The sequence below is a fragment of the Enterobacter cloacae complex sp. P43RS genome (assembly GCF_014930585.1).
Classification (GTDB): domain Bacteria; phylum Pseudomonadota; class Gammaproteobacteria; order Enterobacterales; family Enterobacteriaceae; genus Enterobacter; species Enterobacter bugandensis.
On sequence record NZ_JADBRJ010000001.1, the window covers coordinates 1 to 56,592 of the forward strand.

The 56,592-nt window shown below is 55.2% G+C and carries 57 protein-coding genes and 1 pseudogene; 30 read left to right on the forward strand and 28 right to left on the reverse strand.

All coding sequences use genetic code 11. From position 1 onward, the window contains the following. Positions 1–80: 80 nt before the first annotated feature. Positions 81–2,666, forward strand: a complete 2,586-nt coding sequence (locus tag IM294_RS00005) for an AAA family ATPase (protein ID WP_193360287.1) — start codon at positions 81–83, stop codon at positions 2,664–2,666. 39 nt (positions 2,667–2,705) lie between these two features. Here the strand turns inward: IM294_RS00005 and IM294_RS00010 are convergent, their stop codons facing one another. From IM294_RS00010 to gapA, 4 genes and pseudogenes are all read right to left on the reverse strand, one after another. Next, a complete protein-coding gene (locus tag IM294_RS00010) occupies positions 2,706–2,921 on the reverse strand; it encodes an ogr/Delta-like zinc finger family protein (protein WP_248211375.1) in 216 nt (71 codons plus the stop codon). A gap of 107 nt (positions 2,922–3,028) precedes the next feature. Continuing rightward, complete coding sequence (locus IM294_RS00015) at positions 3,029–3,997, reverse strand: phage portal protein (protein WP_126817533.1); 969 nt, start codon at positions 3,995–3,997, stop codon at positions 3,029–3,031. A gap of 82 nt (positions 3,998–4,079) precedes the next feature. Beyond that, a pseudogene (locus IM294_RS00020) lies at positions 4,080–4,250 on the reverse strand (terminase-like family protein); the annotation flags it as partial. Positions 4,251–5,240: 990 nt separating this feature from the next. Then, positions 5,241–6,236 carry a glyceraldehyde-3-phosphate dehydrogenase gene (gene gapA / locus IM294_RS00025; protein ID WP_006809136.1) on the reverse strand — a complete coding sequence of 332 codons (996 nt, stop codon included), beginning with the start codon at positions 6,234–6,236 and terminating at the stop codon, positions 5,241–5,243. Between the two features lie 341 nt (positions 6,237–6,577). Between gapA and msrB the strand changes: the two genes are divergently transcribed. Both msrB and IM294_RS00035 read left to right on the forward strand, forming a co-directional pair. Continuing rightward, a complete protein-coding gene (gene msrB / locus IM294_RS00030) occupies positions 6,578–6,991 on the forward strand; it encodes a peptide-methionine (R)-S-oxide reductase MsrB (RefSeq protein WP_028012770.1) in 414 nt (137 codons plus the stop codon). Positions 6,992–7,032: 41 nt separating this feature from the next. Continuing rightward, positions 7,033–7,311 carry a YeaC family protein gene (locus IM294_RS00035; RefSeq protein WP_028012771.1) on the forward strand — a complete coding sequence of 93 codons (279 nt, stop codon included), beginning with the start codon at positions 7,033–7,035 and terminating at the stop codon, positions 7,309–7,311. A gap of 59 nt (positions 7,312–7,370) precedes the next feature. Here the strand turns inward: IM294_RS00035 and IM294_RS00040 are convergent, their stop codons facing one another. The 4 genes from IM294_RS00040 to sppA form a co-directional block, all read right to left on the reverse strand. Further along, positions 7,371–8,627: a glycoside hydrolase family 18 protein gene (locus tag IM294_RS00040; protein ID WP_126817531.1), complete on the reverse strand. Its 1,257-nt coding sequence runs from the start codon at positions 8,625–8,627 to the stop codon at positions 7,371–7,373. A 172-nt stretch (positions 8,628–8,799) separates the two neighbouring features. Then, positions 8,800–9,441 carry a bifunctional nicotinamidase/pyrazinamidase gene (gene pncA, locus IM294_RS00045; protein ID WP_193360288.1) on the reverse strand — a complete coding sequence of 214 codons (642 nt, stop codon included), beginning with the start codon at positions 9,439–9,441 and terminating at the stop codon, positions 8,800–8,802. A gap of 9 nt (positions 9,442–9,450) precedes the next feature. Further along, the gene (gene ansA, locus IM294_RS00050) at positions 9,451–10,467 is read right to left on the reverse strand and encodes an asparaginase (RefSeq protein WP_028012774.1); all 1,017 of its coding nucleotides are present in this window, start codon (positions 10,465–10,467) and stop codon (positions 9,451–9,453) included. 63 nt (positions 10,468–10,530) lie between these two features. After that, positions 10,531–12,387: a signal peptide peptidase SppA gene (gene sppA / locus IM294_RS00055; RefSeq protein WP_028012775.1), complete on the reverse strand. Its 1,857-nt coding sequence runs from the start codon at positions 12,385–12,387 to the stop codon at positions 10,531–10,533. Positions 12,388–12,554: 167 nt separating this feature from the next. Here sppA and IM294_RS00060 point away from each other — a divergent pair, with 167 nt between their 5' ends. The 3 genes from IM294_RS00060 (at position 12,555) to IM294_RS00070 (ending at position 16,178) form a co-directional block, all read left to right on the forward strand. After that, positions 12,555–13,106, forward strand: coding sequence for an NAD(P)H nitroreductase (locus IM294_RS00060; RefSeq protein WP_045261605.1), 552 nt, complete (start codon positions 12,555–12,557; stop codon positions 13,104–13,106). A gap of 116 nt (positions 13,107–13,222) precedes the next feature. Beyond that, positions 13,223–14,266, forward strand: coding sequence for a selenide, water dikinase SelD (gene selD, locus IM294_RS00065; RefSeq protein WP_126817529.1), 1,044 nt, complete (start codon positions 13,223–13,225; stop codon positions 14,264–14,266). A gap of 4 nt (positions 14,267–14,270) precedes the next feature. Next, positions 14,271–16,178 (forward strand): DNA topoisomerase III, encoded by a 1,908-nt coding sequence (locus IM294_RS00070; RefSeq protein ID WP_045261603.1) that lies wholly within the window; start codon positions 14,271–14,273, stop codon positions 16,176–16,178. 59 nt (positions 16,179–16,237) lie between these two features. Here the strand turns inward: IM294_RS00070 and gdhA are convergent, their stop codons facing one another. Next, the gene (gene gdhA / locus IM294_RS00075) at positions 16,238–17,581 is read right to left on the reverse strand and encodes an NADP-specific glutamate dehydrogenase (RefSeq protein ID WP_028012779.1); all 1,344 of its coding nucleotides are present in this window, start codon (positions 17,579–17,581) and stop codon (positions 16,238–16,240) included. A 227-nt stretch (positions 17,582–17,808) separates the two neighbouring features. Here gdhA and IM294_RS00080 point away from each other — a divergent pair, with 227 nt between their 5' ends. Continuing rightward, entirely contained in the window at positions 17,809–18,081 is a 273-nt protein-coding gene (locus tag IM294_RS00080) for a YnjH family protein (RefSeq protein ID WP_028012780.1), read from the forward strand. Here the strand turns inward: IM294_RS00080 and IM294_RS00085 are convergent. After that, on the reverse strand, positions 18,041–18,457 hold the full coding sequence (locus IM294_RS00085; protein ID WP_028012781.1) for a pyrimidine (deoxy)nucleoside triphosphate diphosphatase: 417 nt from the start codon (positions 18,455–18,457) through the stop codon (positions 18,041–18,043). The two genes, IM294_RS00080 and IM294_RS00085, sit on opposite strands and share 41 nt — an antisense overlap. A 75-nt stretch (positions 18,458–18,532) precedes the next feature. On the opposite strand from IM294_RS00085, the gene IM294_RS00090 reads away from it, so the two are divergent. Together IM294_RS00090 and IM294_RS00095 are read left to right on the forward strand one after the other, a co-directional pair. Then, on the forward strand, positions 18,533–19,102 hold the full coding sequence (locus IM294_RS00090; protein ID WP_126817527.1) for a carboxymuconolactone decarboxylase family protein: 570 nt from the start codon (positions 18,533–18,535) through the stop codon (positions 19,100–19,102). Beyond that, positions 19,095–19,712 (forward strand): CDP-alcohol phosphatidyltransferase family protein, encoded by a 618-nt coding sequence (locus IM294_RS00095; protein ID WP_126817525.1) that lies wholly within the window; start codon positions 19,095–19,097, stop codon positions 19,710–19,712. The genes IM294_RS00090 and IM294_RS00095 overlap by 8 nt, the downstream gene beginning before the upstream one ends. Here IM294_RS00095 and IM294_RS00100 read toward each other — a convergent pair. From IM294_RS00100 to xthA, 6 genes are all read right to left on the reverse strand, one after another. Beyond that, positions 19,709–21,016 (reverse strand): sulfurtransferase, encoded by a 1,308-nt coding sequence (locus tag IM294_RS00100; RefSeq protein WP_049136812.1) that lies wholly within the window; start codon positions 21,014–21,016, stop codon positions 19,709–19,711. The genes IM294_RS00095 and IM294_RS00100 overlap by 4 nt on opposite strands. Positions 21,017–21,089: 73 nt before the next feature. Next, complete coding sequence (locus IM294_RS00105) at positions 21,090–21,710, reverse strand: ATP-binding cassette domain-containing protein (protein WP_126817523.1); 621 nt, start codon at positions 21,708–21,710, stop codon at positions 21,090–21,092. After that, on the reverse strand, positions 21,710–23,239 hold the full coding sequence (locus IM294_RS00110) for a thiamine ABC transporter permease (protein WP_045261597.1): 1,530 nt from the start codon (positions 23,237–23,239) through the stop codon (positions 21,710–21,712). The genes IM294_RS00105 and IM294_RS00110 overlap by 1 nt, the downstream gene beginning before the upstream one ends. Beyond that, positions 23,212–24,372, reverse strand: a complete 1,161-nt coding sequence (locus tag IM294_RS00115) for an ABC transporter substrate-binding protein (protein ID WP_370552584.1) — start codon at positions 24,370–24,372, stop codon at positions 23,212–23,214. Before IM294_RS00115 ends, IM294_RS00110 begins: the two co-directional genes overlap by 28 nt. Before the next feature lie 15 nt (positions 24,373–24,387). Beyond that, positions 24,388–25,071 (reverse strand): TVP38/TMEM64 family protein, encoded by a 684-nt coding sequence (locus tag IM294_RS00120; RefSeq protein ID WP_126817519.1) that lies wholly within the window; start codon positions 25,069–25,071, stop codon positions 24,388–24,390. A gap of 6 nt (positions 25,072–25,077) precedes the next feature. Then, the gene (xthA, locus tag IM294_RS00125; protein ID WP_032644863.1) at positions 25,078–25,884 is read right to left on the reverse strand and encodes an exodeoxyribonuclease III; all 807 of its coding nucleotides are present in this window, start codon (positions 25,882–25,884) and stop codon (positions 25,078–25,080) included. 433 nt (positions 25,885–26,317) lie between these two features. Here xthA and IM294_RS00130 point away from each other — a divergent pair, with 433 nt between their 5' ends. The 7 genes from IM294_RS00130 to ves all read left to right on the forward strand — a co-directional run bounded on the left by IM294_RS00130 (position 26,318) and on the right by ves (position 34,028). Continuing rightward, positions 26,318–27,538, forward strand: coding sequence for an aspartate aminotransferase family protein (locus tag IM294_RS00130; RefSeq protein ID WP_028012790.1), 1,221 nt, complete (start codon positions 26,318–26,320; stop codon positions 27,536–27,538). Next, the gene (astA, locus tag IM294_RS00135) at positions 27,535–28,569 is read left to right on the forward strand and encodes an arginine N-succinyltransferase (RefSeq protein ID WP_126817517.1); all 1,035 of its coding nucleotides are present in this window, start codon (positions 27,535–27,537) and stop codon (positions 28,567–28,569) included. The genes IM294_RS00130 and astA overlap by 4 nt, the downstream gene beginning before the upstream one ends. Further along, positions 28,566–30,053: a succinylglutamate-semialdehyde dehydrogenase gene (gene astD, locus IM294_RS00140; RefSeq protein WP_126817515.1), complete on the forward strand. Its 1,488-nt coding sequence runs from the start codon at positions 28,566–28,568 to the stop codon at positions 30,051–30,053. Before astA ends, astD begins: the two co-directional genes overlap by 4 nt. Then, complete coding sequence (gene astB, locus IM294_RS00145) at positions 30,040–31,365, forward strand: N-succinylarginine dihydrolase (RefSeq protein WP_126817513.1); 1,326 nt, start codon at positions 30,040–30,042, stop codon at positions 31,363–31,365. Before astD ends, astB begins: the two co-directional genes overlap by 14 nt. A gap of 10 nt (positions 31,366–31,375) precedes the next feature. Beyond that, complete coding sequence (gene astE, locus IM294_RS00150) at positions 31,376–32,341, forward strand: succinylglutamate desuccinylase (RefSeq protein ID WP_063438327.1); 966 nt, start codon at positions 31,376–31,378, stop codon at positions 32,339–32,341. A 337-nt stretch (positions 32,342–32,678) separates the two neighbouring features. Continuing rightward, a complete protein-coding gene (gene spy / locus IM294_RS00155) occupies positions 32,679–33,173 on the forward strand; it encodes an ATP-independent periplasmic protein-refolding chaperone Spy (protein WP_126817512.1) in 495 nt (164 codons plus the stop codon). A gap of 297 nt (positions 33,174–33,470) precedes the next feature. Beyond that, positions 33,471–34,028 carry an environmental stress-induced protein Ves gene (gene ves / locus IM294_RS00160; RefSeq protein ID WP_045261590.1) on the forward strand — a complete coding sequence of 186 codons (558 nt, stop codon included), beginning with the start codon at positions 33,471–33,473 and terminating at the stop codon, positions 34,026–34,028. On the opposite strand, the gene cho is transcribed toward ves, so the two are convergent. Beyond that, positions 34,006–34,884, reverse strand: a complete 879-nt coding sequence (gene cho / locus IM294_RS00165) for an excinuclease Cho (protein WP_060573053.1) — start codon at positions 34,882–34,884, stop codon at positions 34,006–34,008. The genes ves and cho overlap by 23 nt on opposite strands. 121 nt (positions 34,885–35,005) lie before the next feature. Further along, a complete protein-coding gene (nadE, locus tag IM294_RS00170) occupies positions 35,006–35,830 on the reverse strand; it encodes an ammonia-dependent NAD(+) synthetase (protein WP_048959444.1) in 825 nt (274 codons plus the stop codon). Positions 35,831–36,062: 232 nt separating this feature from the next. On the opposite strand from nadE, the gene osmE reads away from it, so the two are divergent. The 7 genes from osmE (at position 36,063) to chbG (ending at position 41,914) form a co-directional block, all read left to right on the forward strand. Then, a complete protein-coding gene (gene osmE / locus IM294_RS00175) occupies positions 36,063–36,407 on the forward strand; it encodes an osmotically-inducible lipoprotein OsmE (protein WP_003857836.1) in 345 nt (114 codons plus the stop codon). A 281-nt stretch (positions 36,408–36,688) separates the two neighbouring features. After that, entirely contained in the window at positions 36,689–37,006 is a 318-nt protein-coding gene (gene chbB / locus IM294_RS00180) for a PTS N,N'-diacetylchitobiose transporter subunit IIB (protein ID WP_014883474.1), read from the forward strand. An 80-nt stretch (positions 37,007–37,086) separates the two neighbouring features. Then, positions 37,087–38,445 (forward strand): PTS N,N'-diacetylchitobiose transporter subunit IIC, encoded by a 1,359-nt coding sequence (gene chbC / locus IM294_RS00185; protein WP_028012799.1) that lies wholly within the window; start codon positions 37,087–37,089, stop codon positions 38,443–38,445. 47 nt (positions 38,446–38,492) lie between these two features. Beyond that, the gene (gene chbA, locus IM294_RS00190; protein ID WP_028012800.1) at positions 38,493–38,840 is read left to right on the forward strand and encodes a PTS N,N'-diacetylchitobiose transporter subunit IIA; all 348 of its coding nucleotides are present in this window, start codon (positions 38,493–38,495) and stop codon (positions 38,838–38,840) included. Between the two features lie 5 nt (positions 38,841–38,845). Next, positions 38,846–39,688 carry a transcriptional regulator ChbR gene (chbR, locus tag IM294_RS00195; protein WP_028012801.1) on the forward strand — a complete coding sequence of 281 codons (843 nt, stop codon included), beginning with the start codon at positions 38,846–38,848 and terminating at the stop codon, positions 39,686–39,688. 109 nt (positions 39,689–39,797) lie between these two features. Continuing rightward, on the forward strand, positions 39,798–41,153 hold the full coding sequence (locus IM294_RS00200) for a 6-phospho-beta-glucosidase (RefSeq protein WP_028012802.1): 1,356 nt from the start codon (positions 39,798–39,800) through the stop codon (positions 41,151–41,153). 11 nt (positions 41,154–41,164) lie between these two features. Then, the gene (chbG, locus tag IM294_RS00205) at positions 41,165–41,914 is read left to right on the forward strand and encodes a chitin disaccharide deacetylase (RefSeq protein WP_126817510.1); all 750 of its coding nucleotides are present in this window, start codon (positions 41,165–41,167) and stop codon (positions 41,912–41,914) included. A 123-nt stretch (positions 41,915–42,037) separates the two neighbouring features. Here chbG and katE read toward each other — a convergent pair whose 3' ends face one another. After that, complete coding sequence (gene katE / locus IM294_RS00210) at positions 42,038–44,287, reverse strand: catalase HPII (RefSeq protein WP_126817508.1); 2,250 nt, start codon at positions 44,285–44,287, stop codon at positions 42,038–42,040. 168 nt (positions 44,288–44,455) lie between these two features. On the opposite strand from katE, the gene cedA reads away from it, so the two are divergent. Beyond that, a complete protein-coding gene (cedA, locus tag IM294_RS00215) occupies positions 44,456–44,731 on the forward strand; it encodes a cell division activator CedA (protein WP_223239595.1) in 276 nt (91 codons plus the stop codon). Between the two features lie 48 nt (positions 44,732–44,779). Here the strand turns inward: cedA and IM294_RS00220 are convergent, their stop codons facing one another. From IM294_RS00220 to hxpB, 4 genes are all read right to left on the reverse strand, one after another. Continuing rightward, positions 44,780–46,171 (reverse strand): L-cystine transporter, encoded by a 1,392-nt coding sequence (locus IM294_RS00220; protein WP_049000720.1) that lies wholly within the window; start codon positions 46,169–46,171, stop codon positions 44,780–44,782. A 129-nt stretch (positions 46,172–46,300) separates the two neighbouring features. Then, positions 46,301–46,891 (reverse strand): metal-dependent hydrolase, encoded by a 591-nt coding sequence (locus IM294_RS00225; protein ID WP_032644865.1) that lies wholly within the window; start codon positions 46,889–46,891, stop codon positions 46,301–46,303. A 94-nt stretch (positions 46,892–46,985) separates the two neighbouring features. Further along, positions 46,986–47,747, reverse strand: a complete 762-nt coding sequence (gene kduD, locus IM294_RS00230; protein ID WP_126817506.1) for a 2-dehydro-3-deoxy-D-gluconate 5-dehydrogenase KduD — start codon at positions 47,745–47,747, stop codon at positions 46,986–46,988. Between the two features lie 127 nt (positions 47,748–47,874). Continuing rightward, positions 47,875–48,546, reverse strand: a complete 672-nt coding sequence (gene hxpB, locus IM294_RS00235) for a hexitol phosphatase HxpB (protein ID WP_126817505.1) — start codon at positions 48,544–48,546, stop codon at positions 47,875–47,877. A 147-nt stretch (positions 48,547–48,693) separates the two neighbouring features. Here hxpB and IM294_RS00240 point away from each other — a divergent pair, with 147 nt between their 5' ends. Then, the gene (locus tag IM294_RS00240) at positions 48,694–49,230 is read left to right on the forward strand and encodes a YniB family protein (RefSeq protein WP_126817503.1); all 537 of its coding nucleotides are present in this window, start codon (positions 48,694–48,696) and stop codon (positions 49,228–49,230) included. A gap of 36 nt (positions 49,231–49,266) precedes the next feature. Here the strand turns inward: IM294_RS00240 and IM294_RS00245 are convergent, their stop codons facing one another. The 3 genes from IM294_RS00245 to pfkB form a co-directional block, all read right to left on the reverse strand. Beyond that, the gene (locus IM294_RS00245; protein WP_041910453.1) at positions 49,267–50,127 is read right to left on the reverse strand and encodes a fructosamine kinase family protein; all 861 of its coding nucleotides are present in this window, start codon (positions 50,125–50,127) and stop codon (positions 49,267–49,269) included. 105 nt (positions 50,128–50,232) lie between these two features. Beyond that, a complete protein-coding gene (gene ghoS / locus IM294_RS00250; protein WP_028012811.1) occupies positions 50,233–50,523 on the reverse strand; it encodes a type V toxin-antitoxin system endoribonuclease antitoxin GhoS in 291 nt (96 codons plus the stop codon). Positions 50,524–50,626: 103 nt separating this feature from the next. Further along, on the reverse strand, positions 50,627–51,559 hold the full coding sequence (gene pfkB, locus IM294_RS00255) for a 6-phosphofructokinase II (protein WP_126817785.1): 933 nt from the start codon (positions 51,557–51,559) through the stop codon (positions 50,627–50,629). Positions 51,560–51,855: 296 nt separating this feature from the next. On the opposite strand from pfkB, the gene IM294_RS00260 reads away from it, so the two are divergent. After that, positions 51,856–52,614, forward strand: a complete 759-nt coding sequence (locus IM294_RS00260; protein WP_028012813.1) for a YdiY family protein — start codon at positions 51,856–51,858, stop codon at positions 52,612–52,614. A 101-nt stretch (positions 52,615–52,715) separates the two neighbouring features. Here the strand turns inward: IM294_RS00260 and yniD are convergent, their stop codons facing one another. Continuing rightward, positions 52,716–52,823: a small membrane protein YniD gene (gene yniD / locus IM294_RS00265; RefSeq protein ID WP_088205299.1), complete on the reverse strand. Its 108-nt coding sequence runs from the start codon at positions 52,821–52,823 to the stop codon at positions 52,716–52,718. Positions 52,824–52,920: 97 nt separating this feature from the next. Further along, on the reverse strand, positions 52,921–53,013 hold the full coding sequence (gene yncL, locus IM294_RS00270) for a stress response membrane protein YncL (protein WP_072032007.1): 93 nt from the start codon (positions 53,011–53,013) through the stop codon (positions 52,921–52,923). A 322-nt stretch (positions 53,014–53,335) separates the two neighbouring features. On the opposite strand from yncL, the gene thrS reads away from it, so the two are divergent. The 4 genes from thrS to rplT all read left to right on the forward strand — a co-directional run bounded on the left by thrS (position 53,336) and on the right by rplT (position 56,512). Then, positions 53,336–55,264: a threonine--tRNA ligase gene (thrS, locus tag IM294_RS00275; protein WP_028012814.1), complete on the forward strand. Its 1,929-nt coding sequence runs from the start codon at positions 53,336–53,338 to the stop codon at positions 55,262–55,264. A gap of 3 nt (positions 55,265–55,267) precedes the next feature. Next, a complete protein-coding gene (gene infC, locus IM294_RS00280; RefSeq protein ID WP_059287945.1) occupies positions 55,268–55,810 on the forward strand; it encodes a translation initiation factor IF-3 in 543 nt (180 codons plus the stop codon). 97 nt (positions 55,811–55,907) lie between these two features. Continuing rightward, the gene (gene rpmI / locus IM294_RS00285) at positions 55,908–56,105 is read left to right on the forward strand and encodes a 50S ribosomal protein L35 (RefSeq protein ID WP_003030583.1); all 198 of its coding nucleotides are present in this window, start codon (positions 55,908–55,910) and stop codon (positions 56,103–56,105) included. Between the two features lie 50 nt (positions 56,106–56,155). Continuing rightward, positions 56,156–56,512 (forward strand): 50S ribosomal protein L20, encoded by a 357-nt coding sequence (rplT, locus tag IM294_RS00290; protein WP_000124850.1) that lies wholly within the window; start codon positions 56,156–56,158, stop codon positions 56,510–56,512. The last annotated feature ends 80 nt before the right edge of the window (positions 56,513–56,592 follow it).

The following is a 56,592-nucleotide window of genomic DNA, read 5'->3' on the forward strand; positions in this document are numbered from 1 at the left end:
ATAATACTAGTTTTTATCGAAGCCTCTTGAAATATAAAAAATTCTACGAGTCGCGAAATTTAAATGTACAGGGTGGGAGGGTGTCAAACAGGAAAATAAAATACCTCCAAGTCAGTAATTTTCGTGGTTTTGGTCAACTTACTGATGAAGATATGGGAGTTAGATTTAATTTTAATATATCGAATAATATATTTTTCGCTCCAAATGGCGGAGGGAAGAGCAGTCTTTGTGAGGCGCTGGAGTTCCAGACGACAGGTGATATTAAAGAAGCTGGACGGAGAAAGACAGCACTTAAAAATTACATTAAACGAAATGGGAAACCTAGCATTACTCTTCATGATTATAATAATAAACCAATTCTTCCTACCTCAGATTGCAAGTTTAATTTCATTGATAGGAACCGTCTCCAAGAGTTTTCATTGCTTGGATCTAATGATACTAAGTTCCAGGAGCGAGATGTTCTTGCCGCATTAGTTGGCCTAGAAGATTATGATACATTCCTTTCTACACTTGTTGCACCAAAGAACTTCAATGCACAAAGCTTCGTCAGTGTAGATTACTCCTCAAAACTTACATCTCTGAATCTTGATTTACAAAGATACCGTAAAGCGTCAAAAGACAATTATGACGATTTGCAGGAAATAAAATTAAAGATACTTAATGAATTAGGTATTAATTATGAGAAACTTTGCGAACGTTATCGCGATGATGTTGCAAGAACAAAATTCCCACACCTTAAAAGATATCACGCGATATTAACTGAAAAGAAATCACAATTAAAAAAAGGCATTTCATCTATTGAAATACCGTTAAAAAAATCAACAAAAATCTTATTGTCACTAATTAAAGTAATAGAGAGAAAAGAAAGGATTGAGGCAGGTTTAGAGGAAATAGCATTCAACGAAAAAACAATAGAACTTCACAGGATTTCAAAATTATTACTTGAAGAAGAAGCACATGATGCTTGCCCGTTATGTAATACTCCTATTGAAAAGGTTAGTATCAATCCATTACAACATAGCATTGATATTCTCGTATCATTCACTAATGTAACCAGCTTACAGAAACGATTGAAAAAGCATAATTTATATATAGTAAAGCTAACAAATGTGATCCTAGAAACTCTGCGGTCGTTTTTGATATCGCCAATTAATACATTGGTAGACTGCGATTTTGTTACATTATCTGATATTTCAAATAACTTAGCACAAATGAATGAAGACGGGTTGAAAAAAAATCTAAGATACCTGCATGAATCATTGATAAACTGCACGTCCATTGCATCATATAATGAAAAAACAATTCAGCACAATTTAATTGTCAGTGACATTTCTGAGAGCCTAAAAAGAATAGATGCAAAAATAAATAAGATTTCTAACTCAATCACTAATATTACTAACTATATTGCAATTTATAAATCAAAGATTCAAAATAAGGCAGAGAAACATAAGGCATTTGATACACTCCTAAAGCAAATACAGTCTGCTAGTGTTAAGTTATTGGAGGAGAATGCAAGGAATGATTTTTTCAGAGGGTTGAATGTTGAATATGCTGAGTTTCACAGGCAAGCATATGAGTATAAAAGAAATAAAGAATCACAAATACTTTCAGGTATTGAGGGTTCAATCGTTGATTATTATAATGAAATCAATAAGCATGACGACGATAGCGAAAAACTTGATGGTATTTCATTTGTTTTTGAAAGCTCACAGCAATCCTATCGAGTTCAATTGAATATCCAAAATCAACAAGTAGACGCATTTGTAAGGTTATCGGAAGGTCATTTAAAATCACTTGGCCTTTCAATACTATTAGCTCTGGCTAAAAAGAAAAATTCGCAGTTTATCGTTTTTGATGATGTTGTGAATGCTATTGATACTGAACACAGATCGAACATTATCAATACGTTTTTGACTGATTCCTATATAAAGAAAACTCAAAAAATAATTACCACTCATGATAAGTTATTTTGGGAGTTATATAGTAATCGGCAAAGATCATTAGGGAATGGTGAATTCAAGAGTTTTGTCCTTAACTGCTATCCGCATGGCATTCACTATGAAGAAAAGGATATTTCTTTTGAAGGTAAAATAACTGAGAGTTTAGAGTGCTATGACATTAGGCAGGCATTAATATATTGTCGAATTTGGTTTGAGTCACTTGCATCTCAGCATTGTGTAGAGTCAGGGTTGAGTGTAACTGCTAGTTTTACAAGTAGAGATTTTCAAAAGCCTAATATGATTAAAATAAGCTTGGAGAAAATGTATGCGGTTCTCATTGAATCCTTGGGTACTCGTTTGGAAAATGTTAATTACATTAAATCAAATTTCTTAAGTTGGGCATCTCAAAATCAAGAGCATCATGCTTTCAGTGAGCACAATTATAATATAGTGCATTCAAAAACCAGCCAAGAAATCCAAATGATTTTTGATTCGATTAGGCGATTTGAAATTCAGCTATCTCCTCAGAAAAAATTAGCTAGTTTAGTTGCTACTCTTAGTGCGTTAGAAACTAAAATATCATCTTGTGATAATAAAATTCAGCGAGCAACACAAGCAACACCGGCTGATGTGATGCGGCAATGGAACAATGAACGTTTAAAATATCTGAGAGAGAAAAGTAAAATTGAAGAATTAAAGGATTATTGCGAGAATTGTCTTTTATAAACTAACTTAAGGAGCCTCAAAATGAGGCTCCTTGACAAATCAATTTCCATTCAAGAGATTAAGCGCGAACTGGCGTTCTTCAAGTTTGAGCCGGTCAATCAGGAATTTGACCAGCTTGTTACCGGTCAGCCCGCTGGGGCTGAGCGTGTGAGAAAACGAGGCGTTAAAAACAAACGTGTGGCCGCATTCAACTTCGGTGCACGCGCAGTATAAATCCGCCAGTTTTTTATCCTTCCAGTCTGATTTACGAATGATGGCCGGTTGACCGCATTCAGGACATTTAGTTTTAAAAACTCACATGTTCACCACCCCGCACGCCATTGCTAACAATGGGGATGATTTTAAACCAATTACGTTCATTTTTAGCTCTTATCGGCGGTAATTACCGGCAATTCAACGTCAAAATTAAGTTGTAAGCGCGGCGGGATTTCCGGGTCATTGTTAACCCCAATCATAAATTTACGCTGCAACGGGATAACCTCATCTTTCCGGTAGGTCGTGCGGGCGGTTTCAGAGTTGCCCATTACCGCGCCGTTCGTCGGGATAATGCCCGCCAGCCCTGCGGGGAAACGGTGCGCGGTAAAGATATCCTGCGCGGTGATCTCTTTGATGTTCTGGAATTCATTTTTTGCGCTGACTTCCCCAACCGGCAGGATTTTGACCCCGTCCGGGTCGCCTTTCGGGATGTTGATAAACATGTTACGGAAGTTGCCCAGCCCTTTGGACTGCGCAATTTTGTCTTTGATTTCGTTTTCCATTTCCAGCGTTAAATTTGGGTCGCTGGTATACAGAATAAAGCCCATATGCGCACCGTTGTTGTAGTAGCGGCGGCGGAAGATGGTCGCTTCGCTGTTAAGTAAAACGGAATGGATCCCGCCGATATAATCCGGCAGGCCGTAGAACTGCTGACACGGGTCATACACTTTAAAGAAGACAATGTCTTCCGGGTCATAAATCAGCGCTGGCCCTTCCTGGAGAACGGCGAACGTTCCGTCTTTACGGCAGCGGAGATAAAGCGACGGCAGCAGCAGGTCGATCACCTCCCCGAATACGTTGCGAATTTTCAGGATTGCGACGTCGCCAAACAGCAGATAATCAAAGACCGCTTGTTCTACCTGGTCAGGCGTCAGGCCGCCGCCGATATAGCCACTGGCAACCATGTTGCGCCGCGCATACAATACGCCACCATGCTGGCCGTTGAGGTTTGGCAACTGAGCCAGCGCCAGCCGGTCAATCGGGAGCCGCCAGTGATCCGCCTCGTTGTCATACCAGATATTGTGATAATCGGTGCCGGTCGTAAGGAAGGGTTCCGGTTCGCCGAAGGTGATCACGCTGCCGCGCCCTGGCGTGAACGTTTCAACGTTGTTGCCGGTCGTTCCCCTGAATTTTTCGCTTTACGCTGTTTCTTTGTCGTCATGCTGCATTCCCAAAAGCCCAGGTCGATGGGCGGTCAAATTCGTGATCGATAGGTTCGTTTATTACGGCGTGCGAGATAGCAAAGAAAACATCCGCGTGGCCGGTTGCATCGGAACGTTCAGCAACGAACGTTAATGCGTTGCCGCTGTTAGTTGTGGTGCGCCGGATAATGCTGATATCACTATCGACGGAGCGCTTAACGAGAAAATCGCAGGCATTAAAAAAAGCGTTGCCGCAGCGCAGCAGTTGATCGGGGCTTCCGTTAAGCTGGGCCGCGAGGAAACCAACGTCCTGACGTTGCTGACCGACACCCTGGACGTTGTCCGCGAACTGGCGCAGATATGTGCGACCCATGCGCACCCCAACACGGGAGCCAGCGGGCAGGCATCGCAGTTCACCGGAACCGCCGAAAAAACAAACGCTTTGAAAGCAAAATACAGCCCCCTTATTGCCTGACAAAACGCAGGCGAAAACCATCACGTCACCAGACGCCACAGAACGCCCCACAGCAAGCGCAGAAACATAAGGCCGACACCGTTCGGCCTTTTTTGCGTTCGTTTAACCACACCCCAGAGACGAAGCGACAGAGCGCAGATGGAAGCGGATCCGAGACGGAAACGGCGCTACACCGCACCCGCCTGCGGTATTTGGATCATAAAAATGTTGCAAAAGAATTTTTGCGCAAAGAAACCCGTCAGCCCGCGCCGCTGCTGGGCTTCTGGGGTCTGCTGGCGTTTGCACACCGCGCAAGGATTTGCAGCGCTTTGCAAAAGTTGCCGACCAGTCAGCGCCTAACTGATTGGTTAACATGATGTTTTTAAAAGGATCGTTTTACTTTTCGTCACGATCAAATGTGAGCGGCGGTTGCCTGGTGTTTTTAATCGGTAACGAGGCAAAGCCATACACGGCGGGGGCTGGAAGCTTGCTCAAGTATCTTTGGACTTTGCAAAAATTTGCTTAACTCAGAAAAAAGGTCTGTATAGGTTGTGCTGTCAAATTATGGGTTATGAGTGGTAATAAAAGAGGAGGGCGGTTGTAAAATTAATATACGTGGACACTATGTGGGCCATGAAAATAATAAATTCAATAAATAGAGCTAGTTGGGCAAATAAAAAAGGCGACCGAAGTCGCCTTTTTGGATCAATCACTCATCTCAACTTATTTGGAGATGTGAGCGATCAGGTCCAGTACTTTGTTAGAGTAGCCGGTTTCGTTGTCGTACCAGGAAACCAGTTTCACGAAGTTGTCGTTCAGTGCGATACCTGCTTTAGCATCGAACACGGAAGTGCACACTTCGCCGTTGAAATCGGTAGATACAACATCGTCTTCGGTGTAACCCAGAACGCCTTTCATTGGGCCTTCGGAAGCAGCTTTGATTGCTTTCTTAATTTCTTCATAAGAAGCAGCTTTTTCCAGACGAACGGTCAGGTCAACAACGGATACGTTAGGAGTTGGAACGCGGAACGCCATACCAGTCAGTTTGCCATTCAGTTCTGGCAGTACTTTACCTACAGCTTTAGCAGCACCGGTAGAGGATGGGATGATGTTCTGAGCCGCGCCACGGCCGCCGCGCCAGTCTTTGTGAGACGGGCCGTCAACGGTTTTCTGAGTAGCGGTGGTCGCGTGAACGGTAGTCATCAGACCTTCGATGATGCCGAAGTTGTCGTTGATCACTTTAGCCAGCGGTGCCAGGCAGTTGGTGGTGCAGGATGCGTTAGAAACGATGTCCTGGCCAGCGTAAGTTTCGAAGTTTGCACCGCGAACGAACATTGGGGTGTTGTCTTTGGAAGGACCAGTCAGAACAACTTTCTTCGCACCCGCAGTGATGTGTTTACGTGCAGTTTCGTCGGTCAGGAAGATACCGGTTGCTTCAGCAACAACGTCAACACCGATTTCGTTCCATTTCAGGTTAGCTGGGTCTTTCTCAGCAGTAACGCGGATGGTTTTGCCGTTAACAACCAGGTGGCCGTCTTTCACTTCAACGGTGCCGTCGAAACGACCGTGAGTTGAGTCGTACTTCAGCATGTACGCCATGTATTCAGCGTCCAGGAGATCGTTGATACCAACGATTTCGATGTCAGAACGTTTCTGAGCAGCACGGAAAACAATACGGCCGATACGGCCAAAACCGTTGATACCTACTTTGATAGTCATATATTCCACCAGCTATTTGTTAGTGAATAAAAGGTTGCCTGTAAAATTACAAAAACCTTACGCAGCGTCAAGCGGAATCGTGTCAATCATTGCGACAAATCAATCCTGTGACTAACGTTTGTGCGACTGACTCGCCTCACTTTCCCTTTGAGCTTGCAACCACATGGGGGCTGCGCCCGGAATTTTAAAGTCCTCGCAGGATAAAAATGTGAACGTGATCACAATTGCCTGACCGCCTTTTCGCGACACATAAGTTTAGAACAAAAGTGCACGCAAGGGTGTTAATGTTTTGTTAGAATCCGGGTTAAAAGATGTCTGTTTCTGCAGCGAGATGTAAGCATATGTCGAACCAACATAACCCTGACGATTTGAAAAAAAACCTCACCGAAATGCAGTTTTACGTGACCCAGAATCACGGCACGGAGCCGCCATTTACCGGGCGATTACTGCACAACAAGCGAGACGGTGTCTATCACTGTCTGGTCTGCGATGCCCCGCTGTTCAATTCACAAACGAAATACGACTCCGGCTGCGGCTGGCCGAGCTTTTACGAGCCGGTGAGCGATGACGCAATCCGCTATCTGACCGACTCGTCGCACGGTATGGTGCGCACGGAAATTCGCTGCGGTAACTGCGACGCGCACCTGGGGCACGTCTTCCCGGACGGTCCTCAGCCAACGGGTGAGCGTTTCTGCGTGAATTCAGCCTCAATGAGCTTCACCGATGATGAAAACGGCGACCAGATTAAGGGTTGAAAAAACGATTCAGCAAATTATTCCTTTGAAAGGGAGAGATCGTGAATATTGAGGACATGATTAACGGGATGACCCCGGAAGTTTATCAGCGTCTGGTGACCGCCGTTGAGCTGGGAAAATGGCCGGACGGTGTGGCGCTCACGCCTGAGCAAAAAGAGAACAGTTTGCAGCTGGTGATGCTGTGGCAGGCGCGCAATAACACCGATGCGCAACACATGACTATCGACACTAACGGTCAGATGGTGATGAAGAGCAAGCGCGAGCTGAAGGAAGATTTTGGCATCACGCCGAAGCCGATTGCGACAATCAAAATGCAATAACGGTGCGGGTTGATGCTCTCACCAGGCCCTCTCTCTGTGGGAGAGGGCCTGGTGTCTTACTACTTATGCGGGATCCCGAGCGACTCCGCCAGCTGTTTCGCTAACTGATTATTGTCGTCCGCTCCGTACTCCCAGAACATCGCCCCGGCGAGACCTTTCTCTTTGATGTAGTCCGCCTTGATCTCGACAGAACGCGGATTCTCATACGAAATCGCAAACAGCGCGTTGCCATCGGCACCCTTTACCGAGAGCCACGGTACCTTCGCCTGGTCGTCCCAGTGCTCGGTAAAACGTTTCTGCGGATCGTTCAGCAGCTTCTTCACGATATCGTTGTACTTCACGTAGGTATCTTTAGTCAGGTCATAGCCGAGCGACTTAAACAGGGCGATCTCCTGCGGTCCAAAGTAGGGCTGTGTGACCGGATTTTTTTGCGCGTCCGGCTTGCTCCAGTCAATGCCCGGTTCAACCGCACGTTTCGGTACGCGGCCGTAAAAACCGATCCCGAGGTTCATCTGCTTCGGCTTAAGTCCGGCGGCCAGATAGTTGTTCACCACAAAATCGACGCTGTATTTGTCGGCGGCAGCCACCGTTGGCCAGGCGCTGGAGTCATACAGGTTCGCGTTGAAGTACTGTGTCCCGTACGCCATGTCGTAGGTCATCAGGTTGATGTAGTCGAGGAGCGGGGCGATGGCTTTGACATCCACCCAGCTTTTCGGACTTTCCGCATTCGCGCCCACCGCAATGGTCACCAGCTTTTTCTGCCCGAACGCGTCGCGCATCTCTTTCAGCAGGGCGGTGAAGTTATCCCTGTCGGCGGGCTGGCTTGCAACCAGCCCCCACGCGCCGTTGACCGGATATTCCCAGTCGAGATCGATCCCGTCCAGACCGTATTTCTCAACAATTTCCTTCGCGGAGCGGATAAACACCGCGCGACTCTCCTGGGTTGCCGCTGCGCCAGAGAAACCGTGCGCCCCCCAGCCGCCAACGGAGAGCAGGACTTTCAGGTTCGGGTTTTGTTTACGCAGGGTCGGGATAAGGGCCAGATCGGACGCCACTTTTGGCGACAGCCAGATTTGATGCAGCTTCGCCGGATCTTTCAGCGCAGGGTTGGTCTCATCTTTCTCGTTGTTATAAACAAGCCCAAACGAGTAGTTCAGGTGGGTGATCTGGCGAACGTCCAGTTTATTGATATCGCCACCCGGTCCGGCGGTGACGTCGCCACCCCCGTTAAAGTAGCCCACGGACATCAGAGGTGCGGCGGAAGCAAGCGACGCGCAAAGCAAGGGTAATGCTGCCAGCAGGGGCAAACGTTTCATACAAGTTCCTCTTTGACTTAATAAAAATAACCACGCCACAGAAAAGGCGTGGCGAAAAAACAGCCTGAAGAGAATAGCATTGCCGCTTCGCTGAGGATGCGAGGGAGTTCACTTTATGGGGATTGGTGAGGGGTTTTGCCGGGTAAGCATCAGCGCCACCCGGCTTAAAAGGCTACGCCTGCGTTTCCTGCCAGTCTGCCAGCGTATACAGCGTGGCACCTTCGGCGGCCATATCCATAAATGCCTGAGCGCTGTCCTGTGGTTGGATGTTCACCCCACGACAGCCGTCGGTGATGACGCTAACGGTATAACCCAGCTGGAGCGCGTCCAGCACGGTAAACTTCACGCAGTAATCCGTCGCCAGACCCAGCACGATCAGCTCCGTGATTTCATGGTGACGTAACCAAGCATCCAGCGCCGTCTTCTGGCGATGCCCGTTATCGAAAAACGCGCTGTAGCTGTCGATAGCCGGATTTTCACCTTTATTAAACACCGCGTCGATGGCCTTCTGATTCAGGAGCGGGTGCAGCTCCGCTCCTTCGGTCTGCTGTACGCAGTGATCCGGCCAGAAGGTTTGCGCCAGACCGTCGAGTTCACCCTGGGTGAAAGGCTCAACGTTGTGCTGGCTGGCAAAGCTGCCGTGGTTCGCCGGGTGCCAGTCCTGGCTGGCGACAACCGCTTCACCGCGGGCTTTGCACCAGTCAATCAGGGTATTTGCCACGTCAACGGTGCTGTCACCTTCGGCGACGGCCAGCGCGCCGCCCGCGCAGAAATCATTTTGCAAATCGACCAGTAGCAGGGCGCGTTGCTTCATGAGAGCTCCTTATTCGTCCGGGGTCAGCTCGCCGCGAAGGTTTTGCATCATTGCGCGGCGAATGGACTGAATGTCCAGATCCTGACTCAGTAAATAGTGAAGTTTAGTCAGCGTCGCCTCTACGGTCATATCGAAGCCGCTGATCACCCCCGCGTGCGCCAGCGCGTTGCCGGTGGCATAGCCGCCCATATTCACTTTACCGGACATACACTGAGTCAGGTTTACCACCACAATTCCGCGCTCGCTGGCTTCCTGAAGCTCCTTCAGAAATTCGCCGTTCTGCGGAGCGTTGCCGACGCCATAGGAACGGAGGATCAGCGCTTTCACCGGCTGGCGCAGGAAGTTGCGCACCACGTCCGCGGAGATGCCCGGATAGATGGTGACCACGCCAATCGGCTGCGGGGTAATCGGATGCACAATCAGCTCGCCGGCGGTGTTCGGTGCCGGAGGCGTTCCCAGACGACGGATATGAATACCCGCTTCCAGCAGCGGCTGCAGGTTAGGGGAGGCAAAGGCATCAAAACCGTCGGCATGGGCTTTGGTGGTGCGGTTGCCGCGATACAGGCGATTGTTAAAGAACAGCGACACTTCGTTGATCGGGTAATTCGCCGCCACGTACAGGGAGTTCAGCAGGTTGATCTGCCCGTCCGAGCGCAGCTCCGCCAGCGGTATTTGCGACCCGGTGACGATCACCGGCTTGCTCAGGTTCTCCAGCATGAAGGAGAGCGCCGAAGCGGTGAACGCCATGGTGTCGGTGCCGTGCAGGATCACGAAGCCGTCGTACTGGTCGTAATGGGCTTTAATGTCATCCGCGATGTGCTGCCAGTCTTCCGGCGTCATGTCGGAGGAGTCCATCAGCGGCTCGTATTCGTGGATGGTGAAGTCAGGCATTTCCGGACGGTGGAATTCAGGCATCAGCGCAAGCTGACGCTGCAGATGGCCGGAGACGGGGATATAGCCATTTTCAGAGCGCTGCATACCGATGGTACCGCCAGTGTAGGCTACATAAATCGATTTCTTCTGCATGGTAGTGAGTTCTTGTTCTTCAAAAGAAAAAAATCCCCTCTTCACGGGAAGAGGGGACGGTTTTTAACGGACGTTCGCGCAGGTCAGGCAAAACGCGTAACGACTTTGTGGATCGTTAAAGGCCGCGAGCTTATCGCTTTCCGCCTTCATCGCTTTCGCAGCCGTGGTCACCGGGGCCGGCAGGTACGCCTGCAGCGCCTCCGGCAGCATGGCGCGTACGGAGACGGACATGCTGTCCATCACCATATCGAAGAACGACGGTTCGTCCTGATAATACTCAACGTGCCACTGCTTGAGCTTCGCCAGTTCGGCGGCTTTCTTCACCGCGTCGTCGAAGTCGCCCAGGCTGTCGACCAGACCGTTACTCTTCGCATCCTGTCCGGTCCAGACGTGGCCCTGAGCAATCTGGTCGATCTGTTCCGGCGTCTTCTTACGCGAGTCGGCAACCAGCGTGATAAAGCGTTTATAGCCGTTCTCAATGCTCAGCTGCATCATCTCTGAAACTTCCGGCGGCAGAGATTTGGTCATCGACACATCCGCCAGCGGCGACGTGGAAACACCATCGGTATGCACGCCCAGATAATCCAGGCTGTTTTCCACGGTGTTAATCACCCCGAAGATGCCAATCGAGCCGGTCAGCGTGCTTGGGTTCGCCACAATATAGTTGGCAGGCGTGGAGATCCAGTACCCACCAGACGCGGCCATGCCGCCCATGGATACGACAATCGGCTTGCCAGCGGCACGCGCTGCGGCCAGCTCGGCGCGGATCACTTCGGAAGCGCTAACGCTGCCGCCAGGGCTGTTCACCCGCAGGACAATCGCTTTCACTTTCGGGTCAAGGCGTGCATCGCGAATTTGCGACGCGGTAGTATCACCCCCAACGTTCCCCGGGGTTTCCTGACCGTCCATGATAGCGCCGTTAGCAAACACCACGGCTACGCTGTCGCCGCTGTCGTCCGGCTTTTTCGCAGCATAGTCATACATGCTGATGGCGCTGTAGTTTTTGTCCTCTTTGCTCCAGCCAAACTGTTTGGTCAGGGCTTTTTCGATATCTGCACTGGTGCCCAGCGCGTCAACCAGCTTGTTGTCGAGCGCATATTTCGCGGTATCACCGTCGACCTTGCGCAGTCCATCCAGCACGCCGCGAGCGCCAGGGAACACCTGCTCAGCGGTAATTTGACGGTTAGCGGCAACGGTACCCAGATAGTTCTGCCACAGCTCGCCAATCCAGCGGCTGTCCGCTTCACGGGCGGCAGGGGACATATCGTCGCGGATAAACGGCTCCACGGCAGATTTATAGGTGCCGACGCGGAAGACGTGGGTGGTGACCTTCAGCTTGTCGAGCAGCGATTTGTAGTACAGGCCGTTGGTGGCAAAACCGTGCAGATCGACCGTACCCTGCGGCGAAAGCCAGATCTTATTGGCGAAGCTTGCCAGATAATATTGCCCCTGGCTGTAGCTGTCGCCCACGGCAATCACCGGCTTGCCGCTGTCGCGGAACTCGCGCAGCGCTTTACCGATGTACTGCATAGAAGGCTGGTCGCCGCCGGCAAAATCTTTCAGATCCAGCACGATCCCGGTGATGTTTCGGTCGTCTTTGGCCTGACGGATAGTATCGACGATATCGAACAGGGAGTTCTCCTGCAGGCGGTCTGACGTCGCGCCAAACAGCTGGCGGCCGATCACCCCCAGACGGTTGCTGGTGGACGGTTTATCAACGATCACGCCGGTGATATCGAGTAACAGGGCCCCACGAGTCGAATGCTGCGCCTGATTCGCGTTGCTGATATGCATCCAGATGCCCGCGCAAACCAGAACCAGAAGGATGAAGAAGATGTTCATCACCAGGTTGCGGACGAAGTTGAGCAGTCGCCACGTCCATTTAAAGAAACCGGCAAAGATTCGCCAAAGGGTTCGCATGTATTCTCCCTAACCAGAAAATGACTGTTTCCGTCGCCACTGGACGGTAATGTTGGGTTATCGTAATGACCCAACCGCCACTTGTCAGCAGGAATCGCCTGCCAGGCTGTAACAAAATCTGCCGTCGTGTTAATTTTGTGAGTAAATTTCAAGAAAGGAGTTAACCAATGGATGCACTCGAACTGCTTGTTAACCGTCGTAGCGCGTCACGTCTGGCCGAACCCGCCCCTGCGGGCGAGCAGCTGGAAAACATTCTGCGTGCCGGCATGCGTGCGCCGGATCATGGCACGCTGCAGCCGTGGCACTTCTTTGTGATTGAAGGCGAAGGCCGCGATCGCTTCAGTCAGCTGCTGGAGCAGGGGGCAGTTGCCGCCGGGCAGGATGAGAAAGGTATCGACAAGGCGCGTAACGCGCCATTCCGCGCCCCGATGATTATCGCTGTCGTGGCGAAATGCCAGGCCGACCATAAGGTGCCGGTCTGGGAGCAGGAAATGTCTGCTGGCTGTGCGGTGATGGCGATGCAGATGGCCGCCGTTGCGCAGGGTTTTAACGGTATCTGGCGCACCGGGCCGCTGACCGAGAGCGCCGCAGTGCGGGCAGGATTCTCCTGCGGTGAGCACGACAAAATTGTCGGTTTCCTTTACCTCGGCACCCCGCAGCTTAAAGCCTCCAGCACCATTAGCGTGCCGGACACCACGCCTTTCGTCAGCCGTTTTTAATTACACGCGCTAAACTGTCTGGATTCTGAGCATCCGCCGCAGAATTCAGACAGTCATACTTACCTCTTTATGGAATGAGCGCTACCATAGCGCGATTGAGATGACAGGAGACGTCCATGAGCGAGCAAACCATTCGTTTAACGCAGTACAGCCACGGAGCCGGTTGCGGTTGTAAAATTTCCCCGAAAGTGCTGGAGACTATTCTGCACAGTGAACAGGCGAAGTTTGTCGACCCGAACCTGCTTGTCGGCAACGAAACGCGTGACGATGCGGCGGTTTATGACTTAGGTAACGGCACCAGCATTATCAGCACCACTGACTTCTTTATGCCGATTGTTGATAACCCGTTTGACTTCGGGCGCATCGCGGCCACCAACGCCATCAGCGATATCTTCGCTATGGGCGGTAAGCCGATCATGGCCATCGCCATTCTGGGCTGGCCGATCAACACCATTCCACCGGAAATCGCCCGCGAGGTGATTGATGGCGGGCGTTTCGCCTGCCAGCAGGCGGGGATTGCGCTGGCCGGCGGCCACTCGATTGATGCGCCAGAGCCGATCTTCGGCCTGGCCGTTACCGGCGTGGTGCCGACCGAGCGCGTGAAGCGCAACAGCACCGCGCAGGCGGGCTGCAAGCTGTTCCTCACCAAGCCGCTGGGCATTGGTGTGCTCACCACCGCTGAGAAAAAATCCCTGCTCAAACCGGAGCACAAAGATCTGGCGACGGAAGTCATGTGCCAGATGAACCTCGCCGGCGCGGCGTTCGCCAATATCGACGGCGTAAAGGCAATGACCGACGTCACCGGTTTTGGCCTGCTGGGGCACCTCTCTGAAGTCTGTCAGGGCGCGGGCGTGCAGGCGCAGGTCTGGTATCAGGACGTGCCGAAGCTGCCTGGCGTGGAAGAGTACATTGCCCAGGGCGCGGTTCCGGGCGGTACCCAGCGCAACTTCGCCAGCTACGGTCACCTGATGGGCGAAATGCCTGAGGCGTGGCGCAACCTGCTGTGCGATCCGCAAACCTCCGGCGGCCTGCTGCTGGCCGTCACGCCGGAATCCGAAGCCGAGGTTCAGGCAACCGCCGCCGAGTTTGGCATCACCCTGACGGCGATCGGCGAACTGGTGACCGCCCGCGGCGGCCGACCGATGATTGAGATCCGTTAATTCGATGCGGTTGTTTATTGCCGAAAAGCCGAGCCTGGCCCGTGCCATCGCCGACGTGTTGCCTAAACCGCATCGCAAAGGCGACGGCTTTATCGAATGCGGTAACGGGCAGGTGGTCACCTGGTGTATCGGCCACCTGCTTGAACAGGCGCAGCCGGACGTCTACGACAGCCGCTACGCCCGCTGGAACCTCAACGATCTGCCCATCGTGCCGGAAAAGTGGCGTCTTCAGCCTCGTCCGTCCGTCACCAAACAGCTTAACGTTATTAAGCGCTTCCTGCATGAGGCAACGGAGGTGGTCCACGCAGGTGACCCGGACAGAGAAGGGCAGCTGCTGGTGGACGAAGTGCTGGACTACTTGGAGCTGGCGCCGGAAAAGCGCCAGCAGGTGCAGCGCTGCCTGATCAACGACCTCAACCCGCAGGCCGTTGAGCGGGCGATCTCGCGCCTGCGTTCCAACAGCGAGTTTATTCCGCTGTGCGTCTCTGCTTTAGCGCGCGCCCGCGCCGACTGGCTGTACGGCATCAACATGACCCGCGCCTACACCATCCTCGGGCGTAACGCGGGCTATCAGGGCGTACTCTCCGTGGGCCGCGTGCAGACGCCGGTGCTGGGGCTGGTGGTGCGTCGCGACGAAGAGATCGAGAACTTCGTCGCCAAAGATTTCTTTGAAGTGAAAGCGCATATCGTCACGCCTAAAGACGAGCGCTTTACCGCCGTCTGGCAGCCGAGCGACGCTTGCGAGTCGTACCAGGATGAAGAGGGGCGCCTGCTGCACCGTCCGCTGGCGGAGCATGTGGTTAACCGTATTACCGGCCAGCCGGCCATCGTTACCAGCTATAACGATAAACGGGAATCAGAACCCGCGCCGCTGCCGTTCTCCCTTTCTGCTCTGCAGATTGAGGCCGCGAAGCGCTTTGGCCTCAGCGCGCAGAACGTGCTGGATATCTGCCAGAAACTCTACGAAACCCATAAGCTCATCACCTATCCACGTTCGGACAGCCGCTATCTGCCGGAAGAGCACTTTGCCGGACGCCATTCTGTGATGAATGCCATCGGCGTCCACGCGCCGGATCTGCTCCCGCAGTCCGTCGTTAACCCGGACACCCATAACCGCTGCTGGGACGACAAAAAGGTCGATGCCCACCACGCGATTATCCCGACGGCGCGCGCCAGCAGCGTCAACCTGACCGACAACGAAGCGAAGGTCTATAACCTGATCGCCCGTCAGTACCTGATGCAGTTCTGCCCGGACGCGGTGTTCCGCAAGTGCGTCATCGAGCTGGAAATTGCCAAAGGCAAGTTTATCGCTAAAGCGCGTTTCCTCGCGGAAGCGGGCTGGCGCACGCTCCTCGGCAACAAAGAGCGCGATGAGGAGAACGACGGCACGCCGCTGCCGGTGGTCGCTAAAGATGACGAACTGCTGTGCGAGAAGGGTGAAGTGGTTGAACGTCAGACCCAGCCGCCGCGCCACTTCACCGATGCAACGCTGCTGTCGGCCATGACCGGGATCGCCCGCTTTGTGCAGGATAAAGATCTGAAGAAGATCCTGCGCGCCACCGATGGACTGGGTACGGAAGCAACCCGCGCGGGGATCATCGAGCTGCTCTTTAAGCGAGGTTTTCTTGAGAAAAAGGGGCGCTACATCCACTCAACGGAACCGGGCCGGGCGCTCATACACTCCCTGCCGGAGCTGGCCGCAAGGCCGGACATGACCGCGCACTGGGAATCCGTGCTGACGCAAATCAGCGAAAAGCAGTGCCGCTATCAGGACTTTATGCAGCCGCTGGTGGGGACGCTTTACCAGCTGATCGATCAGGCGCGCAGCACGCCGGTGAAGCGGTTCAGAGGCATGGTTGCACCCGGTGGTGGCGCGAAGAAACCGTTCAAAAAGAAAAAGAGCGCGGCCTGATACGCCCGGTTTTCTCCCTCTCCCCGTGGGAGAGGGCACCCGGCCGCATGATATAAACCTTAAATCACACCCTGCCCAATCATCGCATCCGCCACCTTCACGAACCCGGCGATATTCGCCCCGCGCACGTAGTTGGTTTGCGATGCCTCGCCGCCGTACTCGACGCAGGCATGGTGAATATCCAGCATGATGTGGTGCAAACGGGCATCCACTTTCTCCGCCTTCCAGCCGAGCCGCGCCGCGTTTTGCGCCATCTCCAGGCCGGAGGTCGCCACGCCGCCCGCGTTTGCCGCCTTGCCTGGCGCAAACAGCACGCCCGCCTCCAGGAACAGATCCGTTGCCTCGATAGTGGTCGGCATATTCGCCCCTTCCGCTACCGCCTTCACGCCGTTGCTAATTAGCGTGCGCGCGGCGTCCGCGTCCAGTTCGTTTTGCGTGGCGCACGGCAGGGCGATATCCACCGGTACGCCCCACGGCTGTTTGCCTTCCAGATACGTCAGGCCAAACTCCGCGGCATAATCGGCAAGTCGGCCATCGCGGCTGGCTTTGATTTCGCACAGGCGCGCCAGCTTCTCCGCCGTAAAGCCCGCTTCGTCCACTACCGTGCCTTTAGAGTCGGAGGCAGTCACCACGCGGGCACCAAACTGCATCGCTTTTTCGATAGCGTACTGCGCCACGTTACCGGAGCCGGAGACCGCCACGCGCATCCCCTCGAAACCTAAGCCGTGACGCTTGAGCATTGCCTCGGTGAAGTAAACCAGGCCGTAGCCGGTCGCCTCCGGGCGGATCAGGCTGCCGCCAAACGATAATCCTTTGCCGGTAAAGACGCAGGCGCTGTTGTTGGAGAGCTTTTTCATCATCCCGGCCATAAAGCCCACTTCGCGGGCCCCCACGCCGATATCCCCCGCCGGTACGTCGGTGTCCGGGCCGAGGTGGCGGTAGAGCTCGGTCATTAGCGCCTGACAGAAACGCATCACTTCGCCTTCGCTTTTGCCTTTCGGGTCGAAATCGCTCCCGCCTTTACCGCCGCCCATTGGCAGGGTGGTGAGCGCGTTTTTAAACGTCTGTTCAAAGCCAAGGAATTTCAGAATCGACAGGTTCACGGAAGGGTGGAAGCGCATGCCGCCCTTAAACGGACCGATGGCGGAGTTAAACTGCACGCGCCAGGCGCGGTTGACCTGTACCTGGTTGCGGTCATCCACCCAGGTCACGCGGAACTGGATCACACGCTCGGGTTCAACCAGACGTTCCAGCAGCGACAGTTGACGATAGCGCGGGTTTTCTTCAAGGAACGGCCAGAGGGTAGTCATTACTTCACGAACGGCCTGAGCAAATTCGCTTTGATGCGGGTCGCGCTGCTGAACATAGGCAAGGAAACTTTCCAGAGAGCGTGTCTGATCCATAGATATAAGAACCTCTTATAGTAATTAATGTATGTTGCTTATGCGATTTGTGTTGTTTTTTTGACTATACCACCCGTACCGCTTTGTGAAGCAAGCAGAAATGTGGACCGAAAGGGAAATTAATGACCCGTGCCGCGTCATAACAAAAAGCGATGGCGCGCTAAATTAAAGATTCTGCCCGATTTACCGTTATAGTCATTATCAGGACACAACAGGAAGAGAAGTCTATGAACCGTTACGTGATGGCAGCGCTATCGTTGATGTTGACCGCAGGCGCGCAGGCGGACCGCATTCGCCCGGACGTGGAGGTAAACGTGCCGCCGGAGGTCTTTAGCTCCAGCGGCCAGCGCGCGCAGCCGTGTAACCAGTGCTGCATTTATCAGGATCAGAATTATTCCGAAGGGGCGGTGGTGAAGGCTGACGGCGTGCTGCTGCAGTGCCAGCGCGACGAGCGCACTATCAGCACGAACCCGCTGGTCTGGCGGCGCGTAAAAGAATAAACGCCTCCAGCAGCGGAATATCCGCCGGAGCTAACTCATAACTGAAAGCCTCTTCCGGCGTACACCACGCCAGCGCGCTGTGGTAGTGCGCCGTTAACTCTCCGCTGAAGCGGGGTACGTGCCAGGCGTGCAGGTTGATTAACCGCTGTGATACCTCGCGCTGATGGCTCGCCACGTACTGCTCAGGCTGAGCCTCGATACCCAGCTCTTCACGCAGCTCGCGGATAAGCGCCTCAGGCTGGGTTTCTCCGGCCTCCACTTTGCCGCCAGCGAACTCCCACATTCCCGGCTGGTCGGCGTGAGCAGGGCGCTGTGCCAGTAAAATTTTGTCGTCTTTTTCGATGATGGCCGCAACGACATCGACTGTTTTTAGCATGGTCGTCAATACTTGATAGCGAAAAACGCCATATTATCGTGCCCTTTCAAAGAGTCCAGCCATCAGGAGAATCAGGTGAAAGAGACGTCCACCTGGGTAGAGCCCATCCCAACCCTTCCGGCGAGCGTAAAACCTATTGCCGCCATGCAGCAAAAACACTTCGGTGCCGTGCTGAACCCCACGCGCTGGTGGGGACGCATGCCGCGTCTGTTCTGGCTGGTCGCTTTGTTTGTGGGGTTTCTGGAGCGCAGAAAAGCGCGCCTGACGCCAGTGCTGCGCTCGCTGCTCATGACGCGCGTATCGCAGCTGTGCCACTGTGCGTTCTGCATTGACGCCAACAGCCTGCGTCTGGCCGAGCGCTGCGGCGCGCTGGATAAAGTCCAGGCCGTAAGCGGCTGGGCTGATTCTGACGTGTTCAGTGAACAGGAACGCGCGGCGCTGGCCTATGCGGAGGCGGTGACCGCCACGCCGCCCCGGGTGGATGAGGCAGTCAAAATGGCGATGAAACGCCACTTTACGGATGATGCCATCACTGAAATGACGGCGCTCATTGCCTTTCAGAATCTCTCGGCCCGGTTTAATGCCGCGCTGGATATACCGGCACAGGGGCTGTGCGCCACGTTTAAGGGGAAGCCTGATGCTTGACCGTCACCTGCACCCGCGGGTAAAGCCCGCTCTGGACCGTCTGGTATCCGTGCTGGATAAGCCGGGCGTTACGCCCGACGGATTAACGCTTGCCGGGTTTGCCATCGGCCTGCTGGCGTTGCCGTTTCTGGCCCTCGGCTGGTATCCGGCGGCGCTGGCCGCCATCGTCCTGAACCGCCTGCTGGATGGTCTGGACGGCGCGCTGGCGCGTCGGAGAGGGCTGACGGATGCGGGAGGGTTTCTCGATATCGCCCTCGATTTTCTGTTCTATGCGCTGGTGCCGTTTGGCTTTGCGCTGGCTGCACCCGCAGCGAATGCGCTGGCGGCGGCCTGGCTGTTGTTTGCGTTTATCGGCACCGGCAGCAGTTTTCTCGCCTTTGCCGCGCTGGCGGCGAAGCACGAGATCGACAACCCCGGCTATGCGCATAAGTCGTTTTACTATATCGGCGGGTTAACGGAAGGGACGGAGACCATCGCGCTGTTCGTGCTGTGCTGCCTGTTTCCGGCACAGTTTACGCTGTTCGCGTGGATATTCGGCGCGCTGTGCTGGCTGACCACCACAACGCGCATCTGGAGCGGCTACGTGACGCTGAAGTCACTCACCCGTTAGAGGGCACTCTCTGGTCCGCGCTCTCCGGCGGTGACCGGGTTCTGCGGGTGACTGCTCCATTCGTACCAGCCGCCGTCATAGACGGCAATATTTTTCCAGCCCATCGCCCGGGCGTACATAAAGGTTTCGGACGCCCGCCAGCCGGTGCCGCAGTAAAACGCGACCTGCTGTTCCGGCAGAATATTCCAGCGCTTCCACTGGGCGGCGATGTCGTCAGCGCTGCGCATGGTGCCATCCGGGTTATGGAAATCCTCCATGTGGGTGGCATCGCTGCCCGCGTGACCCCAGCGGGCGCCGGCAATTTCACCTTTTGGCTTGATGTAGCTGTAGCCGCTGGTTTCGCCGATAAACTCCGGCCACGAACGAATGCTGACCAGGGAGGCATCCTGACGGTGCAGCATGCCGCGCGCCTGTTCCATATCCACCATCAGCTGCGGCTGGCCGGGGATCGGCGCGCCAAAATCAGGGGCAGGAGCCACTTTGCCGGGCGTACCGCGCTCAACCGGCAGACCGGCATCTGACCACGCCTTCCAGCCGCCATCGAGAAGGCGCACATCCTTCACGCCCGCGTAGAGCATGATCTGCGCCACGCGCGCGGCGGCGTAAACGTCGCGCCCGTACAGAATGACGGTGGTATCGTGACGGATCCCGTGCTTTGCCAGCATTGCTTTCAGCCTGTCGTCGGAGACTTTGTTCCACAGCGGCTCGCTTTCCACCTCGTTGGTGTCAATGTAGCCCGCGCCGGGAATGTGGTTAAGCAGGTAAAACTTCGGCGCGCCCCAGGCCGCCTCTATGACTTTCCATTCGCCCGCCGGCGCGGCGGTCACCGGTTTGCCCTGCTGAAGCCGGTGGATCCACTGCGGGTAAACCAACTGTTCAAAGTGGGGCAGGCGCTGAAGGCGATCGGGCGTCTGCAGAGCATCGCTGAGCAGCGAAACGTGGCGGTAACCAGCTTTCTCCAGACGGGCTTTCACCGCCTGGTTATCGTTCTCGTCGCCATACAGCGCGATGGACGTCGCAGGGGTAAGCTGATGCTGTTTTGCCCAAAGTGCAATCTGCTCGTCGCTCATGGCGCTAAGCCAGGCGGCTGCCAGGTTGAGCGCAGCGGGTTCGTGCCCGGAAGGACCGCTGAGGGTCTGCGGCCAGCCGTTATAGAAGGCGCTGGGGCGGGTGTCGATTGCCGCGCCGTGCTGCGCCTGAAGCTGAGACAGCGTCATCGCGTTGGCCATATCAGCAGCCTGAGAGGAAAAAGAGGCGAGGCCGCAGATCAGGGCCAGCGCGGTCAGTTGAGAAACACGTTTCATCGAATAACCTGACGTCAGTAAAAGAGGGGGGCATTGTCGTCTCTCCCGAAACGGAAAACATTGCGTTAGCACATTATTGCCAGCGAGAAATCTCCATCACCTCGCCGCCGGGCGGTATATCGTCCTCGTCATGGGTGACCAGCACCACCGGAATATTGCGCGCGCGGACGGCGTCAAATACCCATGCCCGGAACGTCGTGCGTAACGCTTTATCAAGGCGGCTGAACGGTTCGTCCAGCAGCAGCGCCTGCGGCTCTGCGAGCAGGGCGCGCAGCAGGCTCACCCGGGCGCGCTCTCCGCCGGAAAGGGTGGCCGGATCGCTGTCGTAATGACCGCCAAGCCCGGCGGAATCCAGCGCCTGCTTGACCGCTTCCCGCCGTGCGCGTCCCGCGATCCGCTCAGGCAAGGCCAGCAGCAAATTTTGCCCAACGCTGAAAGGGTCGAACAGCAGCGCGTCCTGAAAAAGAATCCCCAGACCGCGGGATTCGACGGGCAAACCGTCGCAGCGGCGTTCGCCGATCCACAGTTCGCCCCGCGCCTGAAAATCCTCTGACAACGCGCCGACCATCCAGGCAAAGAGGGTCGATTTGCCGCTGCCGGACGGCCCCTTCAGGGTGACAATCTCCCCGCGGGGTACGCAAAAATTGACCTCGCGGAAAAGCGGTTCGATGGTGAGATCATTGACCTTGAGCATTAGCGTAATCCTTGACGGTAGCGGCCCGCGAGCCGGGATAACAGCGCAGCAAGACCGAATACGACGCCCGTGACCAGCAGTAATCCCAGGGCACGGTTAGCGAGAACCGGGATGCTGCCTCCACTGCTGAGCGCGACGGTCTCGGTGGTCAGCGTGGCGAAACGTCCCGCGCCCAGCCACAGGGTCGGCATATATTGGGCCATGCTGACGGAAAAGCCGGTGGCAAAGGCCAGCAGCGCAGGACGCACCAGCAGGGGACATTTCAGCAGGCAGAAAATTTTTGCCCGCCGCCAGCCGAGCGTTCTGGCGGTAAGGATAAGCCGGGGATCGATCCGCCGCCAGGCGGGCTGCAGCACCAATAGCATCCACGGTAGCACCCACAGCAGATGGCTCCAGAGGACGGCGATAAAGCCTCCGTCGAGACCCAGATGCAAAGCAATCGCGTATTGCCCGGTGACGAGCGGCAGTGCCGGAAGGGCGAGCGGTAGCCACACCCATGCCGCGCCGCGCTGCGGTCCCCATTCCAGCCAGAGAAAAATGACGATCAGGGCGATAAGGCTCGAAAGCAGACCGAAGGAGAGGCTGGTTCCCACGGGACCTACGTCGTCCCGCTGCGCCAGCATCAACAGCACGGCGGCGCAAAGGAGGCCGCATGCGGGCAAAAAGCCGCTGAATGCGCGTTCAGGCAGGACGAGATGCAACCTGCGGCGCGTCCCGCTCAGGTCCGGAATCGCGCGACGCCAGACCTTCCACAGGCCGTACCCCAGCGCGGCAAGCGCGGCCAGCAAAAGAAGGAGCACCAGGCACAGCAGTGTCCCTTTCACCTGCTGCTGCGCGTCGCCCTGGCTCAGCCACTGCCAGGCCAGCACGGCCAGCGTGGGCGGGTTGCCGGGCCCGAGAACGATCGCTACGTCCACAACCGACAGCGACCACGCCAGCACCGCCAGCATCACCGCCCCGAGGACGGGCGCGATCGCCGGAAGGATCAGCCAGCTGAGCGTCTGAAAACGCCCGTAGCCAAAGGTTTGCAGGACGATCTTCTGCTGCGCGAGCCCTTTTTCCGGCAGCACGGCGTAAATGGCCCACAGCACGAATGCGCTCTCTTTGACCGCGAGCGTCAGGCCCAGCCCTACGCCGTAGCGGTCAAACGGCGGCGAACAGACGGTACAAACCTGATAAAACAGTCCGCCCTCGGCAAACAGCAGTAGCGCGCTGGTGGCGAAGGCCACGTGGGGGATCGCCAGCAGCCACGGCAGGCGCGTGCTGAGGCGCCGCCAGCGGGTGCCGGGCCAGAAAAGAGCCACGAGGGAAAGGGCGATAAACAAGGCCCCCAGCGTAGCGATAAGCGTTGAGACCAGCGTGGCAACGGCTGCCTGCGGCAACTGAGGATCGTTTAGCAGCCGCTGCCAGTTCGTCACGGAAAAGGCCGGCGCGAACAGCACGGTGCCAGCGGGCAGGATCGGCAGATAAATCACCGTCATCGCCAGCCAGACAAGCCAGCCTAACGGGTGCCGTAACGACGCAGCCATTCCTGCTCCAGCGCGTTCACCCACGCGGACTGCGGCTCCGGGAGCACCTTCGGTAGCCCCTGAGGCGTGTGGGCCTGCAGCTGTTTCGCTTCACCTTCGGGCAGCGTTTTCGCATCCAGCACGCTCGGATCTCCCCAAATGGCCGGGTCGGCCTTGCGGATCTGCGCCTGCGGCGACAGCAGGAAATTGGCGACCACTTTCGCCCCCGCGCTCGCGCTGGCATTAGCCGGAATAGCTACAAAATGCACGTTGCCGAGCATCCCGTCCTGAAAACCAAAGCTGTAGCTGTCGGCAGGCAGTTCGCCGCTCGCCACTTTTTGCTGCGCATGCGCCGGGTTAAAGGTCAGCGACAGGTTCAGACTTCCGCTGGCGAGCAGGGCATCCATCCGGGCGGGTGAGGGAGGGAAGTCTTTTCCTTCACGCCACAGCAGCGGGTGCAGTTTATCGAGGTAGGCCCAGAGCGGCGCCGTAACCTGGGCAAACGTATCATCAGGCGCTTTTTGTAACGCCTCGGGATGCGCCGAAAGCGTCAGCAGCAGCTGCTCAAGAAAGGCCGTGCCGGTAAAATCGGGTGGGCGAGGATAGCTCACCTTGCCCGGGTGCTGCTGCGCGTACGCCAGCAGCGCCTGCGGATCCTCCGGCGGCATTGGCATGCTGGCTTTGCGGGCGATAAAAGTCAGCTGCGCGCCGCCCCACGGCGATTCCGCCCCGTCGGTTGGAATGGCAAAATCTTCCGTAACGGGTTTACGGGTATCGACATAGCGCCAGTTGGGCAGACCCTGCGCCCACCCGGTTTGTAGCAGGTTCGCCTCTTTTAGCGTGCGGAAGTTCTCGCCGTTCACCCACAGGAGGTCGACCGAGCCGTTGGTTTTACGCCCTGCGGCGGCTTCCGTCTGAATACGTTTGACCGCATCGGCGGCATCCGCCAGCGGGACGATTTTTAGGGTGATGGCATAGTGCGTTTGCATCTCACCGCTGACCCACTCAAGGTAGCGGTTAACCGCCGGATCGCCGCCCCAGGCGTTAAACCAGACGGTCTGGCCTTTGGCCTGCTGTTGAATAGCTTGCCAGCCGTCGGCGGCATAGAGGGGGGCTGCCAGCAGCAGACCGGTCAGAAACGTGCAAAAACGCACACGGCGCATAATGCCTCACTTTTTATCAGCAGGGAGATAGCGGGAAAACAGCCGGCGCGTAACCAGCGGTAATAACCCCAGTAGTGTAAAGGCGAATATCACGCCCGGCGACAAAATATCGCGCAGCGATGCCACTTTTCCCAGCTCCCGCCCGGCGTTCAGAAAGATAACCGTCGCGGGCAGCATGGCGAGCTGGCTGACCCACCAGTAGCGCCGGACCGTGATGCGGGTCAGCCCCATCAGTAAATTCACCAGGAAAAACGGGAACAGCGGCATCAGGCGCAGGGCAAAAAGATAGCCCGCGCCGTCGCGCGCCATGCCCGCATTTACCGTTGCCATCTGTCGGGCAAACCGCCGCTGCACCCAGTCGCGCAGCAGGTAACGGCTGGCGAGCATCGCCAGCGTGGCCCCGAGCGTGGAGGCAAACGAAACCAGCACGGTGCCTTCCCACAGCGTAAATAACGCCCCGCCCAGCAGGGTCAGAACCGCCGCGCCGGGTATCGAGAGAGCGGAAACCGCCACGTAAAGCGCAAAGAAGATCAGCGCGCTACGCAGCGGCGCGTGGTCGACATGGGAGAGTAGCGTCTGCTGGTGGGTTTTAATTCCTGCCAGAGAGAGCGTGTCAGGCGGCAGAATGACAAATGTCATAAGAAATGCGCCCAGAAGGGCGCACAGGAAGAGTATTTTTCGTATATTCACGCGCGATTACAGCTTGAATTTAGCCCATACCGGCGCGTGGTCCGACGGTTTTTCCATACTGCGGATGTCGTAGTCGATCCCGGTTTCGATGCAGCGCTCCGCCAGCGGCGTACTCGCCAGCAGCAGATCGATACGCAGGCCGCGGTTGTCGTCAAAGCCCTTCGAGCGGTAGTCAAACCACGAGAAGCGATCCTGCGTTTCCGGGTTGGCATTGCGGAAGGTATCCACCAGGCCCCAGCCCAGCAGGCGCTCCATCCACTCACGCTCTTCCGGCAGGAAGGAGCATTTGCCGGTGCGCAGCCAGCGCTTGCGGTTCTCTTCGCCGATGCCGATATCCAGATCCGTCGGGCTGATGTTCATGTCGCCCATGATCAGCACCGGATTCTCTTTTTTCAGTTCGGTCGTCAGATAGTTCTGCAGATCCTGATAAAACTTCGCTTTGGCCGGGAATTTTGTCTCGTGATCGCGGCTCTCACCCTGCGGGAAATAGCCGTTAATGACCGTAATATTCCCGAGCGCGGAAGGCACTTCCGCCATGATGATGCGGCGCTGGGCTTCTTCACCGTCGCCGGGGAAGCCGCGGCGCACGGAAACCGGCGTGTCTTTGGTGAGCAGCGCGACGCCATAGTGACCTTTCTGACCGTGGTAAAAGACGTTGTAGCCGAGTTTCGCCACCTCTTCGAGGGGGAACATGTCGTCGTGTACCTTGGTCTCCTGCAGGCCGATCACATCTGGCTGATGTTGCTCAACAATGGCTTCTAGCTGATGAGGGCGGGCGCGCAGGCCGTTGATATTAAAAGAGACAAATTTCATAGTCGCTGCCAGTGCAAGGTGAATAGTGCATGGATGGTAGCAGAATTTGCGTCAACTGTTACCGGGTTCGACCAATAACTGCGACAGATATTGCCGGTGGTGCAATATTTGCACCATTCTGACGCGCTTCGCCCTCAAACAGGGCGTAAAGGGCCGATAAATTTCGCGAGCGATCACAATTCCAGAATTATATTTGGCCTGTGCATACTCTTTCTGATTTTCATGCGGCAAAGCGCCGCTTGTCGTAAAAATATTCACTTTTTATGCACTAACAGTGAATAACTCCATATTGTAACCTATTGATATTCTGTTACCTCACCCCGTTTATGCATTTTTATCGCTGGCTGGCACGAAGGCTGCAATCTACATTCACAGTGCAAACACTCAATTATTTAACATTCAAATAACTTTTTATTTACCGGATGAGGTCGCTATGTCTCTGTCAATTACGCGTGAAAATTTCGATGAATGGATGATGCCGGTTTACGCTCCGGCGGCTTTTATTCCGGTTCGCGGGGAAGGCTCACGCCTGTGGGATCAGCAGGGTAAAGAGTATATCGACTTTGCCGGGGGGATTGCGGTGAATGCGCTGGGTCATGCCCACCCGGCGCTGCGTCAGGCGCTGAACGACCAGGCGGCGAAGTTCTGGCATACCGGCAACGGCTTTACCAACGAGCCCGCACTGCGCCTGGCGAAAAAGCTGATTGACGCGACCTTCGCTGAAAAAGTCTTTTTCTGTAACTCCGGCGCGGAAGCCAACGAAGCGGCGCTGAAGCTGGCGCGCAAATATGCCCACGACAAGTTTGGGACGCACAAGAGCGGGATTGTGGCGTTTAAAAATGCTTTCCACGGGCGCACGCTCTTTACCGTGAGCGCGGGCGGCCAGCCTTCTTATTCGCAGGATTTCGCTCCGCTGCCGCCGGATATTCGCCACGGCATTTATAACGATCTTCAGTCCGCCAGCGAGCTGATTAACGACACCACCTGCGCGGTGATTGTCGAACCGATGCAGGGCGAGGGCGGCGTGCTTCCGGCGCAAAAGGCATTCCTGCAGGGGCTGCGCGAGCTGTGCGACCGTCACGACGCGGTCCTGATTTTCGACGAAGTGCAGACCGGCGTGGGCCGCACCGGCGAGCTGTATGCCTATATGCACTACGGCGTGACGCCGGACGTTCTCTCTACCGCCAAAGCGCTGGGCGGCGGCTTCCCGATTGGCGCGACGCTGACCACCGATAAATTCGCCAGCGTGATGACCGTGGGCACCCACGGCACCACCTACGGCGGCAATCCGCTGGCCACCGCCGTCGCCGGACAGGTGCTCGACATCATTAACACCCCTGAGGTGCTGAAGGGCGTTAAGCAGCGTCACGAGTGGTTCGTTGAGCGCCTGAACGCCATCAACGGCAAGCTTGGCCTGTTTAAAGAAATTCGCGGCCTGGGGCTGTTGATCGGCTGCGAGCTCACGGCTGAGTTTGCCGGAAAAGCGAAGCTTATTTCACAGGAAGCGGCAAAAGCGGGCGTGATGGTGCTGATTGCCGGTGCCAACGTGGTGCGTTTTGCCCCTGCGCTGATCGTCAGCGAGGAAGAGGTACAAACCGGTCTGGATCGTTTTGCGCTGGCGTGTGAGAAGGTGAAATCCGGGGTGTCATCATGATGGTCATCCGTCCCGTTGAGCGCGGCGATATAGCCGGGCTCATGCAGCTTGCCGGTAAGACGGGAGGCGGGCTGACCTCGCTTCCTGCCGATGAAAAAACGCTGTCGGCGCGCATTGAGCGCGCCCTGCAAACCTGGCAGGGGACGTTGCCAAAAAGCGAACAGGGTTACGTGTTCGTGCTGGAAGACACCGAAACGGGGAGCGTGGCCGGGATCTGCGCCATCGAAGTGGCCGTCGGGCTTAACGACCCGTGGTACAACTACCGCGTCGGCACCATGGTTCACGCCTCGAAAGAGCTGAACGTCTATAACGCGCTGCCCACGCTGTTTCTTTGCAATGACCACACGGGCGCCAGCGAGCTCTGTACGCTGTTCCTCGACCCGGCGTGGCGCAAAGAGGGCAACGGCTATCTGCTCTCCAAATCGCGCTTTATGTTTATGGCCGCTTTTCGCGATCGCTTTAACGAAAAAGTGGTGGCAGAGATGCGCGGCGTGATCGACGACAAAGGCTACTCGCCCTTCTGGGAGAGCCTGGGCGAGCGCTTCTTCTCGATGGAGTTCAGCCGGGCGGACTATCTCTGCGGCACCGGCCAGAAAGCGTTTATCGCGGAGCTGATGCCTAAACATCCTATCTATACCCATTTCTTAACGCCGGAAGCGCAGGCGGTAATTGGCGAAGTGCATCCGCAAACCGCGCCTGCCCGCGCGGTGCTGGAGAAAGAGGGCTTCCGCTACCGTAACTATGTCGACATCTTTGACGGCGGGCCAACGCTTGAGTGCGATATCGACCGCGTGCGCGCCATCCGCAAAAGCCGCCTGGTTGAGGTATCCGAAGGCCAGCCCGCGCCGGGTGACTGGCCGGCATGCCTGGTGGCGAACGAAAATTACGCCAACTTCCGCGCCATGCTGGTGCGGACCAACCCGAAATGTGAACGTCTGGTGCTGACGGCTGCAGAGCTGGATGCCCTGAAATGTAACGCCGGCGATAAGGTTCGCCTGGTGCGTCTCTGCCCTGAGGAGAAAACAGCATGACATTATGGATTAACGGTGACTGGGTAACGGGCGAAGGCGAACAGCGCGTAAAAAACAATCCAGTTGGAAAAGAGGTGCTGTGGAAGGGAAATGACGCCAGCGTCGCGCAGGTCGAGCAGGCCTGCCGTTCCGCACGACACGCGTTTCCCGCGTGGGCAAAACGGCCATTCGCCGAGCGCCAGGCGCTTATTGAAAAATTTGCCGGACTGCTGGAGGCCAACAAGGCCGAGCTGACGCGCATCATCGCGTCCGAAACCAGCAAACCGCGCTGGGAAGCGGCGACCGAAGTGACGGCGATGATCAATAAAATCGCTATTTCGGTTAAGGCGTACCACACCCGCACCGGCGAGCAGCATACTGAGATGCCGGACGGCGCGGCCACGCTGCGCCACCGTCCGCACGGCGTGCTGGCGGTGTTTGGCCCGTATAACTTCCCGGGGCATCTGCCGAATGGTCACATTGTGCCCGCGCTGCTGGCGGGCAATACCGTCATCTTCAAACCGAGCGAGCTTACGCCGTTAACCGGCGAGGCGGTGGTGAAGCTGTGGGAGCAGGCCGGGCTGCCGCCGGGCGTGCTGAACCTCGTGCAGGGCGGGAGGGAAACCGGCCAGGCGCTGAGCGCGCTGAGCGATATCGATGGCCTGCTGTTTACCGGCAGCGCCGGAACGGGCTATCAGCTGCACCGCCAGCTGGCGGGGCAGCCGGAGAAAATTCTGGCGCTGGAGATGGGCGGCAACAACCCGCTGATTGTCGAAGATCCTGATGATATCGACGCTGCGGTACACCTGACGATCCAGTCCGCCTTTATTACCGCCGGACAGCGCTGCACCTGCGCCCGTCGCCTGCTGGTCAAGCGCGGCGCGCAGGGGGATGCCTTCCTGAAGCGTCTGGTAGAGGTGAGCGCGCGGCTGGTGCCTGCCGCGTGGGATGCCGATCCGCAGCCGTTTATCGGCGGGCTGATCTCCGAACAGGCCGCGCTGAACGTGCTCAACGCCTGGCAGGACCACGTTGCACGCGGGGCGAAAACCCTGCTGGAGCCGAAGCAGGTTCAGCCGGGTACCTCGCTGCTGACGCCGGGCATCGTTGAGATGAGCGGTGCGAGCAGCGTTCCGGATGAAGAGGTGTTTGGCCCGCTGCTGTGTGTCTGGCGTTACGACGATTTTGATACGGCCATTGCGATGGCGAATAACACCCGCTACGGCCTGTCGAGCGGGCTGATATCGCCGCATCGCGAGAAGTTTGAACAACTGCTGCTGGAAGCGCGTGCCGGGATCGTGAACTGGAATAAACCGCTGACCGGGGCGGCGAGCACCGCGCCGTTCGGCGGCGTGGGCGCCTCGGGCAACCATCGCGCCAGCGCCTGGTATGCCGCCGATTACTGCGCGTGGCCGATGGCGAGTCTGGAAACCCCGGCGCTGACGCTGCCGGAGACGCTTAACCCGGGGCTCGATTTTACGAAGGGAGAAGGCCATGAAAGCGCGTGAAGTCAACTTTGACGGGCTGGTGGGGCTGACGCACCACTATGCCGGTCTCTCCTTTGGTAATGAAGCCTCGACGAAGCACCGCTTTCAGGTCTCCAACCCGAAGCTGGCGGCGAAGCAGGGGCTGCTAAAAATGAAGGCGCTGGCGGATGCCGGCTTCCCGCAGGCGGTGATCCCGCCGCAGGAACGTCCTAACGTGGCGGTGCTGCGCCAGCTAGGATTTAGCGGTACGGACGAGCAGGTCGTCGAAAAAGCGGGTACGCAGACGCCGCATTTGCTCTCTGCGGCAAGTTCTGCCTCTTCAATGTGGGTGGCAAACGCGGCCACCGTCGCGCCGTCAGCCGATACGCTGGATGGTAAAGTCCATCTGACGGTGGCGAACCTGAATAATAAGTTTCATCGCGCCACCGAAGCGGACACCACCGAGCGCGTGCTGCGCGCTATTTTCAAGCATGACGCCCATTTTGAGATCCATCAGGCCCTGCCGCAGGTGGCGATGTTTGGCGACGAAGGCGCGGCCAACCATAACCGGCTGGGTGGCGATTACGGCGATCCCGCCGTGCAGCTGTTTATCTACGGGCGGGAAGAGGGCGGCCACGCCGCGCCAACCCGTTATCCAGCGCGTCAGACGCTCGCGGCCAGCCAGGCGGTTGCGCGCCTGAACCAGGTCAATCCTTCCCAGGTGATTTTTGCCCAGCAGAACCCGCACGTGATCGACCAGGGCGTGTTCCATAACGACGTGATTGCCGTGTCCAACCGCCAGGTGCTGTTCTGCCATGAGCAGGCCTTTGCCCATCAGGATAAGCTGCTCGCCACGCTGCGCGAACGCGTGCCGGGCTTTATGCCGATCCAGGTGCCAACGCAGGCGGTCAGCGTGCAGGACGCGGTCGAAACCTATCTGTTCAACAGCCAGCTGCTGAGCCGCGATGACGGCAGCATGATGCTGGTGCTGCCGCAGGAGTCCCAGGATCATCGGGGCGTGTGGCTCTACCTCACCGAACTGGTGAAGGCCGATAACCCGATTGACGAGCTGCGCGTGTTTGACCTGCGCGAAAGCATGGCTAACGGCGGTGGTCCCGCCTGTCTGCGCCTGCGGGTCGTGTTAACGCCAAATGAAATACAGGCCGTTAACCCGGCAGTCATGATGAATGAGACGCTCTTTAACACCCTGAACGACTGGGTGGACCGCTACTATCGCGACCGGTTGACGCAGGCCGATCTGGTTGACCCGCAGCTGCTGCGCGAAGGGCGCGAGGCGCTGGACGCGTTATCGTCAATCCTGCAGCTGGGCTCGGTTTACCCGTTCCAGCGCTAAAGGAGTGGATATGGAAAATTTACTGGCGCTGACCCTGGCCGATGAAACGCCGGACCAGAGTGAGGGGGAAGGCCCCTCATTCCGCTGGCGGTGGCTGGGGCGCGGGGTGCTTGAGCTGACGCCGAAGTCCAGCAGTGCGTTATCGCTGCTGCTTTCCTCGGGGATCCATGGGAATGAAACCGCACCCGTTGAGATCGTCGATGGGCTGCTGCGCGCGCTGTATCGCGGCGAGATATCCCTTGCGTGCCGCGTGCTGGTGGTGCTTGGCAATCCGCCTGCGCTGGCGCAAAACAAACGGTACCTGGTTAGCGACATTAACCGCATGTTCGGCGGTCGCTGGTCGCAGTTTCCGCAGAGTGACGAAACGGCGCGCGCGCAGTGGCTGGAGAACGTCGTGACGACGTTTTTTGCCGCGGCGGGACCGGCGCGCTGGCATCTGGATCTGCATACAGCGATCCGCGCCTCTTACCATGTCAGATTCGGCGTTCTGCCGCAGCGCAATCAGCCGTGGGATGAAGCGTTTCTGAGCTGGCTGGGGGATGCCGGGCTGGAGGCGCTGGTGTTTCATCAGTCGCCGGGCGGGACCTTTACTCACTTCACTTGCGAACGGTTTGGCACGCTGTCCTGTACGCTGGAGCTGGGAAAAGCGCTACCGTTCGGACAGAACGATCTCAAGCGCTTTGCGCCAACGGAGCTCGCGCTTCGGGCGCTGCTCGGTGGGACGGCTACCGAGCACGCACATCAGCCCGTTGAGCGGTACCGGGTCGTACAGCAGATCACCCGCCGCAGCGAGGCTTTCCAGCTTCACATGGCCGCGCACACCCTGAACTTCACGCCGTTTCGCAAAGGGGCTCTGCTGGCGGAAGATGGCGAAGAGCGTTACGAGGTGCAGAAAACCACCGAATATGTGCTGTTCCCCAACCCCTCCGTAGCGTTTGGCCTGCGGGCCGGTCTGATGTTGGAAAAACTCACCTGAACCTTTCCCCTCTCACCATCCGGGAGGGGAAGTAAATATGTTTTCTTAGCGATTAAAGCGCTCTGATTTCTTTTACGGAATATTCCTGGCGAATTGCTTTATTATTCACCGTCACTTCGTTATACTTCTGCTAAATAGCTTTAAAATCATCGTATTGAATATTTCTTGTTGCAACTCTCCACGCTTTATCCTTATTTCCTCCACATTTGGCGAAAAATTGTTTTTTACACTTTCATTGTTTTACCGTTGCTCTGATTAATTGACGATAAACCCCGTAAAGTTAATCTCGTCAACACGGCATAGCGCCGAAGAATAACTGAAAGAAAGGAAATAAATTATGCGTAAGTTTACTGCACTGTTTGTTGCTTCTACCCTGGCTCTGGGCGCTACCAGCATGGCGTTCGCCGCAGATACCGCAACCACCACCGCCGCGCCAGCTGAAGGCAAAATGATGATGCATCATAAAGGCAAGCCGGGTATGCACCACGAGATGATGATGTTCAAAGATTTGAACCTGACGGACGCGCAGAAGCAGCAGATCCGCGACATCATGAAAAGCCAGCGTGACCAGATGAAGCGTCCTCCGCTGGAAGAGCGCCGCGCAATGCATGACATTATTGCCAGCGACAGCTTCGATAAGGCGAAAGCCGAAGCGCAGATCGATAAAATGGCCGACCAGCACAAAGCCCGCATGCTGGCCCACATGGAAACCCAGAACAAGATCTACAACATTCTGACCCCGGAACAGAAAAAACAGTTTAATGCTAATTTTGAGAAGCGTCTGACAGAACGTCCGGCGATGGAAGGTAAAATGCCAGCACCAACCGAATAATCGGTTCACTCTCTTAAGACCGCCGGGATCCTGTCCACAAAAGCGAAATCGCTGTGGACAGGACCGGCGGTTTTTCTATTCTGCCCTCTTGCCTGCCGCCGCCAGCGCGGTATTCTCCTGTAGTCGCTTCAGAGAATGTCTGTAGAGTCATGGCGTTAGCATTTTTATTAACGTTCCGCTAAGGCCTGCCCGCTCTGCTGCCGATACTGTGTCTGTGAATACCTAACGATAACAAACAAGACTGCAGGGGTAGCGATATCCTTGCCCTGGCACGGGTTGTGCCATTCAGGAGTGGTGATGGAGTTCTTTGATATTCGTAAGATGCCGGTCAGCCTCTGGCGCAATGGTGCCGGCGAAACGCGAGAAATTTGCTGTATCCCTCCCGCGACGCGCGATTTTTTCTGGCGTGCCAGTATCGCGACCATCGCCAGCAACGGCGAATTCTCCTCGTTTCCCGGTGTCGACCGGGTCATTACCCTGCTGGAAGGCGGGGAGGTGACGCTGGATGCCGGTCAGGCGTTCTGCCATACCCTTAAACAGCATCAGCCTTACAGTTTTGCCGGCGATTTGCCGGTGAAGGCGCTGCTTTCCGATGGCAGGATGGCGATGGATTTCAACATCATGACCCGGCGCGACTGCTGTCAGGCGAAGGTGCGGGTTGCCGATCGTACTTTTACCACCTTTGGCTCGCGTGGGGGCGTGGTGTTTGTATTAAGCGGGGCGTGGCAATTGGGTGATAAATTGCTCACGGCCGATCAGGGCGCCAGCTGGCAGGAGGGGACCCATACTCTGCGTCTGCTGGAGTCTCAGGGCACCCTGCTGTTCAGTGAAATTAACTGGCTGCCGGGTCACTGAGTGCGATGATCTCGAACTTGCCCGCTAATACGGGCTTGCAGAGGATTTTGTAGCCGTCGTGGTCGAATCCCGCGGGGGTGCGCAGCAGGGTTGCCGCGTCGCTTAAATTATCGACAGCCCCCAGCCAGAGCCAGTTATTGACGATGTGATACTGCGTCATGGTTTCACCCACTTCTTTTAGCGCAACGGCGCCGTCCCACGGCCAGCAGTTGACGCTGATCCCGGCCAGGCCCGCGAGGAGCCGGGCGTGATGCGCCTCAACGCTCTCTTTTCCGCAGCAGGCGCCTGCGCAGCGCTTCAGAGCGGAGCGGAAACAGGCGCGGCCCCGCGTGGTGCCCTCTAGCCCTAAAAGGCTATAGCAAAGCTGCAGCTCGTCCGCGAGCGCCTGCAGAGACTGTAGGGCGGCACGCTTGTTTGCGAACAGCCCGAAGAGATTCGGGGCGTGGGAGAAATCGACCTCGCGGGCGTAGACGACCTGCGGCTTGCCGTCGGCGATCTGCAGGGAGCAGAGCTGGCGGTTGCGGCGCAGGCGCTTATTGAAGAGCGGCTGCTGCTCTTTTATCAGCCGGGCTTCCAGCAACAGCGCGCCCATTTCTCCCGCCGTCTGGAACCAGGTAATGCGTCGCGACTGGCGCAGCATGGCGGCCTCGTCCGGGGTGCGCAGGTGGGATAACACCCGGCTGCGAATGTTAACGCTTTTGCCGATGTAGAGCGGCAGGGTCTCGCTTTCACCGTGAAATATGTACACGCCCGGCTGTTTGGGCAGCGCCTCAAGCCAGGGGCGAAGATGTTCGGGATATTCATAGATAGCCGCCGCTTCAAACTCAAGACGCGGGGCTGATTGACGCCTGCTCACATACTGCTCCATATACTGTTCAGGTATACAGTGTAGCAGGTGTGCTGTGGTTAAAAAAGAGCCGGGTAGCGTGATGCCCTCTCCCTAAAGGGGAGAGGGAGCAAAGATTAACGTTTTGCGTTTATTTCCAGAAATCGTCAAACACCGTAATTGGCGTGTGGCGCTTGTGCTCGGTTTTCAGGTACCAGCCCTCGATAATTTTCGCGGTACCTTCATCCAGCGTTTTGCCTTCCAGATAATCATCAATGTTGTCATAAGTGACGCCAAGGGCCGCTTCATCCGGCAGGGAAGGGCGATCGTCTTCCAGATCCGCGGTTGGCGCTTTCTTGTACAGATGCTCAGGGCAGCCCAGCGCGGCGAGCAGCTGCTTGCCCTGACGTTTGTTGAGACGGAAAATCGGGTTGATGTCGGTGCCGCCATCGCCGTATTTGGTGAAGAAACCGGTGATCGCTTCTGCCGCATGGTCGGTGCCTACCACAACGCCTTTGGTCATCCCGGCGATGCTGTACTGCGCTTTCATGCGCTCGCGCGCTTTCTCGTTGCCGCGCACAAAATCACTTAATTCAATGCCCGCTTCGCGCAGCGCCTGCTCGCTTGCCAGCACCGAGCCTTTGATATTGACGGTAAGCACGCGATCGGGCTGGATGAACGCGATGGCGTCCTGGCAGTCCTGTTCGTCCGCCTGAACCCCATAAGGCAGACGCACGGCGATAAACTGCAGCGCTTCGTCGCCCGTCTCTTCACGAAGCTCTGAAATCGCCATCTGGCAGAGTTTACCCGTCAGGGTAGAGTCCTGCCCGCCGCTGATGCCCAGCACCAGGGATTTCAGGAAAGCGTTCTTTTTTAAGTACGACTTTAAAAAATCCACGCTGCGGCGGATCTCTTCCTGTGCATCTATCGCAGGCTTAGCGCCCAGCGCCTGAATAATCTCTTGTTGCAGAGCCATCATGCCCTCCGTATGCAGAACATAAACAGAATGTGTTAACTGTTAAAACTAACCCTTTGGGCGGAAAACGACAAGGATCACAGTTTCGAGTGCGTTAATTTGCGGCGATTTAGCAGCTTATCGTTGTTTTATTAGAATTTTCCGAAATTCGTCTGGCGTAAATCACAAAGTTGAACAATAGTACTTTTTATCCCATGCTTAGATAACACGCTGATAAACAAGAGGACGGAATATGAACAAGAACGTAGCAGGAATTCTTAGCGCAGCGGCGGTACTGACGATGCTGGCAGGGTGTACGGCTTACGATCGCACCAAGGATCAGTTTACCCAGCCCGTGGTTAAAGACGTTAAAAAAGGGATGACACGTTCGCAGGTGGCTGCGATCGCCGGCAAGCCTTCTTCTGAAGTGACCATGATTCACGCGCGCGGTACGTGTCAGACTTATATCCTGGGTCAACGTGATGGTAAGGCAGAAACCTACTTCGTCGCGCTGGATGATACCGGACATGTGATTAACTCCGGCTATCAGACCTGTGCTGAATACGACACCGATCCGCAGGCACCTAAGGCGCAGTAACCCTGCTTGCCTGAAGATGTTAACAAACCGGCCTCTGGGCCGGTTTTTTTATTCATACGTTAATCTTATTTCTTTGCGCGAATTATTTGCCTGAAATGTGAAGGTAGTCAACAAGCCAGGTCAATGAGAGACAATTTAGGCCTATCCAGAATTATCTCCCCTCTGTACCATTGCGTATACTCACTTCAACGATAAACAACAGTACGCAAGCTACCTGTCTGCCGGGACAGCGAGTCGAGTGATAGCGCGACGGCAGGTAGTCATACAAGAGGGAAATTATGATGGAAAAGAAACATATCTACCTGTTCTGCTCAGCGGGCATGTCAACCTCGCTTCTGGTGTCAAAGATGCGCGCGCAGGCTGAAAAGTATGAAGTTCCTGTGGTGATTGAAGCGTTTCCGGAAACGCTGGCGGGCGAAAAAGGCCAGAAAGCCGATGTTGTGTTACTGGGGCCGCAAATTGCCTATATGTTGCCCGAAATTCAACGACTGCTACCGAATAAACCGGTCGAGGTGATCGACTCGGGGCTGTACGGCAAGATCGATGGTTTAGGTGTACTTAAAGCTGCTGTGGCAGCCATTAAAAAAGCTGCTAATTAATTTTTATTTTTCCCGTCAAAGAGTTATTTCACACACAATTACGCCGTAACATGCGTTACGGCATTTAAGGGTATTTTCCTATGAGTAAAGTCATCGCTTCACTTGAAAAGGTACTCCTTCCTTTTGCTGTTAAAATAGGAAAGCAGCCTCACGTTAATGCCATCAAAAACGGTTTTATTAAATTAATGCCGTTGACGCTGGCCGGGGCCATGTTCGTTTTAATTAACAACGTTTTTCTGAGCTTTGGTGAAGGTTCCTTCTTTTATTCATTAGGAATTCGGTTAGACGCTTCCACTATTGAAACCCTTAACGGTTTTAAAGCCATCGGCGGCAACGTATATAACGGTACGTTGGGTATTATGTCGCTGATGGCGCCTTTCTTTATTGGGATGGCGCTGGCTGAAGAGCGGAAAGTGGATCCGCTGGCCGCCGGATTATTATCCGTTGCCGCGTTTATGACCGTCACGCCTTACAGCGTGGGTGAAGCCTACGCCGTTGGCGCAAACTGGCTGGGCGGAGCCAACATCATCTCCGGTATTGTTATCGGCCTGGTGGTGGCAGAAATGTTCACCTTTATTATCCGTCGCAACTGGGTTATCCGCCTGCCGGATAGCGTGCCGGCCTCCGTTTCTCGTTCATTTTCCGCGTTGATCCCAGGCTTCATTATCCTCTCCATCATGGGGATTATCGCCTGGGCGCTCTCTCACTGGGGCACGAACTTCCACCAGATCATCATGGACTCTATCTCTACGCCGCTGGCGTCGATGGGTGGCGTGGTCGGTTGGGCGTATGTGATTTTCACCTCTCTGCTGTGGTTCTTCGGCGTGCATGGTTCACTGGCACTGGCCGCGCTGGACAGCGGAATTATGACCCCATGGGCACTGGAAAACGTTGCGCTTTACCAGCAGTACGGCTCCGTTGACGCGGCGCTGGCGGCAGGTAAAACCTTCCATGTGTGGGCGAAGCCGATGCTTGACTCCTATATCTTCCTGGGTGGTACCGGGGCGACCCTGGGTCTGATCATCGCGGTCTTTATTGTCTCTCGTCGCGCTGACTATCGTCAGGTGGCGAAATTGGCCCTGCCATCAGGCATCTTCCAGATTAACGAGCCGATTCTGTTCGGTCTGCCAATCATCATGAACCCGGTAATGTTTATCCCGTTCATCCTGGTGCAGCCGCTGCTGGCAGCGATCACCCTGACGGCCTACTACATGGGTATTATTCCACCGATCACCAACATCGCTCCGTGGACCATGCCGGCAGGTCTGGGCGCCTTCTTTAACACCAACGGTAGCGTCGCGGCCTTCCTGCTGGCGATATTCAACCTCGGGATTGCCACCCTGCTGTACATGCCGTTCGTGGCGATTGCGAACAAAGCTGCCACCATCATTGATGAAGAAGAGAGCGAAGAGGAAATTGCCCTCTCACTGAAATTCTAAGATTGACCGGCGCGGGGAAGCCCGCGCCAGCCACAAGGAGCTAAAACATGTTAGATTTGGATAGTATCGTCGCAGACGAAGCCGCAGAGAACGATCTCGAAGAAGTGGTGATGGGCCTCATCATCAACTCCGGGCAGGCGCGCAGCCTGGCGTATGCCGCACTGAAGCAGGCCAAGCAGGGCGATTTCGCTGCCGCGAAAACCATGATGGAGCAGTCCCGCACGGCGCTGAACGAAGCGCACCTGGTGCAGACAAAGCTGATTGAAAGCGACCAGGGCGAAGGGAAGATGAAGGTCAGCCTGGTGCTGGTACACGCTCAGGATCACCTGATGACGTCCATGCTGGCGCGTGAGCTGGTGGCGGAGTTGATTGAGCTTCACGAGAAAATGCACTAGGTCGGATTGAGCAGCAGGAGGTCAGCACGATGGAAATCAAAACCGCATTTGAACAGCAACTGTTTAATGGCAAAAATTTTCACGTGGTTATCTACAACAAGACGGAGAGCGCCAGCGGTCTGCACCAGCATGACTACTATGAGTTCACGATTGTTCTGACCGGCCGCTACTACCAGGAGATCAACGGTAAGCGCGTCCTGCTGGAGCGAGGGGATTTTGTCTTCCTGCCGATGGGTTCCTATCACCAGAGCTTTTACGAATTTGGCGCGACCCGCATTCTGAACGTGGGCGTCAGCAGACGCTTCTTTGAGAAGCACTATCTGCCGCTGGTGCCGTTCTGCTTTGTGGCGTCCCAGGTATATCGTGTGAAAAACGAGTTCATGACCTGGATTGAAACGGTCATCGCCTCGCTTAACTTCCGCGACAATGAGTTTGATGAATTTATTGAAACGGTGACCTTCTACGTGATGAACCGGTTGCGGCATCACCGTGAAGAGCAGCAGGTGACGGATGATGTTCCACAGTGGCTGCGCAGCACCGTGGAACTGATGCACGATAAAGGCCAGTTCAGCGAAAATGCGCTGGAAAATATGGTATCCCTCTCGGGGAAATCCCAGGAATATCTGACCCGCGCGACGCAGCGTTATTATCGTAAAACGCCGGTGCAAATAATTAATGAAATCCGCATTAATTTTGCCAAAAAACAGCTGGAGATTACCAACTATTCTGTCACCGATATTGCCTATGAGTCAGGATATAGCAGTCCCAGCCTGTTTATTAAAACTTTTAAGAAGTTGACCTCATTCACACCGAACAGCTACCGGAAGAATTTAACGGTAATTAATTAACTTTCGGCGGATTACCCGCCATAAATATTGCTTTAATGGCTTGCCCAAATAGCGGGAAGAGTACGCTATACCTTGCAGGCGATTAACCTGATACGCTAAGGGAGATATTATGCAAAAGAAATTAAAAGTCGTAACCATTGGTGGCGGCAGCAGCTATACCCCGGAATTACTCGAAGGTTTTCTGAAACGTTATCATGAATTACCGGTCAGCGAATTATGGCTGGTGGACGTTGAGGAAGGTCAGGAGAAGCTGGATATTATTTTCGACCTGTGCAAGCGCATGGTTGAGAAAGCGGGCGTGCCGATGACCGTGCATAAATCCCTCGATCGTCGCCTGGCGCTGAAAGATGCGGATTTCGTTACCACTCAGCTGCGCGTCGGCCAGCTAAAAGCGCGCGAGCTGGACGAGCGTATTCCGCTGAGCCACGGCTACCTGGGGCAGGAGACCAACGGCGCGGGCGGCCTGTTCAAAGGCCTGCGTACCATTCCGGTGATTTTTGACATCGTCAAAGATGTGCAAGAGATCTGCCCGAACGCGTGGGTGATTAACTTCACTAACCCGGCCGGAATGGTGACCGAGGCGGTTTATCGTCATACCAATTTCAAACGCTTTATCGGCGTCTGTAATATCCCGATCGGCATGAAGATGTTTATCCGCGACGTGCTGGAGCTGACCGACAGTGACGATCTCTCAATCGATCTGTTCGGCCTGAACCACATGGTGTTCATTAAAGACGTCATCGTGAACGGTAAATCGCGCTTTGCCGAACTGCTCGACGGCGTGGCTTCCGGTCGCCTGACCGCGGCCTCCGTGAAGAACATCTTTGACCTGCCGTTCAGCGAAGGGCTGATCCGCTCGCTGAATCTGCTGCCGTGCTCATACCTGCTTTACTACTTCAAGCAGAAAGAGATGCTGGCTATCGAAATGGGCGAGTACTATAAGGGCGGCGCGCGTGCGCAAATCGTTCAGAAAGTTGAGAAGCAGCTGTTCGATTTATATAAAGATCCGAACCTGAACGTCAAACCGAAAGCGCTTGAGCAGCGCGGTGGGGCCTATTACTCCGATGCAGCGTGTGAAGTGATCAACGCCATCTACAACGACAAGCAGGCGGAGCACTATGTTAACGTGCCGCATCACGGCCATATCGACAATATCCCGGCGGACTGGGCCGTCGAGATGACCTGCATTCTGGGGCGCGAGGGGGCTAAACCGCATCCACGTATCACCCACTTCGACGACAAAGTTATGGGCCTGATCCACACCATCAAAGGCTTTGAAGTGGCGGCGAGCAACGCGGCGCTGAGCGGTGAACTCAATGACGTGCTTCTGGCGCTGAACCTCAGCCCGCTGGTGCATTCCGACCGCGATGCGGAGCAGCTGGCCAGCGAGATGATCCTGGCGCATGAAAAATGGTTGCCGAACTTTGCCGCCACGATTGAGAAGCTGAAGTTCAAACAACACTGAGAGGACGCACAATGGAAAACCTGCTGATCGTTAATGCTGATGACTTTGGCCTTTCGAAAGGCCAGAACTACGGCATTATTGAAGCCTGTCGCCGCGGGGTAGTGACCTCTACAACGGCACTGGTGAACGGTGAAGCGGTTGAACACGCGGCGCAGCTGAGCCGCGAGGTGCCAGAGCTGGGTGTCGGCATGCATTTTGTGCTGACGCTCGGGATGCCGCTTTCGCCTATGCCGGGCCTGACGCGTGACGGTCTGCTGGGCAAATGGATTTGGGCGCTGGCGGAGCAGGACGCTCTGCCGCTCGAAGAGATTGCCCGTGAGCTGGACTGCCAGTACAACCGCTTTGTTGATCTTTTTGGCAAGGCGCCGACGCATATCGACAGCCACCATCATGTGCACATGATCCCGGCGATTTTCCCGATTGTTGCGGCGTTTGCCCAACGCAAAGGCGTGGCGATGCGCGTGGATCGTGAGGCGCAGGGCGTGCCGGACTGTGCCGTGACAACAACTGAGGGGTTCAGCAGCGCCTTTTACGGCGACGAGATCGACGAAGCGCTGTTCCTGAAGGTGCTGGATGATTCCGCCGCGCGGGGGGAAAAGTCGCTGGAGGTCATGGCGCATCCTGCGTTTATCGATAATACGGTGCGGAAAAGCGCCTACTGCTGGCCGCGGCTGGCGGAGCTGGATGTTCTGACGTCGCCGTCGCTGAAAAACGCCATTGCCGAGCGCGGGTATCGGTTGGGGACGTTTAGGGATCTGTAAGAAGTGCCGGGTGGCGAGGTAAAAGCAAAACGGTAACCTGGGTTACCGTTTTTATTGTTTTCTCCCTCTCCCGTGGGAGAGGGGCGGGGTGAGGGCATCAGGCCGCACAACCGGGAATGGTTTTTACGCCGGAATCTGATCAATCTTACTGCTGCGCGACCAGACACGGTGCGCGGCGAGCAAATCAAACAGCTTCGTCATAAACGCATCGTCCACGTTATCGCCCTCGACAATGCCGTCCTCACCCTGATCGGCCACCTTCAGCTGTGCTTTAAACTGACGCGCGTCGCCGGATAGCGCAATGGGCTTCAGGTGCTTATAGGCTTCAAGCAGATAATAGACGGCGTCGCCGTTGGTCAGCAGGCTGGCAATATCCCCGCACGGCACGATCACCGCATCGACGGTCAGCGACGGCGCGCCGGCAAAGGTCGCCGCGACCGGCAGCACAGAACCGTCGTTGGCGGTCACTTCACCCATGCGGGAATAGAGCAGTTTGGCGTGTACGCCCTGGGTTTTTAGCGCCTGCATAATCCCCAGCACGTCGCTGGCGCGGGTTTTGTCGTTCAGCAGGATGGCGACCACGCGGCCCTTAATTGAACCACCCGGCACCGCATACAGGCTCAGCGATGGATCTTTCTTCACGCCGTTAACCTCTTTCGGCGGCGCAAGGTTGCGCTGTTCGTCCGTTAGCGTGATGCCAAGGTTATCCGCCACGCTCTGGGCAAGCTGAATATCAATGTGCGCCAGCTGATCGACCACGCGCTCGCGGATGTAGGTGCGCACCACTTTGCTCAGTTCGAAGCTAAAGCCGCCGATGATGTGCTGTTGCTCAATCGGCGTCTGGCTGTTCCAGAACAGGCGAGGGTGGGCGTAATACTCACCGAACGAGGGGCTACGCTCGCGAATTTTGTTGCCGTCGATACGCTCCTGGTACGATTCGAATCCGCCGCGTTTCGGCCCCGGCGGGGTTTCTCGCGGCCAGTTGTCGTTGATGGAGTTCGGCTCATAGTTTGCCGGGTTGGTATCAATATCCTGACGGTGCATCCCGTCGCGCTGGAAGTTATGGTACGGGCAGGTTGGGCGGTTAATCGGGATCTCGTGGAAGTTCGGCCCGCCAAGACGGCTAATCTGCGTATCGGTATACGAGAACAGACGTCCCTGTAAGAGCGGGTCGTTGGTGAAATCCAGTCCGGGGACGATGTGGCCCGGGTGGAACGCGGCCTGCTCGTTTTCGGCAAAGAAATTATCCGGGTTGCGGTTAAGCACCATTTTCCCCACCAGCTGAACGGGCACCAGCTCCTCAGGGATGAGTTTTGTCGGGTCAAGCAGGTCGAAATCGAACTTAAACTCGTCTTCTTCCGGGATCAGCTGTAAGCCCAGTTCATATTCCGGGAAGTCACCCGCTTCAATGGATTCCCACAGTTCGCGGCGATGGAAGTCCGGATCGCGCCCGGTGAGCTTCTGCGCCTCATCCCATACCAGCGAGGCTTTGCCCGCTACCGGCTTCCAGTGGAAGCGCACAAACGTGGCTTTTCCTTCCGCGTTGATCATGCGGAAGGTATGAATACCGAACCCTTCCATCGTGCGATAGCTGCGCGGGATCCCACGGTCAGACATCGCCCACATCACGTTGTGTAAGGTTTCAGGCTGCAGGGAGACATAGTCCCAGAAGGTATCGTGCGCACTTTGTCCCTGGGGTATGGCCCAGTGGGGCTCCGGTTTTACCGCATGGACAAAGTCAGGAAATTTATGCGCATCCTGAATGAAAAACACCGGGGTGTTATTGCCCACCAGATCGAAAATACCCTCTTCAGTATAAAACTTGGTGGCAAAGCCGCGGATATCACGCACCGTATCTGCCGAACCTGCGCCACCCTGCACGGTGGAGAAACGCACAAAGACCGGCGTGATTTTATCCGGGTCGGAGAGGAAATCCGCTTTGGTGATCGCTTTCAGGCTTTTATAGGGCTGGAAGAAGCCGTGCGCCGCAGAACCGCGCGCGTGAACGATGCGTTCCGGAATTCGCTCGTGGTCAAAATGGGTAATTTTTTCCCGCAGGATGAAATCTTCCAGCAGGGTCGGTCCGCGCGTGCCTGCGCGAAGGGAGTTTTGATCGTCAGCAATGCGCACGCCCTGATTGGTGGTGAGTGCAAAACCTTCGCCGCCTTTACGGTGTGGCTCAAGCGATTTCAGCTTCTCGTTTCCGGTGTCCGGCGATTTCATGCTTCCCGGCGCGGTTGGTTGTTCGCCAGGGGCTGATGGGCCCGGCGAGGGGCGGTGAGAGCCGTCAGCAGGGGCGAGAGAGTCCATACCCGGTTGAGATTCTTCAGTGCCATGAATCGGTGATTGATGTGATTTATCTTTGTTCGACATTGCACGCTTCTCCTTTATCCATTGCTAAAAACCCTATTAAGGATAGAACAATGTCGTGAGATAGCTCGCTAACTAAGCGTTTTTCACATGACGTTATTAACGAAAGGAGCCATCTCACCCACTCGGAGCGCGACGTAAGGCAGCAGGATCGGCTATCATAGAATTTTCCTGCTTCAAGAATTTGCTTTAGTGAATCCGTCGCTTATGAAACCTCTTCGTCAACAAAACCGCCAGGTTATTAGCTATGTGCCCCGCGTTGAGCCCGCGCCGCCTGACCATGCCCTGAAAGTGGATGGTTTTCGTGATGTCTGGCTGCTTCGCGGTAAATATGTGGCTTTTGTCCTGATGGGGGAACATTTCCGCCGGTCGCCGGCGTTTTCCGTGCCGGAGTCAGCCCAGCGATGGGCGACGCAAATCCGCCAGGATGAAGAGGTTGAAGAATAACAGCCATAAAAAAACCGCCATCAGGCGGTTTTTTTATTTCTATCGAGATTAACGGTGCGCCAGCTCGGCGTCGTCTTCACTTTCCAGAATGGTTTTGTCGGTCTGCTTCAGCCACTGGCTGGTCAGCGTACCGGCAGTCATGGAGCCGCTCACGTTCAGCGCGGTACGGCCCATGTCGATCAGCGGTTCAACGGAGATCAGCAGGGCCACCAGCGTGACGGGCAGGCCCAGCGCGGGCAGCACAATCAGCGCGGCGAAGGTTGCACCGCCGCCGACACCTGCAACGCCGGCGGAGCTGATGGTAACAATCCCGACTAGCGTGGCGATCCAGACCGGATCCAGCGGGTTGATACCCACGGTTGGGGCAACCATCACCGCCAGCATCGCCGGGTAGAGACCCGCGCAGCCGTTCTGACCGATGGTAGCACCAAAGGAGGCAGAGAAGCTGGCGATAGATTCCGGCACGCCCAGACGACGGGTCTGCGCTTCAACGTTCAGCGGAATAGACGCTGCGCTGGAACGGCTGGTGAAGGCAAAGGTCAGTACCGGCCATACTTTGCGGAAGTATTTCAGCGGGCTGACGCCGTTCACGCCCAGCAGGATACCGTGCACCACGAACATAATGCCCAGGCCCAGATAAGAGGCGACAACGAAGCTGCCCAGCTTAATGATGTCCTGCAGGTTAGAGCCGGCTACCACTTTGGTCATCAGCGCCAGAACGCCGTATGGCGTCAGCTGCATGACCAGACGGACCAGCTTCATCACCCAGCTTTGCAGGGTATCAATCGCCGTCAGCACGCGTTCGCCTTTCGGCGCGTCGTCTTTCAGCAGCTTAAGCGCAGCCACGCCCAGGAATGCCGCGAAGATCACCACGCTGATAATAGAGGTTGGGCTTGCACCGGTCAGGTCAGCAAACGGGTTCTTCGGAATGAAGGAGAGGACCATCTGCGGAACCGTCAGATCAGCCACTTTACCCACGTAGTTGGTTTGAATTGCGGTCAGACGCGCCGTTTCAGCGGTACCCTGAACCAGACCTTCGGCCGTCAGGCCAAACAGGTTGGTGACCAGCACACCCACCAGCGCGGCAATCAGCGTGGTAAAGAGCAGCGTACCAATGGTCAGAAAGCTGATTTTACCCAGCTGAGTTGCGTTGTGCAGACGGGCTACGGCGCTCAGAATAGAGGCGAACACCAGCGGCATAACGATCATCTGCAGCAGTTGGACGTAGCCGTTACCGACAATGTTGAACCACTGAATGGACTCTTTCAGTACCGGACTATCGGAGCCGTAGACGGCGTGTAAGGCCAGACCAAACGCCACACCCATGACCAGACCGACCAGTACTTTTTTCGCCAGGCTCCACTGTTTGTGGCGCGCCTGCGCGAGAAGCAATAGTAATACGACGAACACGACTATGTTCGCGATGAGTGGAAAATTCATCCCCGTTCTCCTGATTTATTATGTGGGATCGGTTTTTCCCGATCCTGTTGGCGGAAGGTTAGCAGAAGTGTGATGTGGCGCTTATATCCAAATGGAATGGTTTATGACAAATGGAATGATTTTGTTGGTTTACTGTTCAATCTGGTGATGAATAAAACGATTGAACTGAAATTGCAGCGAATTGATCATCTGGGAAGACCAGCGCACTGCACTGTTTTCGGGCAAGGTTTGCGGCATCCAGACGGCGTAGGCGAACAGCGCCATGCACAGCACGCGTTCAAGCTGATTCCCTTTCTGCGGCGCAAGGATCGGAAAACGGAAACGCCAGCGGCAGGGCCACAGCAGCGGCACGCCCGCGGGCGTCAGCATATCGGCGAGGATATGGCTTAAATAACCCAGCACCATGCCCTGAATGGCATCGCCCGGCACTATCCAGCTTTCAGGGACTTTTAAATAGAAAAGCGTGAGCAGGCCAAAAACGGCCAGCAGGCTGTGGGTAAACCCGCGGTGGCCGAACGCGCGGGCGATGGGCTTCGACACCCACTTCAGGCGCTGTCCGAGGAAGGATTTTGGGTGGTCAATATCGGGCAGCAGACAGGTTAAAACGGCGGAAGGGACAATATGCCACCAGTCTCCCTGTGCAAGCACGGGAGTAAGTTCTGCGTTTTTGGCAAATACTGCGCACGCAATTGAAAAAAGCAGGTGGCCTTCCGCCGTCATGATAAAACCCACGAAACTGTCAATTTATACAGTATAGGGTTTTTATACAGTGGGCGAAAGAGGTGACGGTGTAACTGTTTGTCACAAACGCGCCTCAGCGCGCCAGCCAGCCGCCATCGACGGCTAAGGTGTGACCATTCACGTAATCTGATGCGGGGGAGGCTAAAAAGACGACCGGCCCCTGAAGGTCATCCGGTACTCCCCATCGACCCGCCGGGATGCGGTCAAGGATCTCCGCGTTACGCTGTTCGTTATCGCGCAGCTGCTGCGTGTTGTTCGTCGCCATGTAGCCCGGCGCGATGGCATTCACGTTGATGCCATGTAGCGCCCACTCATTTGCCAGCAGGCGCGTGATCCCCAGTACGCCGCTTTTCGAGGCGGTATACGACGGCACGCGAATGCCGCCCTGAAAGGAGAGCATAGAGGCGATATTGATAATTTTGCCGCCCTGGCCCTGGGCGATAAATCGCTTAGCGACCGCCTGAGAGAGGAAAAAGAGCGACTTGAGATTCAGGTTCATAACGTCATCCCAGTCTTCTTCGCTGAACGTCAGAGCCTCCTCCCGGCGAATCGTCCCGGCATTGTTCACCAGAATATCAATTCGTCCCATCTCCGCCACGGCGGTGTCCACGACGTACTGAAGATTTTCCTGCTGGCTCAGATCGGCCCGAATAGCCACAAAACGTCTTCCCAGGGCGGTGACGGCGCTGGCCGTTTTCTCAGGAGCTTTGCGATTTACCCCAACGATATCGCAACCTGCCTGCGCCAGCGCAATAGCCATGCCTTGCCCCAGCCCGGTATCGCACCCGGTGATGAGGGCTACTTTGCCTGAAAGAGTAAAGGTGTCCAGTATCATACGCGCCTCAGAAGCTGGTTATCGTCGTGTTGACGTTAAAGATAGGAGGCAGGGATGAGAAAAGCAAACAAAATGAAACTGTGTTTTGTTTTTATCAGGCAGCATGACACTGCCTGTAAGAGGGGCGCTATTCGCCGCGCAGGTGTTTTACCGTCAGTTCAGCCAGCGAATTCAGCTTAACGTCGGCAAGAGCATACCGCGGATCGTGGCGGTTTTCTTCATCGGGAACCACAATGGAGCGCATACGCGCGGCTTTGGAGGCCACCATGCCGTTTACTGAATCTTCCAGCGCGACGCAGGTAAGCGGATCAAGACCCAGCTTCGCGGCGCAGTCCATATAGACCTGCGGATGCGGCTTGCTGTAGGGCAGTTTTTCCGCAGACGCCAGGGCGTCAAAACTGTCGCGCAGCTCAAACATGATCAGCACTTTTTCCAGCATATGCAGCGGTGAAGCAGAAGCCAGGCCAACCTTCAGCCCCTGAGATTTGCACAGCGCGACAGCCTCATGTACGCCCGGCAAGAGCGGCTTGTTCTCCTCCACCAGCGCGATGGCGCGGCTGATAATACGCGAGGTGACTTCGTCGCGATCGGGCCCAACCCACGGCTGTTGGGCGTACCACAGGTCAACGACCATATCAATACGCAGGCCCAGCGTGTCGGGAAGTTCATTACGGCGACTGATATCAACGCCCAGGCTGGCCATCACGTCCAGCTCGGCGCGATCCCACAACGGCTCGGAATCAATCAGTAATCCATCCATGTCAAAAATAGCGGCAAGTATCTGGCGCGGTGTCGACATCACAACGTCTCCTTATCCAGGTGTTCGACAGACGATAAGTGCTAAGCACAGTCTGCAATTTAGCATATTGCTTTTAAAGAGCGGGCGAAATTGATGTCCAGCAGGTAGACTTAGGCTCAAATCACGCGTCTTTATGAAGAGGAACTGATGACGTATCAACAAGCTGGACGCATTGCTGTCTTAAAACGTATTGCAGGCTGGGTGATTTTTATTCCTGCCGTCATTTCTACGCTGATATCCGTGCTGAAGTTTATGTACGATCACAGCGAAAAACAGCCGGGCATTAATGCGGTAATGCTTGATTTTGCGCATGTCATGATTGAGATGGTGCGGTTTAACACCCCGTTCCTGAACGTCTTCTGGTTCAACTCGCCAACGCCGGACTTTCACCAGCAGCTGAATGTTGGGTTCTGGATTATCTATGCGCTGATTTTTATTGCGATGGCTCTGCAGTCATCGGGCGCACGAATGAGTCGCCAGACCCGTTTTTTACGCGAAGGGGTGGAAGATCAGCTTATCCTTGAGAAGGCGAAAGGTCCTGAAGGAATGAGCCGGGAGCAGATTGAATCCCGCATTGTGGTGCCTCGTCACACCATTTTCCTGCAAATTTTCCCGCTCTATATCCTGCCGGTTATCATCATCGTGGCGGGATATTTCTTCTTCTCACTGCTCGGTTTTCTGTAACGAATTAGGGTGGCGGCAAGGCCACCCGTTTTGTCTTTAAGCCGCAAGCACGCGTTCAAGCGCGCGCTGGGCGTTGACCAGATGTTGCCCGCCAAAAAGAATGGCTCGGTTCATCAGCGTATAGAGCTGATACACGGGCTGGCGCTCAAGGAAGTCCGGCGGCAGGGGGGAGACAGACTGATAGCCATCGTATATTTGCGGCGGTTGTTCGGGATGCAGGGGCAACATGGCCAAATCGCACTCTCTGTCGCCCCAGTAGCAGGCCGGGTCGAAGATATACGGGCCGTTGGGGCCCAGCGCGCAGTTATCGGACCATAAATCACCGTGCAGCAAAGACGCCTGAGGCTGGTGGGAGGCCAGGCGCTGTTGCACATGCTCGACGATGGCATCAATGTTGCCAAATTCCAGCCCTTTCTCTGCGGCCAGCTCAAGCTGCCATCCGATGCGCTGCTCGGCAAAGAACGTCGACCAGCGGCGCTGCCAGGCATTGGGCTGCGGCGTAGTGGAAAGGTCGTTGTCGAAGTCGAGACCAAACTGGGGCTGGTCGCTCCACTGGTGCAGGCGCGCTAACTGTTGCCCGAGAATAAAGGCATTATGGGCGTCCAACGGGCGGGCAGGGAGATAGTCCATCACCAGAAAGCTGTAGTCCCGGTCACTGCCCACGGCCAGCACCTCAGGTACCGTCACCGTTTTACTGCGGGACAACAGTTCAAGCTGATCGGCTTCAGCGGTAAAAATCGGGAGCAGCTCTCGCTCGTCGCATTTAACGAACAGATCGCGTCCTGCGTAGCGTAAATGCCACGCGGCGTGAATTTCCCCGCCCGGCAGCTCGTTACGCAGTTCAATTTCACCTTCACCCAATTGCTCATGTAAAAGATGACTGATAGCCTGCCACATGTTGACTCTCCCATGTTGTCTGCCAGATCATAAAGTTAGCGCATAACTGCGGTAAAAAAATACGAACTAACGCACACCTGAGCGGATTAATTTCATGCAGGGCACTTATTGTTCTTTTTTCTGCCAGCGTTCCCACGTCTCCACGGTGATGTCGGCAGGCTTGTCGGTCACGCTTTCCACCAGGCTGGCGGCCAGCGCATGCACCTCTTCTTCACTCAGGGCTGCGATCAGGCCAAACGCCAGGGTGCCTAAATCATGAATATGACCTTCGTCATCCGTTAGCGTGAGCAGGAAATTCGCCCGTGTAAAGGCATTGTTGAGCTCGTTAAGCTCGGTCAGCGATGCTTCATGAAGGCTGATGGTCACGACGTAGCGGGTGATATCACCACTGCTCATAATTCACCTCGTTGTTATCCTGAAAGTTTTTTTAGCATAGTCGATACGCCATATTTGGCGACTTCCACAGATATCCCCCTCCGTCAGGAGGGGGATATATCGGTTAGCTTCGTGACAGGTAATCGACGATTTTCTGCGTATCGGCAAGCGAACACAGGCGCGTTCCCTGATTGATGGTGGCGGCACTCCCCGCCGCGACGCCATAGCGCGTCATCTCCAGAAGTGATGCGCCCTGCGCCAGCTTCAGCGCCATCGCGCCGACCATACTGTCGCCTGCGCCGACGGTGCTCTGGCTCTTCATTGGGGGCGGAACAACCTGCACAAAGCCCGTCTTGTCGACGGCCAGCGCACCCTGAGGACCGAGAGAGACGACAACGCGGTGCGCTTTGCCGCTGCGAACCAGTTCTTCAGCGGCAGTACGCACGTCATCCGGCTGGCTAAGTTCGCGATTAACAAGCGCACTCAGCTCTTTCTGGTTAGGCTTAACGAGCTCAAGCTGTCCGGGTTCTAATGCCGCCTGCAGGGCTTCGCCTGAACTGTCGACAATGCAGCGAATGCCGCGCTGAAGTACGGCATCAACCAGTGCTGTCAGCTTTTCTGTTTTGACGCCTGGCGGCAGGCTACCGCTGATGACCAGCAGCGAGCCGCTTTCAATGGTTAGCACCTTCTCTTCCAGCTGACGAAACTCATCGTCGCTCAGCCTGGCGCCTGGCATAACGAATCGATACTGTTCCCCGCTGGACTCAACGTGGACATGCAGGTTCTGCCGGGTCCAGTCTTTGGCGTCTACGGTATCCACGGCAACCTGTTCATCGGCCAGCAAGGCAACAAGATGCTCCCCCGTGGCACCACCGGCCGGAAAGATGGCAGTCGCTTTACCGCCGAGGTGGGTAATCGCGCGCGCAACGTTAATCCCGCCGCCGCCCGGCTCAAATACGTGTGCGCTACAGCGTAGTTTACCTTCCGGGTAAATCTGCGGCGTTATGGTCGCGGAGTCGAGGGAAGGGGAGAGCGTCAGCGTATAAATAGAAGCCATCATAACCTCCTTTTAGCATGGGTTCTTTTAAGCCTGGCACCGATCGACAGGAAGGCAATGTAAATAACAGTATGATTTTAAAAATGAATGCTGACATAAATGCGATGAGGGATATATAAAATAAAACGCGTTTTGAGATCGTTCTTATTCAAAAAATGAAATAAGAAAATATTGCTATGTTATTTGCGCCTTTTTATAATTTGTTACCTTTCTCTGGACGCCTTGTCATTGATCCTCAAGAAAGTTTCCGAGACCGTGGTGGTCTCTTTTTTTGTTGTACGGACTCCTTAAATAAAATGAAGCTTTTGAAGACAGTACCCGCAGCACTGATGCTGGCGGGTGGCGTTTTTGCATCACTGAATGCAGCCGCCGATGACACCGTTTTTACTGTCATGGACGATCCCTCCACTGCCAAAAAACCGTTTGAAGGTAACCTGAACGCCGGGTATCTCGCGCAATCGGGTAATACGAAAAGCTCTTCTCTGACGGCGGACAGCACCCTGACCTGGTACGGCAATACCACTGCATGGTCGCTGTGGGGGAATGCCAGCAACACGTCCGCTAACGATGAACGCTCATCCGAGAAATACGCGGTCGGTGGACGTAGCCGTTACAACATGACCGACTATGACTACATCTTTGGTCAGGCAAGTTGGTTAACCGACCGCTTCAACGGCTATCGCCAGCGCGATGTGTTCACCGCCGGTTATGGTCGTCAGTTCCTGAATGGTCCGGTACACAGCCTCCGTTTCGAATTCGGTCCAGGTGTCCGCTATGACGAGTACACCAATGGCGAAAATGAAACCCAGCCGCTGGGCTATGCTTCCGGCACGTATGCCTGGCAGATGACCGACAACACCAAATTTACGCAGGGTGTTTCTGTGTTTGGTGCCGAGGATACGACGCTGAACTCCGAAAGCGCTTTGAACGTGGCTATCAATGAACACTTCGGTTTGAAATTGGCCTACAACGTGACCTGGAACTCTTCACCGCCAGAAACGGCACCGGATCATACCGATCGCAGAACCACGATTTCGCTGGGCTATAAAATGTAATCATAGCGGGCCGATGAAAGTGTCGGCCCGTTTTCATTATTATGGTTAACCCGCGCCAATAAATTCTCATCACGCGCAACGGCATTTATTTTTATTTGTACTTAGCCCCAAATCATTGCCGCCCACCGAAATAACAGCATTGCACCGCAGATGGCAACCAGCACCAGCACCATTTTCCAGTGTTTCACGGCAAATCGTTTTGTTGGCATAACCTAATCCTTGTTCGTTGATACGCATAGTCTATCAAACGGGGCCAAAAGATGCGCCTTCCCGGGAGCGATCGAGTTATGCCAACAAGGGGTCGGCTCAGAACCAGTGGAATCGTTCGGCGAGGATCAACACTAAACCTGTTGCGGAAAGGACGTTCAAAATCACAACCGTTCTACTGGATACATTCATGGTATGCACCTGTTGATATAAAAGGCATGTTCAAGAGTAGCCCAGCATGTCTGAAATGCGAGCGCCGGAGAGATGCAATCTGCAAATTTACGCTACGTGCCAGCCCATCATTCTGGCTGCAGAGGGTGCAATCTCCTTGCTGATAGTGTTAACATTACGTCGCTTGCCGTAAATCCGCATTAATCTGAATTCGGCAGGTGCATGATGACGAACCAATTTGACGATTGTTGGTCAGATGGTGTCGTAATCTATTGTCAAATCACGATTATTTTCTTTGTATATGCTCTTATGTGTGGGGCATCACTGCAAATAAGGATATAAAATGCCTGTAATTACTCTTCCTGATGGCAGCCAACGCCATTTCGACCACGCTGTTAGCCCTATGGATGTCGCCCTGGACATCGGTCCTGGCCTCGCGAAAGCGACCATCGCCGGCCGTGTGAACGGTGAGCTGGTTGATGCGTCCGATCTGATTGAAAACGATGCGACGCTTGCAATCATCACCGCGAAAGACGAAGAAGGTCTGGAGATCATTCGTCACTCCTGCGCACACCTGTTGGGTCATGCTATCAAGCAGCTGTGGCCAAACACCAAAATGGCGATCGGTCCGGTTATCGACAACGGTTTCTACTACGACGTTGATCTTGACCACACCCTGACCCAGGAAGATATCGACGCGCTCGAAAAACGTATGCACGAGCTCGCCGAGACCAACTATGACGTCATCAAGAAGAAAGTCAGCTGGCACGAAGCGCGTGAAACCTTCGTCAAGCGTGGCGAGAGCTATAAAGTCTCTATTCTCGATGAAAACATTGCTCATGATGACAAGCCTGGCTTGTACCATCACGAAGAATACGTCGACATGTGCCGTGGACCGCACGTGCCGAACATGCGCTTCTGTCATCATTTCAAACTGATGAAGATCGCCGGCGCCTACTGGCGTGGCGACAGCAACAACAAGATGTTGCAGCGTATCTATGGTACCGCGTGGGCGGATAAGAAAGCCCTGAACGCGTACCTGCAGCGCCTGGAAGAGGCCGCGAAGCGTGACCACCGTAAAATCGGTAAGCAGCTTGACCTGTACCACATGCAGGAAGAAGCGCCGGGTATGGTGTTCTGGCATAACGATGGCTGGACTATCTTCCGTGAACTGGAAACGTTCGTACGTTCCAAGCTGAAAGAGTACCAGTATCAGGAAGTGAAAGGCCCGTTCATGATGGACCGTGTGCTGTGGGAAAAAACCGGCCACTGGGACAACTACAAAGATGCGATGTTCACCACCTCGTCCGAGAACCGTGAATACTGCATCAAGCCAATGAACTGCCCGGGCCACGTTCAGATCTTCAACCAGGGTCTGAAATCCTACCGCGACCTGCCGCTGCGTATGGCGGAGTTCGGTAGCTGCCACCGTAACGAGCCATCAGGTGCGCTGCACGGTCTGATGCGCGTTCGTGGCTTTACGCAGGATGATGCGCATATCTTCTGTACTGAAGATCAGGTTCGTGATGAAGTTAACGCCTGTATTCGTATGGTCTACGATATGTACAGCACCTTTGGCTTCGAGAAGATCGTGGTCAAACTCTCAACGCGTCCGGAAAAACGTATCGGTAGCGATGAGACCTGGGACCGCGCAGAAGCGGATCTCGCCGTAGCGCTGGAAGAGAACGGTATTCCGTTCGAATACCAGCTGGGCGAGGGCGCATTCTACGGTCCGAAAATTGAATTTACCCTGTATGACTGCCTCGATCGCGCATGGCAGTGCGGTACTGTACAGCTGGACTTCTCCCTGCCGCAGCGTTTAAGCGCCTCTTATGTTGGCGAAGACAACGAGCGTCAGGTACCGGTCATGATTCACCGTGCTATTCTCGGTTCTCTGGAGCGCTTCATCGGCATCCTGACCGAAGAGTTCGCGGGCTTCTTCCCAACCTGGCTTGCGCCAGTGCAGGTCGTGGTGATGAACATTACCGATTCTCAGGCAGATTACGTTAAAGAATTGACGCAGAAACTACAAAATGCGGGCATTCGCGTAAAAGCAGACTTGAGAAATGAGAAGATTGGCTTTAAAATCCGCGAGCACACTTTACGTCGTGTCCCGTATATGTTGGTCTGTGGTGATAAAGAGGTGGAAGCAGGCAAAGTTGCCGTTCGCACCCGCCGTGGTAAAGACCTGGGCAGCCTGGACGTAAGTGAAGTGATTGAGAAGCTGCAACAAGAGATTCGCAGCCGCAGTCTTCAACAACTGGAGGAATAAGGTATTAAAGGCGGAAAACGAGTTCAAACGGCACGTCCGAATCGTATCAATGGCGAGATTCGCGCCCAGGAAGTTCGCTTAACAGGTCTGGAAGGCGAGCAGCTGGGGATTGTGAGTCTGAGAGAAGCGATCGAAAAGGCTGAAGAAGCTGGAGTAGATTTAGTTGAAATCAGCCCTAACGCCGAACCGCCAGTTTGTCGTATCATGGACTACGGCAAGTTCCTTTATGAAAAGAGTAAGTCTTCTAAGGAACAGAAGAAGAAGCAAAAAGTTATCCAGGTTAAGGAAATCAAATTCCGTCCTGGTACCGACGATGGCGATTATCAGGTAAAACTCCGCAGCCTGATTCGCTTTCTGGAAGATGGCGATAAGGCCAAGATCACGCTGCGTTTCCGCGGTCGTGAGATGGCCCACCAACAGATTGGTATGGAAGTGCTTAACCGCGTCCGTGAAGATCTGAGTGAACTGGCAGTAGTCGAATCCTTCCCTACGAAGATCGAAGGCCGCCAGATGATCATGGTGCTCGCTCCTAAGAAGAAACAGTAAGGCCTTCAAGCAGCAAAATCTGTGGAGCCTTCGGGTTTCATAGGTTTTGTTCGCCTATGTTTCGTTTATTTAACAATGCGAAGTGGAAGTTATTAAGATGCCAAAAATTAAGACCGTACGCGGTGCTGCTAAGCGCTTCAAAAAAACCGGTGGTGGTGGATTTAAGCGTAAGCACGCAAACCTGCGTCATATTCTGACCAAAAAATCTACTAAGCGTAAACGTCACCTGCGTCCAAAAGGCCTTGTTTCTAAAGGCGATCTGGGTCTGGTTATCGCGTGCCTGCCGTACGCATAAGCCGTTAACGTTTAATTTTTTACTAAGAATATAGATACAGGAGAGCACATATGGCTCGCGTAAAACGTGGTGTAATTGCACGTGCACGTCACAAGAAAATTTTGAAACAAGCTAAAGGCTACTACGGTGCGCGTTCACGCGTATACCGCGTTGCCTTCCAGGCTGTTATCAAAGCAGGTCAGTACGCTTACCGTGACCGTCGTCAGCGTAAGCGTCAGTTCCGTCAACTGTGGATTGCGCGTATCAACGCAGCAGCACGTCAGAACGGTATTTCTTACAGCAAATTCATCAACGGCCTGAAAAAAGCCTCTGTTGAAATCGACCGTAAGATCCTGGCTGACATCGCAGTATTCGACAAAGTAGCGTTCACCGCTCTGGTCGAAAAAGCGAAAGCAGCACTGGCATAAGCCAGTTGAGAGAGGGGGCCTGGCTCCCTCTTTTCATTTAACACCATCAGAAGATTGACATTTATCCGTGCAGGCTTTTC

Excerpts from the sequence above, each read along its gene's own strand:
- gapA (WP_006809136.1), bottom strand. The coding sequence starts at position 6,236 with ATGACTATCAAAGTAGGTATCAACGGTTTTGGCCGTATCGGCCGTATT.
- msrB (WP_028012770.1), top strand. The coding sequence starts at position 6,578 with ATGTCGAACCAACATAACCCTGACGATTTGAAAAAAAACCTCACCGAA.
- IM294_RS00040 (WP_126817531.1), bottom strand. The coding sequence starts at position 8,627 with ATGAAACGTTTGCCCCTGCTGGCAGCATTACCCTTGCTTTGCGCGTCG.
- pncA (WP_193360288.1), bottom strand. The coding sequence starts at position 9,441 with ATGAAGCAACGCGCCCTGCTACTGGTCGATTTGCAAAATGATTTCTGC.
- ansA (WP_028012774.1), bottom strand. The coding sequence starts at position 10,467 with ATGCAGAAGAAATCGATTTATGTAGCCTACACTGGCGGTACCATCGGT.
- sppA (WP_028012775.1), bottom strand. The coding sequence starts at position 12,387 with ATGCGAACCCTTTGGCGAATCTTTGCCGGTTTCTTTAAATGGACGTGG.
- IM294_RS00060 (WP_045261605.1), top strand. The coding sequence starts at position 12,555 with ATGGATGCACTCGAACTGCTTGTTAACCGTCGTAGCGCGTCACGTCTG.
- selD (WP_126817529.1), top strand. The coding sequence starts at position 13,223 with ATGAGCGAGCAAACCATTCGTTTAACGCAGTACAGCCACGGAGCCGGT.
- IM294_RS00070 (WP_045261603.1), top strand. The coding sequence starts at position 14,271 with ATGCGGTTGTTTATTGCCGAAAAGCCGAGCCTGGCCCGTGCCATCGCC.
- gdhA (WP_028012779.1), bottom strand. The coding sequence starts at position 17,581 with ATGGATCAGACACGCTCTCTGGAAAGTTTCCTTGCCTATGTTCAGCAG.
- IM294_RS00080 (WP_028012780.1), top strand. The coding sequence starts at position 17,809 with ATGAACCGTTACGTGATGGCAGCGCTATCGTTGATGTTGACCGCAGGC.
- IM294_RS00085 (WP_028012781.1), bottom strand. The coding sequence starts at position 18,457 with ATGCTAAAAACAGTCGATGTCGTTGCGGCCATCATCGAAAAAGACGAC.
- IM294_RS00095 (WP_126817525.1), top strand. The coding sequence starts at position 19,095 with ATGCTTGACCGTCACCTGCACCCGCGGGTAAAGCCCGCTCTGGACCGT.
- IM294_RS00100 (WP_049136812.1), bottom strand. The coding sequence starts at position 21,016 with ATGAAACGTGTTTCTCAACTGACCGCGCTGGCCCTGATCTGCGGCCTC.
- IM294_RS00105 (WP_126817523.1), bottom strand. The coding sequence starts at position 21,710 with ATGCTCAAGGTCAATGATCTCACCATCGAACCGCTTTTCCGCGAGGTC.
- IM294_RS00110 (WP_045261597.1), bottom strand. The coding sequence starts at position 23,239 with ATGGCTGCGTCGTTACGGCACCCGTTAGGCTGGCTTGTCTGGCTGGCG.
- xthA (WP_032644863.1), bottom strand. The coding sequence starts at position 25,884 with ATGAAATTTGTCTCTTTTAATATCAACGGCCTGCGCGCCCGCCCTCAT.
- IM294_RS00130 (WP_028012790.1), top strand. The coding sequence starts at position 26,318 with ATGTCTCTGTCAATTACGCGTGAAAATTTCGATGAATGGATGATGCCG.
- astA (WP_126817517.1), top strand. The coding sequence starts at position 27,535 with ATGATGGTCATCCGTCCCGTTGAGCGCGGCGATATAGCCGGGCTCATG.
- astD (WP_126817515.1), top strand. The coding sequence starts at position 28,566 with ATGACATTATGGATTAACGGTGACTGGGTAACGGGCGAAGGCGAACAG.
- astB (WP_126817513.1), top strand. The coding sequence starts at position 30,040 with ATGAAAGCGCGTGAAGTCAACTTTGACGGGCTGGTGGGGCTGACGCAC.
- astE (WP_063438327.1), top strand. The coding sequence starts at position 31,376 with ATGGAAAATTTACTGGCGCTGACCCTGGCCGATGAAACGCCGGACCAG.
- spy (WP_126817512.1), top strand. The coding sequence starts at position 32,679 with ATGCGTAAGTTTACTGCACTGTTTGTTGCTTCTACCCTGGCTCTGGGC.
- ves (WP_045261590.1), top strand. The coding sequence starts at position 33,471 with ATGGAGTTCTTTGATATTCGTAAGATGCCGGTCAGCCTCTGGCGCAAT.
- nadE (WP_048959444.1), bottom strand. The coding sequence starts at position 35,830 with ATGGCTCTGCAACAAGAGATTATTCAGGCGCTGGGCGCTAAGCCTGCG.
- osmE (WP_003857836.1), top strand. The coding sequence starts at position 36,063 with ATGAACAAGAACGTAGCAGGAATTCTTAGCGCAGCGGCGGTACTGACG.
- chbB (WP_014883474.1), top strand. The coding sequence starts at position 36,689 with ATGGAAAAGAAACATATCTACCTGTTCTGCTCAGCGGGCATGTCAACC.
- chbC (WP_028012799.1), top strand. The coding sequence starts at position 37,087 with ATGAGTAAAGTCATCGCTTCACTTGAAAAGGTACTCCTTCCTTTTGCT.
- chbA (WP_028012800.1), top strand. The coding sequence starts at position 38,493 with ATGTTAGATTTGGATAGTATCGTCGCAGACGAAGCCGCAGAGAACGAT.
- IM294_RS00200 (WP_028012802.1), top strand. The coding sequence starts at position 39,798 with ATGCAAAAGAAATTAAAAGTCGTAACCATTGGTGGCGGCAGCAGCTAT.
- chbG (WP_126817510.1), top strand. The coding sequence starts at position 41,165 with ATGGAAAACCTGCTGATCGTTAATGCTGATGACTTTGGCCTTTCGAAA.
- katE (WP_126817508.1), bottom strand. The coding sequence starts at position 44,287 with ATGTCGAACAAAGATAAATCACATCAATCACCGATTCATGGCACTGAA.
- IM294_RS00220 (WP_049000720.1), bottom strand. The coding sequence starts at position 46,171 with ATGAATTTTCCACTCATCGCGAACATAGTCGTGTTCGTCGTATTACTA.
- IM294_RS00225 (WP_032644865.1), bottom strand. The coding sequence starts at position 46,891 with ATGACGGCGGAAGGCCACCTGCTTTTTTCAATTGCGTGCGCAGTATTT.
- kduD (WP_126817506.1), bottom strand. The coding sequence starts at position 47,747 with ATGATACTGGACACCTTTACTCTTTCAGGCAAAGTAGCCCTCATCACC.
- hxpB (WP_126817505.1), bottom strand. The coding sequence starts at position 48,546 with ATGTCGACACCGCGCCAGATACTTGCCGCTATTTTTGACATGGATGGA.
- IM294_RS00240 (WP_126817503.1), top strand. The coding sequence starts at position 48,694 with ATGACGTATCAACAAGCTGGACGCATTGCTGTCTTAAAACGTATTGCA.
- IM294_RS00245 (WP_041910453.1), bottom strand. The coding sequence starts at position 50,127 with ATGTGGCAGGCTATCAGTCATCTTTTACATGAGCAATTGGGTGAAGGT.
- ghoS (WP_028012811.1), bottom strand. The coding sequence starts at position 50,523 with ATGAGCAGTGGTGATATCACCCGCTACGTCGTGACCATCAGCCTTCAT.
- pfkB (WP_126817785.1), bottom strand. The coding sequence starts at position 51,559 with ATGGCTTCTATTTATACGCTGACGCTCTCCCCTTCCCTCGACTCCGCG.
- IM294_RS00260 (WP_028012813.1), top strand. The coding sequence starts at position 51,856 with ATGAAGCTTTTGAAGACAGTACCCGCAGCACTGATGCTGGCGGGTGGC.
- yniD (WP_088205299.1), bottom strand. The coding sequence starts at position 52,823 with ATGCCAACAAAACGATTTGCCGTGAAACACTGGAAAATGGTGCTGGTG.
- yncL (WP_072032007.1), bottom strand. The coding sequence starts at position 53,013 with ATGAATGTATCCAGTAGAACGGTTGTGATTTTGAACGTCCTTTCCGCA.
- thrS (WP_028012814.1), top strand. The coding sequence starts at position 53,336 with ATGCCTGTAATTACTCTTCCTGATGGCAGCCAACGCCATTTCGACCAC.
- rpmI (WP_003030583.1), top strand. The coding sequence starts at position 55,908 with ATGCCAAAAATTAAGACCGTACGCGGTGCTGCTAAGCGCTTCAAAAAA.
- rplT (WP_000124850.1), top strand. The coding sequence starts at position 56,156 with ATGGCTCGCGTAAAACGTGGTGTAATTGCACGTGCACGTCACAAGAAA.